Origin of the sequence: Pseudomonas sp. R1-7, assembly GCF_051132105.1 — a bacterium.
In the GTDB taxonomy this organism is placed as follows: domain Bacteria; phylum Pseudomonadota; class Gammaproteobacteria; order Pseudomonadales; family Pseudomonadaceae; genus Aquipseudomonas.
The window spans coordinates 1,441,875-1,497,520 of sequence record NZ_CP071661.1; the positions used below are offsets into that span (position 1 = coordinate 1,441,875).

Here is a 55,646-nt window from a genome sequence, read left to right on the forward strand (position 1 = left end):
CCCGGCCTGCTCCTGGAAACCGGAGTGACTGTGGTACCAATAGGTGCCGTTCTGCCGGACCTTGAACTGGTAGACATACAGGCCGTCGGGCTCGATGCCCTTGAAGCTCAGCCCAGGCACGCCATCCATGTTGGCCGGCAGCAGGATGCCGTGCCAGTGGATCGAAGTGGTGTCTTTCAAGCGATTGCGCACCCGCAAGGTCACGGTATCGCCTTCGCGCCAGCGCAGCAGCGGGCCGGGGATGCCACCGTTGATGGTTTGGGCGATACGTGGGCTGCCGGTGAAGTTGACCGGGCTTTCGCCGATGAACAGGTCGAACTCGGTGCCGCTCAGTACGTTGGGTTGGCCAGGGCCAGTGACTGCCCAGACAGGGGCGCGCCACAAGCCCAGGCCTGCGAGGATGCCGCCGGCAGTCAGGCCCTTTACAAAGGTTCGCCGGGAAGTTTTTGTTTGCATGCGATGAAAATCCGTCAGTCGATTCGCTGCGTGCAGGGAAAGGGTTCCCGTGCAGGTTTGAGCGAAAGATGACACAGGCGGGCGGGGCGAGTGATTACATTTCAGTCAGCTTGGCACAGGCGCAAGTCGCCTGCCCGGGCACAGGTCAGAATGATCTTTTGCAACGGCGGGATATTCTGTAGCCTTGCCGGCTTCACGCTGTCCCGTGCCTGATGACACTCACTTTCCCGGCGGTACCCGAGTGGTCCGGAGCCGGGTGTATACTCGACTTTCGCGCAAACGCGCCTATAGGTCTTGCGAACATGACGCAGATTTCCGAACGCCTTCTGGTCCAGGCTCACCTCGACGCCAAGCAGCCCAAGCCGCTGTCAGCCGAGCAAGAGGCCTGGTACCGCGCCGCCATCGCCGCCGAGCTCAAGGCTCAGGACGCAGTGCTGGTCGCGCATTTCTATTGTGACCCGATCATCCAGGCCCTGGCCGAAGAGACCGGGGGCTGTGTCTCCGATTCCCTGGAGATGGCCCGCTTCGGCAATGCCCACCCGGCCAAGACCGTGGTGGTGGCCGGGGTCAAGTTCATGGGGGAGACCGCCAAGATCCTCAACCCTGAAAAACGCGTGCTGATGCCAACGCTGGAAGCCACATGCTCCCTCGACCTGGGCTGCCCGGTGGATGAGTTCTCGGCGTTCTGCGACCAGCATCCGGAGCGCACCGTGGTGGTGTATGCCAACACTTCGGCGGCGGTCAAGGCCCGGGCGGACTGGGTCGTGACGTCCAGCTGCGCACTGGAGATCGTCGAAAGCCTGATGGACAACGGCGAGACGATCATCTGGGGCCCGGACAAGCACCTGGGCACCTACATCCAGCGCAAGACGGGTGCCGACATGCTGCTCTGGGACGGCGCCTGCATCGTCCATGAAGAGTTCAAGTCCAAGCAATTGGAAGACATGAAGGCGCTGTACCCGGACGCAGCGATCCTGGTACACCCGGAGTCGCCGACCTCGGTCATCGAGCTGGCGGATGCCGTGGGTTCCACCAGTCAGTTGATCGCCGCTGCCCAGAGCTTGCCGAACAAGACGCTGATCGTCGCCACTGACCGGGGCATTTTCTACAAGATGCAGCAGCTGTGCCCGGACAAGGTCTTCATCGAAGCCCCTACCGCCGGCAACGGCGCGGCGTGCCGCAGTTGCGCGCATTGCCCGTGGATGGCGATGAACACCCTGGAACGCACGCTTCAGGCACTCAAGGACGGCAGCAACGAGATATTCGTCGACCCGGCGTTGATTCCCCAGGCGATCCGCCCCCTCAAGCGCATGCTCGACTTCACTCAGGCGGCGCGGATGAAGTTGGCGGGCAATGCCTGAGGCTGAACAGATTTTAGGCCTGCCAGGCTTTTTGTGGCGAGGGAGCTTGCTCCCGCTGGGCTGCGAAGCAGCCCCAAACGAGACACCGCGCGGTATTCAGTCACACAGCATTGGCTGGATTACGACTGCTGCGCAGCCGAGCGGGAGCAAGCTCCCTCGCCACGGAGGTTGTAATGCGTTGCTACTTGGTCTTCTTGGGAATCCGCACCAACTGCGTATCCGAGTAGATGTCATGCCAGCCGCGCTTGCGCTTGTCGAACAGCGCCCAGATAAAGCCCGCGCCCACCAGCAGCAATGACGCAATCGACACCACGAACCGCAACAACGCCTGCCACAGGCTGATGGCCGTGCCGTCGGCGTTCTGCACGCGGATGCACCAGACCTGCATGCCCAGGGTCTGGCCGTTGTGGGTCCAGAACTTGGCGAAGAAACCGAACAGCACGAAGAGCAACACGGTGGACAGCAGCGGGTCGCCGTCCAGCGCGCCGGCGTCGGTAAGGGCGCGCATCTTTTCTTCGCCGATGATCGCCATCTGGATCATCTTGTACACGCCACCGGTGACGATCAGCAGCGCCGTGCACAGCAGGAAGTCATAGAACATCGCGGCCAGGCGACGACCCAGGCCGGCGGGAGGGAAGTCACCCTGGGGGGTGAGCAGGTGTTTCGACATGACGGCCTCGAGCCAAAAAGAAGCCATTTTACGGATTTACGGCCATAAAAAAGCCCCGGATATCAATCAGGGGCTTTTTTAGTTGGGCAAGCCTTAGGATTCGGCTTGAACCTCGTCAGCCTGCATGCCTTTCTGGCCTTGCACGGCAACGAAAGTGACTTTCTGGCCTTCTTTCAGGCTCTTGAAGCCGTTGCCCTGGATGGCGCGGAAGTGTACGAACAGATCCGGACCGCTTTCAGGGGTGATGAAACCAAAACCTTTTTCGTCGTTGAACCACTTGACGGTACCGCTCTGACGATCAGCCATTTTCTTATTTCCTTGACGCTAAATTAATGACAGCCTCTTTCCACACGAAAGAGTACTGGGGCTGGGTTGCAGGAAAGTAAGATGACGTCGAACGGGTTGTAGCTAACTTAGTAGGCTACTGCCCAGGTCACGATCCAAGCGACCCATGCAAACACAGTGACGAAACTCTACGCCAACTTCCAACGAAAAAACAACCCCCCTGAAGGGCCCGGATTTACTCAGCTTTGCTGGCGTTTAGATGTTTTGTCGAGGTCGGCTTATTCAAAAGGCAAGTCCAGTAGTTCCGTAGCGTTATAAGCCCGGTTGATTAAGACTAGATGCACCTTTTTATGGCGGTTGCGTTACACATTAGTGCACGTTTAACGCAACCGCGTTACTTATAGAAACAGCCAATCAACCACGGTAGTAGCGCTGTGGAACGAATGGCATTTTGCTTACAAGCAGAGGCACTTTTTTCCCACGCACAATGGCCCAGACTGGCGTGTCCAGGGCGACGTAGGCGCTGTCCAGGTAACCCATCGCCAACGGACCGCCCAGTGTCGGCCCGAAGCCGCCGCTGCAAACCGTGCCGAGGGTCTCGCCGGCTTCGTTGACGATCTCCGCACCTTCGCGAACCGGTGTGCGTTCCTGGGGCAGCAGGCCGACACGTTTGCGCTTCACGCCTTGCTGTTGTTGGGCAAAAACAGTTTCCGCCCCGGGGAAGCCCCCGGCACGGGCGCCATCGGCGCGGCGCACCTTGGAAATCGCCCATAACAGACTGGCTTCGATCGGCGTGGTCTCGGTGTTCATGTCATGGCCGTAGAGGCACAGGCCGGCTTCCAGGCGCAGGGAGTCACGGGCGCCAAGGCCAATGGCAGCGACTTCGGGCTCGGCCAACAGGGCGCGTGCAAGTTTCTCCGCATCGGCCGCCGGCACGGAAATCTCGAAACCGTCTTCGCCGGTGTAGCCCGAACGGCTGACGAAGCAATCCACGCCCAGCAGGGTGACGCGCTGGAATTGCATGAAGGTCATCTTCGCCACGTCCGGCGCCAGGCGTGCGAGTACGGTGACGGCGACCGGGCCTTGCAGGGCGAGCAGGGCGCGGGCTTCGAACAGCGGCTCGATGCTGCACTGGCCGCCGATGTTCGCTTGCAGGTGGGCAAGGTCCTGGTCCTTGCACGCTGCGTTGACCACCAGGAACAGTTCGTCATCGCCCAGGTTGGCGACCATCAGGTCGTCCAGGATACCGCCGTTGTCATTGGTGAACATGGCGTAGCGCTGCATGCCCACCGGCAGGTCGACGATGTCCACCGGCACCAGGGTTTCCAGAGCCTTGGCGGCACCTGCGCCAGTCAGGCGGATCTGGCCCATGTGGGACACATCGAATAAACCGGCCTGATCACGGGTGTGCTGGTGTTCCTTCATCACGCCCAACGGGTACTGCACTGGCATGTCGTAGCCGGCGAACGGCACCATGCGGGCGCCGAGTTCGAGGTGCAGGGCGTGCAGCGGGGTTTTCAACAGTTGTTCGGTGGACATATCAACTCCTGGAAAATGAGATTGGCACGCGTCAGCATTCGATGATGTTGACCGCCAGACCGCCACGTGCGGTCTCCTTGTATTTGCTTTTCATGTCGGCGCCGGTCTGGCGCATGGTGCGGATGACTTTGTCGAGGGAGACGAAGTGATGGCCGTCGCCGCGCATGGCCATGCGTACCGCGTTGATGGCCTTCACCGAGCCCATGGCGTTGCGCTCGATGCAGGGCACTTGGACGAGACCGCCGATGGGGTCGCATGTCAGCCCGAGATTGTGTTCCATGCCGATCTCGGCGGCGTTTTCCACTTGTTGCACGGTACCGCCCAGCACTTCGCACAGTGCACCCGCCGCCATGGAACAGGCCACGCCGACCTCGCCCTGGCAACCGACTTCAGCGCCGGAGATGGAGGCGTTTTCCTTGTACAGGATGCCGATGGCGGCGGCGGTCAGCAGGAATCGCACCACGCCATCTTCATTGGCGCCGGGGATGAAGCGCATGTAGTAATGCAGCACGGCCGGGATGATGCCCGCCGCACCGTTGGTGGGGGCGGTGACGACGCGTCCGCCATAGGCGTTTTCTTCGTTGACGGCCAAGGCATACAGGTTGACCCAGTCCAACACCGACAGCGGGTCGCGCAGTGCGGCTTCGGGGTTCTTGCACAACTGGCGATGCAACGCCGCGGCCCGGCGCTTGACCTTCAGCCCGCCCGGCAGGATCCCTTCGTTGCGACAGCCCGCCGCCACGCAATCCTGCATCACCTGCCAGATCTTCAGCAGGCCGGCGCGCGTTTCGGCTTCTGGGCGCCAGGCACTTTCGTTGGTCAGCATCACCTGGCTGATGGACAGGCCATAGGTGCTGCAATGGGTCAGCAGGTCCTTCGCGCTCTTGAACGGGAAGGTCAGCGGCGTGGCATCTTCGACGATACGGTCGGCGCCGGCCGCGTCTTCGTCGACGACAAAGCCGCCGCCCACCGAGTAGTACTCGCGGCTGCGCACTTGCAGTCCGGCGGCATCGAAGGCGCGGAAGATCATGCCGTTGGGGTGGTAGGCCAACGGTTTGCGGATCATCGCCAGGTGCAGTTTTTCGTTGAATTCGATGGTGTGCTCGCCGAGCAGGTTCAGGCGACCGCTGCTGCGGATCTCCTGGAGCCGGGCGGTCACTGTTTCGGTGTCCACGGTGTCCGGATGCTCGCCTTCCAGGCCCAGCAGCACGGCCTTGTCGCTGCCGTGGCCTTTGCCGGTGGCGCCGAGGGAACCGTATAGCTCGACTTTGACGCTGGCAGTGGTATGGAGCAGCTCATCGCGACGCAACCCTTCGACGAAACGGGCCGCGGCACGCATCGGGCCGACCGTGTGGGAGCTGGAGGGGCCGATGCCGATCTTGAACAGGTCGAACACGCTTAACGACATGGTGTTTCTCCGGTTTCTTTTTATGGGATCGACTTTGAAGATGTGACTCAAGCCCCTTGTGGGAGCGAGCTTGCTCGCTCCCACAAGGGGAGATTCGGAGGGCGGGTGACCGCCCCCCTTCATGGTCAAGCGTAGCTTTCGATCGACGGGCAGGCGCAGACCAGGTTGCGGTCGCCGAACACGTTGTCGACCCGGCCCACGGGCGGCCAGTATTTGCCTTCGATCAACGACGCCACCGGATACACCGCCTGTTCGCGGCTGTAAGGGTGGGTCCAGTCGCCGACGAGTTCCGCCGCGGTGTGCGGGGCGTTCTTCAGCGGGTTGTCGTCTTTGTCGAGGCTGCCATTTTCAACTGCGCGGATTTCTTCGCGGATGCAGATCATGGCGTCGCAGAAGCGGTCCAACTCTTCCTTGGATTCGCTTTCGGTCGGCTCGATCATCAACGTGCCGGCCACCGGGAACGACATGGTCGGCGCGTGAAAGCCGAAGTCGATCAGGCGCTTGGCGACGTCATCGACGCTGATGCCGCTGCTGTCCTTGAGCGGACGCAGGTCGAGGATGCATTCGTGGGCCACCAGGCCGTTGCTGCCGGAGTAGAGCACGGGGTAGTGCTCTTCCAGGCGACGGGCGATGTAGTTGGCGTTGAGGATCGCCAGTTGCGAGGCGCGCTTGAGGCCCGCGCCGCCCATCATGCGGATGTACATCCAGGTGATCGGCAGGATGCTCGCGCTGCCGAACGGCGCCGCGCAGACTGCGCCTTCCTTGCGTTCCATGTTGGCGTGGCCCGGCAGGAACGGTGCCAGGTGCGACTTGACACCGATCGGGCCAACGCCTGGGCCGCCACCGCCGTGAGGAATGCAGAAGGTCTTGTGCAGGTTCAGGTGCGACACGTCGCCACCGAACTTGCCCGGGGCGCAGAGGCCGACCATGGCGTTCATGTTGGCGCCGTCGATGTACACCTGGCCGCCGTTGTCATGGATGATGCCGCAGATCTCGCGGATGCCTTCTTCGAACACGCCGTGGGTAGACGGGTAGGTGATCATCAGCGCGGCGAGGTGCTCGCGGTGCTCGATGGCCTTGGCGCGCAGGTCTTCGATGTCAACGTTGCCGCGGGCATCGCAGGCGGTCACGACCACGCGCATACCGGCCATGTTGGCGGTGGCCGGGTTGGTGCCGTGGGCCGAGGACGGGATCAGGCAGATGTCGCGACGGTCTTCGCCACGGCTCTGGTGATAGGCGCGGATCGCCAGCAGGCCGGCGTATTCACCCTGGGAACCTGCGTTGGGTTGCAGCGACACCGCGTCGTAGCCGGTGGCCGCGCAGAGCATGGCTTCCAGCTCGTCGGTCAGTTGCTGGTAACCAGCGCTTTGCTCGGCCGGGGCGAACGGGTGCAGGGCGCCGAACTCGGCCCAGGTCACCGGGATCATTTCGCTGGCGGCGTTGAGTTTCATGGTGCAGGAACCCAGCGGGATCATGGTGCGATCCAGGGCCAGGTCCTTGTCGGCGAGCTTGCGCAGATAGCGCATCAGCTCGGTTTCGGAGTGGTAGCGGTTGAACACCGGGTGGCTGAGGATCGCCGATTGGCGCACCAGTTCGGCCGGGATGCGGCTTTGCACGCTCGAAGCGAGGGCCGCGAAGTCCGGCAGGGCCTTGCCGTCGGCCAGCAGGTTCCACAGAGCTTCGACGTCAGCCTGGCTGGTGGTCTCGTCCAGGGACAGCCCCAGGCGTTCTGCGTCCACTGCACGCAGGTTGATGCGCTGGGCGCGGGCCTTGTCGTGCAGGGCGGCGGTTTGCGCGCCGGTGTGCAGGGTCAGGGTGTCGAAGAAACTCTCTTGCTCGACGTTCAGGCCCAGCGCGCCCAGGCCCTTGACGAGAATCGCGGTCAGGTGATGGATGCGATTGGCGATTTGCACCAGTCCCTTGGGGCCGTGGTACACGGCGTACATGCTGGCGATGTTGGCCAATAGCACTTGGGCGGTGCAGATGTTGCTGGTGGCTTTCTCGCGGCGGATGTGTTGCTCGCGGGTCTGCATCGCCAGGCGCAGGGCCGGCTTGCCGAAACGGTCCACGGAAACGCCGACCAGACGGCCCGGCATGTCGCGCTTGAACGCATCCTTGGTGGAGAAATAAGCCGCGTGCGGACCGCCGAAACCCAGCGGCACGCCAAAGCGCTGAGCGCTGCCGATGGCGACGTCGGCGCCGAATTCGCCTGGCGGGATGAGCAGGGTCAGGGCCAGCAGATCAGCAGCAACGGCCACCAGGGCGTTGGCGGCGTGGAAGCGTTCGGTCAGTTCGCGGTAGTCGAACAGGTCACCGTTGCTGGCCGGGTATTGCAGCAGCGCACCGAAGAATGCGCTGACGTCGGTCAGTTCGCGTTCATCACCTACCACCACGTCGATGCCCAGGGGCTCGGCCCGGGTGCGCAGCACGTCGAGGGTCTGCGGGTGGCTGTGCACGGAGGCGAAAAAGGCGTTGCTGCCCTTGTTCTTGCTCAGGCGCTTGCAGAAGGTCATCGCTTCGGCGGCGGCGGTGGCTTCGTCCAGCAGGGAGGCGTTGGCGATCGGCAGGCCGGTGAGGTCACTGATCAGGGTCTGGAAGTTCAGCAGCGCTTCGAGACGGCCCTGGGAGATTTCTGGCTGGTACGGAGTGTAGGCGGTGTACCACGCCGGGTTTTCCAGCAGGTTGCGCAGGATTGGTGCCGGCGTATGGCAGTTGTAGTAGCCCTGGCCGATGTAGGTCTTGAACAGCTGGTTCTTGCCGGCGATGGCCTTGATCGAGGCCAGTGCATCGGCTTCGCTCTGGCCGTCGCCCATGTCCAGCACGCTGGTGCCCTTGATGCTTTCCGGGATGACGCTGGCGCTCAGGGCTTCCAGGGAGTCGAAGCCCAGGCGTTCGAGCATGGCTTGCTCGTCGTTGGCACGCGGGCCGATGTGGCGGGCAATGAATTCGTTGGCGGTGCCGAGATTAACGGTCATGGTGCGCTCCTCAGGCTTCGGCGTTGGCTTTGATCAGGCGGTCGTAGGCGTCTTGATCCAACAGCTTAGCCACTGCGTCGGCGTCGGTCGGTTTAAAACGGAAGAACCAGCCTTCGCCCATCGGGTCTTCGTTGACCAGTTCCGGGCTGCCGTCGAGTTTGTCATTCACTTCGAGCACTTCACCGTCCAACGGCATATACACACCGCTGGCGGCCTTGACCGATTCCACGGTGGAGGCTTCGGCGCCTTTTTCATAGGACTGCAATTCAGGCAGTTGCACAAAAACCACGTCGCCCAAGGCATTCTGCGCGAAAGCGGTGATGCCTACGGTAACGCTGCCGTCGGCTTCGGCGCGCAGCCATTCGTGATCTTCAGTGAAACGCAACTCGCTCATGGAAACTCCTGGGACCAGATTCGTCTGGTGGACGCGAAGAAAGGCGCGAGGCTTGGCCCGGCCGAATGGCAATACCCATAGCAAGAACGCGGCCAATATTATTAATGGCTTATTTATCAAGGATTTAAACGGTTTTGTTGGCGATCGGATTGACTTGTTTGTAGCGAAATCGCTACAGCTGGTCGCCTGTAAAAAATCGTTGTGGGATCAAAGCCTTGCGCCGTGCAGGTTAGCGCGGAGTGTATCGATATCGTTCCGCTGTAGCGCTTTCAGTACAGTGGAGGTCGTTTTTGGATGCACTGCATAGCCACTGTGGGAGCGAGCTCGCTCGCGATGACGGCAGCCCAGTCAACCAAAGGGTGACTGACACACCGTTATCGCGAGCAAGCTCGCTCCCACAGGGGAACTGCGGCGGGTTTATGGCTTCCCGGAAATCCCATACTTGCGCAACCGATGGGCAATCGCGGTATGGGAAGTTTGCAGGCGGCTGGCGAGCTGGCGAGTGGAGGGGTAGTTGGCATAGAGGCTTTCGAGCAGGTGCTTCTCGAAGCCTTCCACGGCCTGCTCCAGACTCTCGACTTCCACATCGCCCTGGCGCGCGACCGAGGTGCCGGCGATGTCCAGGTCGCCGATGTCCACCAGGCTGCTTTCGCAGATGGCGGCGGCGCGGAAGATCACGTTCTGCAATTGCCGAACGTTGCCCGGCCAGCGGTTGCCCAGCAGCGCGGGGTACGTGCCGGGGGCCAGGCGGCAGACCGGGCGCTGGATCTGCGCACAGGCTTGCTGCATGAAATACCGCGCCAACAGCAGGATGTCCTGGCCACGTTCACGCAGCGGCGGAACTTCAACGTTGAGTACATTCAGGCGATAGAACAGGTCTTCGCGGAATGAGCCTTCGCTGACCATTTTCTCCAGGTTGCGGTGGGTGGCGCTGAGGATCCGTACGTTGACCTTGATCTCCCGGTCACCGCCGACCCGGCGAAAGCTGCCATCGTTCAAGAAACGCAGCAGCTTGGCTTGCAGGTACGGCGACATCTCGCCGATTTCATCGAGAAATACCGTGCCTTGGTTTGCCAGCTCCATCAGCCCCGGCTTGCCGCCCCGTTGCGCGCCAGTGAAGGCGCCGGGGGCGTAGCCGAACAGTTCACTCTCCGCCAGGTTCTCCGGCAATGCCGCGCAGTTGAGCGCTAAAAACGGAGCGCCGTGACGGGCACTGATGGCGTGGCAGGCGCGGGCCACCAATTCCTTGCCGGTGCCGGTTTCGCCCTGGATCAGCAGCGGTGCGTCCAGGGCCGCGACGCGTTGCGCGCGGGCCTTGAGCGTACGGATCGCCGGGGATTCGCCCAGCAATGCATCGAAACCTTCGGCGTGGTCGTGGTGCAGGGCCGAAAGGCGTTCGCCGATACGGTTGGGCTGGTAAAGCGTCAACAACGCGCCGGCGTCGGTGATGGGCGTGGCGTCCAACAGTAAGGTCTGGCCGTTGAGGGTGATTTCCCGCAGCGGCAAGCGGAAGCCATTCTCCAGCAGGGCGCCGAGCAATGCCTCGTCACTGAACAGCTCGGCGACGCTTTCCCCGGCCGGTTCACGGCCGTACAGGGCGATCAGCGCCGGATTGGCCAGCAGCACTTTGCCGGCGCTGTCCAGGGCCAACACCGGGTCGGTCATGGCGGCGAGCAAGGCATCGAGCTGCAAGTGCCGACGCTGGCCCGGCAGGATGTCCACCACCGTGACCGCCTGCACGCCGCGCACGCTGAACAGCGCCTCGCGCAACTCATCCAGCACTTGGGGGCTTAGGGTCGGGGCGTCGATGTAGACGTTGGGCGGCACCATCTCCACCGCATCCAGGTTGAGATTGCGCCCACCGAGCAACGCCAGGACTTCCTGGGTGATGCCGACGCGGTCGATGAAGCTGACGTGGATACGCATGGGGCGATGGGTTCTGGAACTCGGAGGGCCGCAAGTATGCCTTGGGGCGGGCTAATGGTGAAATCCTAGTCATACGCCGATCTCCATCGTGGGAGCGAGCGTTCACAAGTGGCAGCTACAACCCAATATCCCACTCCGGCGTCTCGGGAAACTTGAGCACCAGGAAATCCAGCAGGCTGCGCAGCGCCGACGGCATGTGCTTGCGCGAAGCGTACACCGCGTACATGTTCATCCGGCGCGGTTCGGCGTGGGCCAGCAGCCGCACCAGTTCGCCGTTCTGGATATGAGGGCCGGCCTGGTAGCTGGGCAGCATCGCCACACCGGCGCCGGCGATCGTGGCCTGGAGCAAGGTGCTGGCTTCGTTGGCGCTGATGTTGCCCTGCACCGGCACCGAGACCTGATCGCCGTCCTGCTCGAAATGCCACAGGCTTTTGCCGACGTAGGAGTGGGTCAGGCAGTTATGTCGGCTCAGGTCTTCTACCCGCTGCGGTATCGGGTGTCCGCGCAGATAGCGGGGGGCGGCGCAGATGACCGAGCGGCAGACCGTGAGGCGCCGGGCGATGAGATTGGGATCGAGGTCGTTGCTCATGCGGATCGCCAAGTCGATGCGTTCGTCCACCAGATTGACGGTGCGATCAAGCATCTGCAGGTCGACGCTCACCCCAGGATATCGCTCGACGTACTCGGCAATCGCGCTCGCCAGTTGCGATTGGCCGAACGAGGGGCTGGCGCTGACGCGCAGCATGCCTCGTGGGGCGTCTTCGGGAGTGCTGACGGCCGCTTGCATGTCGCCGCACAGCTCCAGCATCTGTCGGCAGCGTGGCAGGATCTCCGTGCCCGCGGCTGTCAGGCTCAGCTTGCGCGTGGTGCGGTGCATCAGCCGGGCGCCGACCCAATCTTCCAGTTCCGCCAGATAGCGCGATACCACCGGCCGCGAGAGGTCCAGGTGCTCGGCCGCCGCCGATTGGCTGCCCAGGTCCACCACGGTGACGAACACCCGCATTGCTTGTAGACGATCCATGATTTGCCCGATTCTAGAAACAAACTATGTCCGAGCATCGCATTTTTTGTAATGAGTTTGGCAACTAAGCTCCGTTCATTCCCTTGCGGGCCTTTGCACAAACGGAGCATCCCATGACCGGTTTCACCCCCATCAAACGCTTGCTGCTGGCGACCGCGGCGCTGGCCTTCACGGCCCAGGCCTGGGCTGCCGATTTGACGCTGGACGTCTATAACCCTGGCGCGGCGGCGATCTTCCCGGTGACTTCGGTACTGGTCAGTGGCGAAAAAGAGGCGATCCTGGTGGACGCTCAATTTGGCAAATCCCAGGCCGTGCAGGTCGTGGAAAAAATCCGCGCCAGTGGCAAGCGATTGACCACGATCTACATCAGCCACGGCGACCCCGACTATTATTTCGGCCTGGAGACCCTTACCGCTGCGTTCCCGGACGCCCAGGTGCTGGCCTCCGCGCCGACCGTCGAGCACATCAAGCACACCATGGACGGCAAGCTGAAATACTGGGGGCCGATCCTGAAGACCGATGCACCGGCCAAGGCCATCGTGCCCCAGGTGCTCAAGGGCGACAGCCTGACGCTGGAAGGCCAGCGCTTGCAGATCGTCGGCCTCGATGGTCCGCAGCCCGACCGCAGTTTTGTATGGATTCCATCGATCAAGGCCGTCGTTGGCGGCGTGGTAGTGGCGGAGAACATCCATGTGTGGATGGCCGACACCCAGACGCCGCAATCCCACAAGGATTGGCTGGCGACCCTGGATAACATCGAAAAGCTGCAACCGGCCACCGTGGTTCCCGGCCATTACCTGGGTGACAGCGCCCGTTCCCTGGCGCCAGTGCGGTTCACTGTCGGTTACATCAAGGCCTTCGACGAAGAAACCGCCAAGGCCAAGGATTCCGTCGCCCTGATCGCAGCCATGAAACTACGCTATCCGGACCTGGGGGAAGACAGTTCCCTGGAGCTCAGCGCCAAGGTGGCGAAGGGTGAGATGAAGTGGTGATGCATGATCTTTGATCACCACAACAGCATGTATTCCACATCACTAGTCACTGGAGAACACCATGAGCAAAATCGCAATCATCGGCGCCACTGGCCGCGCCGGCAGCCAACTGTTGGAAGAGGCCCTGCGTCGTGGCCACAGCGTGACGGCCATTGCCCGCAACACTGCAAAAGTCGGCGCACGGGACGGTGTGGTCAGTAGGCAATTGGATGTACTGGACAGCGAGGCATTGACCGCTGCTGTTGAAGGCCACGACGTGGTGATCAGTGCTACGCACTTCGCCACCGTGCCGGCCGATAAAATCATCGCGCCGGTGAAAGCTGCCGGGGTCAAGCGCTTGCTGGTGGTCGGCGGAGCCGGTTCGTTGTTGTTGCCGGATAACACTCGGGTAATCGACAGCGAGGGTTTCCCGAAGGAGTACCTGGCCGAAGCCACAGCCGGTGCGTTGTTCCTGGACGTACTGCGCAAGGAGCAGGACCTCGATTGGACCTTCCTTTCGCCTTCGGCGGAGTTCGTCGAAACCGAGCGCACCGGCCAGTTCCGTGTTGGCAAGGATCACCTGCTGTTCGATAACGCCGGGCGCAGTTGGATCAGCTTTGCCGACTACGCCATTGCGATGATCGACGAGGTCGAAACGCCGCAGTTTTCGCAAACACGGTTTACCGTCGGTTATTGAGCCACAGGTTTGGGTGGGGAATCAGCCATGGATCCTTACCCAGACGCTGACCAGCACTGTCGCCGCCATCAACCAGGCGACGGCTGCAACGGCCAACGAGGCTTCGAGGCGCATCCGATCGACCATCACGTAGAGCGTCGCGAGATAGACGAAGTACGGAATGATCGACCACATCCCAAAGACAATGGTGGTCTTCAGGTCGTCCACCGAGCGACCCTTGCCGACGATGTAATGGGCGATCAGGGCGAAGGTCGGGAACAAGGGCACCAGCCCGGCGATGTAGTAATTCCTGGTCTTGGCCAGCATTGCCAGGATGACCACCACGGCTGCACCCAGCGCCGCTTTGAAAATCAGATCCACAGGTTCACGTCCCAGGTCAGTGGCTCAGGCCATATTTTTTGACTTTGTCGAACAGCGTGGTCTTGGCCATGCCCAGTTCCTGGCTGGCCTGGGTCAGGTTGCCGCCGCTGCGTTGCAAGGCATCCATCAACAGGTTGCGCTCAAAGGCTTCCACCGCTTCGCCAAAGGCCAGGCCTTGGCTGCCGGTGCTGCTGCCGGACTTCTTGAAGGCCGGCAAACCCAAGGCATACCGTTCGGCGACGTTGCGCAGTTCGCGCACATTGCCTGGCCAGTCGTGGCTCATCAGGTTCGACAGGGTCTGGTTGTCCAGCTCCGGGACCGTGCGGTCGAAGCGCAGGGACGACTGCTGGAGAAAATGTTCGAACAGTTGCAGGATGTCTTCGCGCCGCTCACGCAGGGGCGGCAGCTCCAGGGTCACGACGTTGAGGCGGTAATACAGGTCGCTACGAAACTGCCCGGACCGGCCCATTTCGTCCAGGTCGGATTTGGTGGCGGCGATCACGCGGCAATCCACGGCCACGCTCTGGTTCGACCCCAGGCGTTCAAGGGTGCGTTCCTGCAATACTCGCAGCAGCTTGATCTGCAAGGGCAGGGGCATGCTTTCCACTTCATCGAGAAACAACGTGCCGCCATCGGCGTGCTCGATCTTGCCGATCCGGCGTTTGCCGGCACCGGTGAAGGCATTGGCCTCGTGGCCGAAAATCTCGCTTTCGAACAGGTTCTCCGGCAGGCCGCCGCAGTTCAGTGCGACGAATTGCTTGTCGTGGCGCCGGCTGAAATCGTGCAGGCAGCGGGCGACCAGTTCCTTGCCGGTGCCGGTTTCGCCTTCGATCAGCACGTTGGCCGAGGTGTCGGCAACGTTGGCGATCAGCTCGCGCAGGTGCTGCATGGCCGGCGAGCGGCCGATGATCCGGCCTTCCAGGGAATCACGTTCGGCCAGTTGCCGACGCAGCGAAGACACTTCCCGAGCCAGGCTGCGCTGCTCCAGGGCGCGGCGTGCCACGTCGACCAGGCGCTCGGGGGAGAACGGTTTCTCCATGAAGTCATAGGCGCCTTTCTGCATGGCACCGACGGCCATGGAAATGTCGCCGTGGCCGGTAATCAGTACCACTGGCAGGCTGCGGTCCCGCGCCTTGAGGCGGGTCAGCAGTTCCAGTCCGTCGATACCCGGCAGGCGGATATCGCTGATGACGATGCCGGCAAAGTTATCGTCGACCCGCTCCAGGGCCTCTTCGGCGCTGCCCACGCCGATGCAGGGAATGTCTTCCAGGCTCAAGGCCTGCTGGCAGCCCAGCAGGACGTGGGGGTCGTCTTCGACGATCAGTACGCTCAGGTCGTGGTTCATAGCGGCTCGGCAGGTGAAAGGCTTACCAACGGTAAACTGAGGATAAACGTAGTACCACCGTCGTCCGGATGCTCGACGCCCAAGTGCCCGCCGGCGGCGGCACACAGGCTTGCCGAAAGCGTCAGGCCGAGGCCCAGGCCCTGTTCGCCGGGCTTGGTGGTGAAGAACGGTTCGAACAGATGCTTGCGTGCCTCCGGGTCGATGCCGTGGCCATTATCCCGCACCCGCAGGCGATACTTGCCATCGCTGCCTTGGCCCTCGAGCCACAGCGTCGGCGTCGGTTGGAGCTGCATGGCGTCCAAGGCATTGCCGATCAGGTTCACCAGGATCTGCTCCAGGCGGGTCTGGTCGATCTGGACCTGGACGTCTTCGAATGCCGTGTGGATCTGGATGTCGAGTTTTTCAAGGCGCGCCCCGAGCAGTTGCAGCGCGGCCTCGACGGCCTTGCCCACGCTCGCCCGGCCCTTGTCGTCGCCGCGCCGGGCGAAGGCGCGCAGGCTGGCGGTGATCCGGCCCATGCGGTCAATCAAGTCATTGATGGTCTTGAGGTTAGTGCTGGCGATGTCCAGTTGGCCACGCTCGAGGAAGCGCACCGTGTTACCTGACAGAGTACGCAGGGCGGCCAATGGCTGGTTGAGTTCATGGGCGATACTGGTGGACATCTGGCCGATGGCCGCCAGTTTTCCGGCCTGTACCAATTCGTCCTGGGCCCGGCGCAGCGTCTCTTCGGCCTGCCGTCGTTCGCGGATCTGGCCCTTGAGTCGCTCGTTGCTGGCCCGTAGGTCGGTGGTGCGTTCGGAAATCCGACGCTCCAGCTGATTGTTGGCCTCCTGCAATGCTTCGCGAGCGGCGAGGCGGGTGGCAATGACTTTGCGTCGCTCGTTCCAGGCGATCAACAGGAAAGCCACCAACGCAAACGCCACGGCAACCAGGATGCCTTGGTTGATCGCTTGGCGACGCAGGTCTTCAAGCGGGGTCAGCAGTGTGAAATTCCACGGCGTGTCGCTCAGCGGCCGGGTCTGGGAAAGGTAACTGGTGGCACGCTCGTCGGCCGCTATTTCGGTGTTGGCGGGGAAGGTCAGTTTCTCCATGCCTTCGGCCAGTCGTTCCCGTGCCAAGGGGATCAGTTCGTTCAGCGGAAACCAGTAGTACTGAAGGCTGCGGGCCAGGCGCTCCTTGGTTTCGTCGCTCAGCGGCCGCACCGACTTGAGCCGCCGTGCCGGGTCGCTGGACAAAATGATAATGCCATTCTCATCGCTGACGAAGGCTTCCAGGCGGGCGCGCTGCCAGCGCTCCTCCATGGCTTCGAGGCGGACCTTGACCACGGCCACGCCGATGATCTTGCCCTGCTGCTCCAGGCCATGGGCCAGGTAATAACCGGGTTCGCCGCTGGTGCTGCCGATGCCGTAGAAACGTCCCGGCTGGCCGCGCACGGCGTTCTGGAAATACGCGCGAAAGGACAGGTCTTCGCCCAGGTAACTGTCGACATCGCGCCAATTGCTGGTGGCCATGACTCGGCCGGTGGTGTCCATGACATAGATGGCCCGGCTGCGGCTGCGGCGGTTCAGGCCTTCGAGGTATTCGTTGACGGTCTTGCGGTGCTCGGGCGTCGGGTCGTCGAGCAGTTTCGAGACGCTGGATTCAAGTTCCAGCAGGCTGGGCAAATAGGTGTATTTGCTGATTTCGCTTTCCACCGCGCGGGCATGCAGTTCCAACTGGCGCTCGCCATTCTCGGCCAGGCCGCGAATGCCGTAGTGCTCGCTGATCCAGAAGCCGAGGTAACCCAGGCCGATCATCAGGGCAATGACCAGCGGCGGCAGGAACAGATGGCGGATCAGGCGGGGTTTCACGGCGAGTGATGGCGGCGCGGCGCGATAAAGGGTGGGGTCGCATTTCATCACAGAAGCCTTGGGTCAACCACAACACAAATCGACAAGCCAACACACCTCCCTTGTGGGAGCGAGCTTGCTCGCGATGACTGCTGATCAGCCGACAATAAAGTGACTGGCAGCCCGCTATCGCGAGTAAGCTCGCTCCCACAGTGGGGAGCGGTGTTGTTTAGTGCTGCAAAATCTTCTCGAGGAAATGCTGCGCGCGTTCGGAGCGGGCGCTGATGTCACCGAAGAACTCTTCTTTCGGACAGTCTTCGATGATCTGGCCCTGGTCCATGAAGATCACCCGGTTCGCCACTTTCCGGGCGAAGCCCATTTCGTGGGTCACGCACATCATGGTCATGCCTTCGTGGGCCAGTTGCACCATCACGTCGAGCACTTCGTTGACCATTTCCGGGTCAAGGGCCGAGGTCGGTTCGTCGAACAGCATCACCACCGGATCCATCGCCAGCGCACGGGCAATGGCCACGCGCTGCTGCTGGCCGCCGGAGAGCTGGCCCGGGTGCTTGTGGGCATGGGCCGACAGACCTACGCGCTCAAGCAGCTGCAGGCCTTTCTTGGTGGCTTCTTCCTTGCTGCGACCCAGCACCTTGATCTGCGCGATGGTCAGGTTCTCGGTGATCGTCAGGTGTGGGAACAGTTCGAAATGCTGGAACACCATGCCCACGCGCGAACGCAGTTTCGGCAGGTTGGTCTTCGGGTCCGCGATGGACGTGCCATCAACCACGATGTCACCCTTCTGGAACGGCTCCAGGGCGTTCACGCACTTGATCAGTGTGGACTTGCCCGAACCCGACGGCCCGCATACCACCACAACCTCACCCTTGCTGACCTCGGTGCTGCAATTGGTCAGTACCTGGAAGTCCCCATACCACTTGTTGATGTTCTTGATAGAGATCATACGGCGAACCTTTTTTGCAGACGCTTGACCAGCAGCGAGGCGGCAAAGCTGATTGTGAAGTACACGAGACCTGCGATGATCAGGAACTCATTGGAGCGGCCGATGATGTCGCCATTGGCGCGCGAAGCATTGAGGAAGTCCACCAGGCCGACGGTGTAGACCAGCGAGGTGTCCTGAAACAGGATGATGCTTTGTTGCAGCAACAGCGGGGTCATCTTGCGAAACGCCTGGGGCAGGATGATCAGGCGCATGACCTGGCCATAATTCATGCCCAGTGCTTGTGCCGCGCCCATCTGGCCCTTGGGGATCGACTGCACGCCGGCCCGGACGATTTCGCAGAAGTACGCCGCCTCGAACATCATGAACGCCACGACGCAGGAGCCGAACGCGCCGATCGGCGTGTCCTCGCCGGTGATCCAGCGCAGCACGAACGGCACCGCCAGGTAGAACCAGGTGATGACCAACAGCAGCGGGATCGAACGGAAATAGTTGACGTAGGCGCCAGCGATGTTGGAGATCAGCTTGTTGTGGGACAGGCGCATCAGCGCCAGGATCGTCCCCAGGATGATCCCGCCGACGACGCCCAGGGCCATCAGCTTGAGGGTCATCACCATGCCGTTCCACAAGCCGGGAATGGCCGGGATGATGCCTGTGAAGTCGAATTCCATTATTTACCCCCCACGGAGATCAGGCCGGGCACCGCGACTTTCTTCTCGACCATGCGCATGAGCAGCATCAAGCTCATGTTCAGGGTGAAGTAGATCAGCGTCGCCAGGGTAAAGGCTTCGAACAGGTTGGCCGAGAACTCGGCGGTCTGCTTGGTCTGCGCGAGCAGCTCCATCAGGCCGATCAGCGAGGCCACGGAGGAGTTCTTGAAGACGTTGAGGAATTCCGAGGTGAGCGGCGGGATGATGATCCGGTAGGCCTGGGGCAGCAGCACGTTCCAATAGATCTGCGGCAACTTGAAGCCCATGGCACGGGCGGCGGATTCCTGGCCGCGCGGCAGCGCCTGGATGCCGGTGCGCACTTGTTCGCAGACCCGGGCGGCGGTGAACAGGCCCAGGCACACGACGACGCTCAGGTAGGCCGAGGTGGTCGGGTTCAGGTCCTGCTTGTACCACTCCTGCATATCGGCGGGCAGCAGGTCCGGTACCAGGAAGTACCAGATGAACAACTGCACCAGCAGCGGCACGTTACGAAAGAGTTCCACGTAGCAGGTGGCGATGCCCGATACCAGCCGGTTCGGCACGGTACGCATCACACCCAGGATCGAACCCAGCAGCAGGGCAATGATCCAGGCGACGACGGCGATAGCGATGGTCCAGCCCAGGCCGGCCACGTACCAGTCGAGATAAATCTCGCTGCCCACGCCGGTGGACTTGAAGAACACGCTCCAGTCCCAGTTGTAATTCATTAGGGTCTCCCCTCAGATCGTTCGATATACAAATGCCCGCCTGGGGAAACTCCGTTCCCGCCCGGCTTGGAGGCCAGGCACACGCAATCGGCTCGACAGCCACCGGTTCGAGTGTTTCCAGATTTGCCAGCAGGGAGTGACCATCCCCTGAAGGAGCGGGGCCCCTTCAGGAGATAAGGTTAGTCAGAAATCAGGATTTCTTTTCGTCAGCCGCTTTGTCGGTCGGTTCTGCGATCAGTTTCTTGAGTTCGTCGCTCATCGGGAAGTTGAGGTTCAGGCCTTTTGGCGGGATCGGTTGCATGAACCATTTTTCGTAGATCTTGTTGATCTCGCCCGAAGCGTAGGTGGCCTTGATGGCGTCATCGACAACCTTTTTGAACGGCTCGTCGCCCTTGCGCATCATGCAGCCGTAGATTTCGTAGGACTGTGGAGTACCGGTTACTTCCCAGTCAGTCGCCTTCTTGGCCTTGGCGGCTTCACCGGCCAGCAGGGCGTCGTCCATCATGAACGCGACGGCACGGCCCGATTCCAGCATCTGGAAGGACTCGCCGTGGTCCTTGGCGGAGATGACATTCATGCCCATCTGCTTGTCGGCGTTCATGGACTTGAGGATGCGCTCGGACGTGGTGCCAGCGGTGGTCACGACGTTCTTGCCCTTGAGGTCGTCGAAATCCTTGTATTTGGAATCTTTCTTGGACAGCAGCTTGGTGCCGATCTCGAAGATGCCAACGGAGAAGGCGACTTGCTGCTGGCGCTCGACGTTGTTGGTGGTAGAGCCGCACTCCAGGTCCACGGTGCCGTTCTGCACCAGCGGGATACGGGTTTGCGAGGTCACCAGGTTGTACTTGACCTGCAGGTTCGGCACGTCCAGCTCTTTCTTCAGGGCTTCGACGACTTTCAACTGGATGTCATGGGAGTAGCCGACCGGCTTGCCGGAAGCGTCTGCGATGTAGGAGAACGGAATGGAAGCGTCGCGATGCCCAAGCGTAACGACGCCGGACTCTTTGATCTTTTTCAGTGTGCCGGTCAGTTCGGCTGCGAAAACCGGCGTGCTGATCAGAGCGGCAGCAATGGCTGCGCCCAGGAGATGGGGAACGATACGCATCGATGTTTCCTCGACATTGTTTTTTTTGTATTCGGCCGGTTCACCGGCCCTGAGTGCTTCGAATGCCTGACAGCTCCTGTTGTGTTGGCGTAACAGGCGTTCGTCTCGAGGAGTGTAGAGCATGACTCGTGCCAGGCCAGTGCCTTGAGCCTATCTCTATGTTTTTAAAGGAAATTAATGTTTTGTTTCAGCTTTTTGGCCGGTTATCTATCCGGTTTGCCGAACTGACTGCCGGGTCGTGTTCGGAAAACCGAATGCCATTGCTGTGGATCTTCTGGGGGCAGACAGCAAAAAGCCCTTGTTTCCGAGCGGAGCCAAGGGCTTCCGGTTTAGCAGGCGATCGTTCAGGCCGCTTCGATCTTGCGCCGATTGTGCTCGACCTTTTGCAGATATTGCTGGAGCTTGTCCTGCTCGGTCGCGCTGGTGAACAGACCCAGCTTGCTGCGGCGCCAGAGAATGTCATGGGCATCGACGGCCCACTCGTCGCTGCACAAGTAATCGACTTCGCGGGTATAAAGGCCCGCGCCGATGTGCTCGCCCAAGTCACCGAGACTGTGCACGCCTTCAAGCATGCGCCAGGTGCGGCTGCCATACGTGGTGGCCCAGCGACGGGCGATATCGGTTGGCAACCAGTCGAACTTGTCGCGAATTGCCGAGCACAGCGCTTGCGGGGTGGTCATGTTTTCGCCCCCCGGCAAGGTTGCCTGGGCGGTCCAGCTCGGCCGCATCTGCGTAAAGTAGGGGGCCAGTTGCGCCATCGCCGATTCGGCCAACTTGCGGTAAGTGGTCAACTTGCCACCGAATACCGACAGCAGCGGCGCCTCTTCACCGGCCGCCGAAAGCGCGAGGGTGTAGTCGCGAGTCACGGCGGAAGGGTTGTCCGACTCGTCGTTGCACAACGGTCGGACGCCGGAGTAACTGTGCAGGATATCGTCGCGGCTGACCTGCTTTTTGAAGTGCGCGTTGACCACTTTCAGCAGGTAATCGGTTTCGCCCTCGGTAATTGCCACCTTGGCCGGATCGCCAGTGTATTCGCGATCCGTCGTACCGATCAGCGTGAACTGGTTCAGGTACGGGATGGTGAAGACGATGCGCTGGTCTTCGTTCTGGAGAATATGCGCATGTTCGCCTTCATAGAGTTTCGGCACGATCAAATGGCTGCCCTGGATCAGGCGAATGCCGTAGGGCGATTCCATTTTCAGATCGTCACGAATGAACTTGGCCACCCACGGGCCGGCGGCGTTCACCAGGGCCTTGGCCTGGATCGAAAACAGGCTGCCGTCGGCACGCTCCAGATGCAGGTTCCACAGGCCTTTGCTGCGACGAGCGCTGACGCAGCGGGTGCGGGTGTGGATGTGGGCGCCTTTCTCTCGTGCCGCCATGGCGTTGAGTACCACCAATCGGGCGTCGTCAACCCAGCAGTCCGAGTATTCGAAGCCTTTGGTGATTTCGCTTTTGAGAACGCTGTCGGCACCAAATTTCAAGCTTCTGGAGCCCGCCAGCTGTTCGCGTTTGCCCAGGTGATCATAAAGAAACAGGCCCGCGCGGATCATCCAGGCGGGGCGCAGGTGCGGCCGATGGGGCAGCACAAAGCGCATCTGCTTTACGATGTGTGGGGCCTTGGCGAGGAGGACTTCGCGCTCGGCGAGCGCCTCGCGCACCAGGCGGAACTCATAATGTTCGAGGTAGCGCAGGCCGCCATGGATCAGCTTGCTGCTGGCCGATGAGGTATGGCTGGCAAGGTCGTCCTTTTCGCAAAGGAACACCGAAAGACCGCGACCGGCAGCGTCCGCAGCAATCCCTACGCCATTGATACCGCCGCCAATGACGGCGACATCATAGATCTCTGCGAGAGGGGGCGTAGGCAAGGTGGTAGTGGGCATCGGCTGGCCTCGGGTTCTTTTCGAAATATTTGAATTCGAACATTAATGTTCATTTGCGAAAAATACTAGCCCATAAGCGTGGCAACAGCCAGTCGCATTCGATTGAAAATACTGATCGAATGACCCTGAAAGGAAAATTATCGAACAAAAAGGAGTGTGGGGGAGTGCTTCTGCAGTGAAGGCCAACCCTTCACCACAGGGGCAGAAGTGAAGTCAGACCACTTCCAATCGAATCTTGTGCTGGCTCAGCAACTGCGCCAGGGCTGGCACTGGTTGCTGGTCGGTCACCAAGCAATCGATCAGGCTGATCGGGCCCAGGCGGACCATGGCGTTGCGCCCGAATTTGCTGGAGTCCGCCGCCAGCAGCACTTGCCGGGCGTTGGCGATGATGGCTTGGGACACCCGCACTTCCTGGTAATCGAAGTCCAGCAGGCTTCCGTCCTCATCGATGCCGCTGATGCCCACGAGGGCGAAGTCGACTTTGAACTGGTTGATGAAATCGACGGAAGCCTGGCCCACCACGCCACCGTCGCGACGTACGTTGCCGCCGGCGATCAGGACTTCGAAATCGTCCTTGGCGCTGAGGATCGACGCCACGTGCAGGTTGTTGGTGATCACCTTCAAGTGGTTGTGATTGAGCAGCGCTCGCGCGATGGATTCGGTGGTGGTGCCGATGTTGATGAACAGCGAGGCGTGGTCGGGAATCTGGGCGGCGATGGCTTCGGCGATGCGTTGCTTCTCGTCGCGCATCTGGTCCGCGCGCATGGCGTAGGCGGTATTTTCCACGCTTGAGTCATAAGCCGCGCCGCCGTGGTAGCGGCGCAGCAGGTTCGCTTCCGCCAATTGATTGATGTCGCGGCGGATGGTCTGGGGGGTAACGACAAATAGCTGCGCCATCTCCTCGATGCTGACATAACCGCGTTCGCGGACCAGTTCGAGGATTTGTTGCTGGCGGGGAGGCAGATTCATGGGGCTTCCTTTGGGCTGCCATACAAAATTTGCCCATGATGCCGCAGGAATCCCCTCCCGACCAGTTTCAGAATTCTATCGGCCGTTATTCCGCGTCTTCGTGAGGCTCCCAATCGCGAGTGCGGCTGACCGCTTTTTTCCATCCGGCGTAGAGCTTTTCCTTGGCTTGCTCTTCCAGTTGCGGTTCGAACTCGCGCTCGATCACGGCTTTGCCGCGCAGTTCTTCCAGGCTGCCCCAGAAACCACATGCCAAACCGGCCAGGTACGCCGCGCCCAGGGCGGTTGTTTCGCGCATTTTCGGGCGTTCGACCTGGGTGCCGAGGATGTCGGCCTGGAACTGCATGAGGAAATTGTTGGCCACCGCGCCGCCGTCCACGCGCAGAGACTTGAGGCGTTCGCCAGCGTCCTGCTGCATGGCGTCGAGCACGTCGCGGGTCTGGTAGGCAATGGATTCCAGCGTGGCCCGGATGATGTGATCGACCCGCACGCCGCGAGTCAGGCCGAACAGCGCGCCACGGGCATAAGGGTCCCAGTACGGCGCGCCCAGGCCTGTGAAGGCTGGTACCAGGTACACGCCATTGCTGTCCTTGACCTTGTTGGCGAAGTACTCGGTGTCGAGGGCGTCGTTGATGATCTTGAGTTCATCGCGCAGCCACTGGACAGTGGATCCGCCATTGAACACGGCGCCCTCAAGGGCGTAGGCAACTTCGCCGCGAGGGCCGCAGGCGATAGTGGTAAGCATGCCATGGTTGGATTTGACGGCTTTGTCGCCGGTATTCATCAGCAGGAAGCAACCCGTGCCGTAGGTGTTTTTCGCCTGGCCCGGCTCCACGCACATCTGGCCGAAGAGGGCGGCTTGCTGGTCGCCGGCGATACCGCCGATGGCGATGCCGCTTTTGGTTCGGCCGTAGATTTGCGAGGAGGATTTGACCTCCGGCAGCATCTCCCGGGGGACGTCGAGGATGTCGAGCATCTTCGCGTCCCACTCCAGCGTGTGGATGTTGAAAAGCATGGTGCGCGAGGCGTTGGTGTAGTCGGTGACATGGACTTTGCCACCGGTAAATTTCCAGATCAGCCAGCTGTCCACGGTACCGAACAGCAGCTCGCCGTTGCGCGCGCGCTCACGGCTGCCTTCGACGTTATCCAGGATCCACTTGAGCTTGGTGCCGGAGAAGTAGGGGTCGGTGACCAGGCCAGTGGCTTCACTGATGTATTGCTCATGGCCGTCACGCTTGAGCTGCTGGCAGATCTCGGTACTGCGCCGGCATTGCCAGACGACGGCGTTGTAGATCGGGCGTCCGGTGGACTTGTCCCAGACCACCGTGGTTTCGCGCTGGTTGGTAATGCCGATGGCAGCGACCTGGTCGTGATGCAGGCCGGCCTGGGCCAATGCTTCGACCATGACCGCGCTCTGGGTGGCGAAGATTTCCATCGGGTCGTGTTCGACCCAGCCAGGCTGCGGGTAATGCTGGACGAATTCGCGTTGGGCCGTGCAGACCACGTTGGCGTCACGGTCGAAAATAATGGCGCGTGAGCTGGTCGTGCCCTGGTCGAGGGCAATGATGTAGTTCTTATTCTCAATGTCGGTCATGTCGATTGCCTTGGGACTTAGGTAACGTAAATAAACGAAGAAGTCAGCGCGTGCTCCGATGGCAGCAGCCCGCGCCGACCGTTTCAGGACGTTCTGGGCTTGCCGTCAATGGCCGGCTCTGCCTCCTTTGCAGCAACCACGGCGCTGGGCAGATGACGGGCAATCAGCCCGCGATACGCGGCAGCACCCAGGCATGCGCCAACAATCGGCGCGAAAATCGGTACCAGGAAGTATGGAATCTCACGCGCCCCGGTGAGGGAAATTTCACCCCAGCCTGCTAAGAAAGTCATCAGTTTCGGACCGAAGTCACGTGCCGGGTTCATCGCGAAGCCTGTCAGCGGCCCCATCGAGCTACCGATTACCGCGATCAACAAGCCGATCAGCAACGGCGCCAGCGGGCCTCGCGGCAGTCCGTTGTTATCATCGGTCAAAGACATGATCACGCCCATCAGGATGGCGGTGATGATCATCTCCACCAGAAACGCCTGGCCGGTGGACAGTGCGGGGTGAGGGTAGGTAGAAAACACCGACGCCAGTTCAAGGCTGGCTTCGGTGCCACGAACCATATGGCGGGACTGTTCGAAATCGAAGAACAAATTGCTATACAGCGTATAGACCAGCAACGCGCCGCAGAACGCGCCGGCCACTTGGCAAACAATATAGAAGGGCAGTTTGCGTTTTTCGAAGTCAGTAAAAACGCACAAGGCGATGCTGACGGCGGGATTCAGGTGCGCGCCGGAAATACCCGCGCTGAGATAAATCGCCATGCTGACACCGACACCCCAGATGATGCTGATTTCCCACAGGCCGAAACTGGCACCCGCGACCTTGAGCGCTGCAACGCAACCGGTACCAAAGAAAATCAACAGGGCCGTGCCCAGGAACTCCGCCAGGCATTGGCTGGACAGGGAGGGTTGTTGTAAAGCAGTCGTCATTCAAACCTCGGTTCTTTTTGTTGTCCTGCGCATCGAGTAAACAACCCCGTCTGCGCCCTTTCGTCGAGTGCCGGATCCCCATCCAGCACTCGGGGTGTTGCTTGAGACACGTGTTTCTGCTTTCAGTTTCGAAAAAATATAGACAAGAAACGCCGCTGTCAAAGGTCGAAAGTGAACCGTCGGTCATATTGGGATTATTCGTCGCGTGAATGACTTTTTTAATGGGGTGTTGCCACCACAGCCAATGGGTCTGCAAAGCCTTTTATCTGCCGATCGCTTAGAATTCTGGTCACTCTTTTGTTCTTTCCTGCCAGGAGCGGTCATGACCCCCGCGTTGGATCTGCTGAAAAAAGTGCGCGCCGAACATCGTATCCACAGCTACGAACACGATCCGAAGGCCGCGTCCTACGGCCTGGAAGCTGCTGAAAAATTGGGCCTGGAGCCGGCGCGAGTGTTCAAGACGCTGCTGGCGGCTAGCGAGAAAGGCGAATTGCTGGTCGCAGTGGTGCCGGTCGCCGGAAGCCTGGACTTGAAAGCGCTGGCCCATGCGGCCGGAGTGAAAAAAGTCGAGATGGCCGATCCGGCCGCCGCACAGCGCTCGACCGGCTATTTGCTCGGGGGCATCAGTCCCCTAGGCCAGAAGAAACGCCTGCGCACATTTATCGATAAATCCGCGCAACCGCTGGCTAGTATTTTTGTCAGCGCGGGTCGGCGTGGCCTGGAAGTGGAGTTGGCGCCTGCGGTGCTGGCGGAGCACACCGGGGCGGCGTTCGCGGAGATTGGACGTGCCTGAACCAGACTGCGCCGCCTGGCGGGAGCGAGCGCCCTCGTCACGGTGAATCTTTACAACAGGCCAGGCGTCGAACGTCCAGTGTGTAAGGTGAAAATAGTGCCGATCTGTCACTGGATAAACGGTGCCTGCGCAGCTCATGCTCACGCATCGATAAAAAAGGAGAGGTGCCATGCAGCTTGCGTTTCATCAGGTCGATGCATTCAGTGACCGCCCCTTTGGCGGTAACCCGGCGATGGTCTATCGGCTCGATGCCTGGCTTGCCGACGACTTGATGCAGAAGATCGCCGCCGAACATAACCTGGCTGAAACGGCGTTCCTGGTGCGCGAAAACCAGCACTGGCATATCCGCTGGTTCACGCCCACCACCGAAGTACCCTTGTGTGGTCATGCCACCCTGGCCAGCGCCTACGTATTGTTCGAGGTCTATCACGAAACCGTGGAGCGACTGGATTTCATCTGCAAATCCGGGGCATTGAGCGTTGCTCGCCAAGGCGACCGGCTGTGGTTGGATTTCCCCGCCATCGTGCCAGCCGAATTGGGCGCGTCCCTTGCGGTTCAGACTGCCTTGGGGGTCGAGGCGGTGGACGTGCTGAGTGCAAATGAATTGTTCGTGGTACTCGAGTCGGAGCAGGCTGTGCTCGAGTGCAAGCCGGACATGGCGGCCCTGGCGAAGTTGCCGTGGCCGGGTGCGATTGTCACCGCGCCGGGAAGCAAGCACGATTTTGTCTCACGCTATTTTGCCCCGGCGATTGGAATCAACGAGGACCCGGTCACCGGCTCGACCCATTGCAGCCTGATCCCCTATTGGTCCAAACGCTTGAGCAAGCTTGGGCTGACGGCCTATCAGTGCTCGGCCAGGGGCGGGGCACTGTTTTGCCGGCTGGAAGGTGATCGGGTGAAGATTGGTGGGAATGCGACGTTGGTGGCCAGCGGGACATTGTCGCTCGGCTCAGGTCAGTGAGGTTTTGTAGGAGCGAGCAACTCGCTCCTACAGTGTTCTCTCGGTCTTAATGAGCGGAGCTATGCCGCCGCACGCCGCTTTCCATCGGCGGCAGATGTGCTGCCGTGCTGCCCGAGGCCTGGAAAAGCACCAGGTGTTCGGCCGCCACGCGAATACCCACGGTCGCCCCGACCTGATGGTCGGCGTGGCTCGGAAAAATCGATTCCAGTTGCGCGCCGGTCGGCAATTGCAGGCGATACAAGGTTGAAGCACCAAGGAAGGTCTTGCCGACGATGGTTGCCTTGAGCGAGCTGTCCGGCGCATAGACGATGTCGTCCGGGCGCAGCAGCACATCCACGGCGCCGCCGATGGGCCAGGTATAGGCCCGGTTACCCCGCAGCGTCCCCAATTCGGTCTGCACCGATTCCGGGCTATCGAGCTGGCCGCGAATGAAGTAACCCTGGCCGATGAAACTGGCGACATAGGGCGTCAGGGGTTCGTGATAAAGATTGTAGGGCGTATCCCATTGTTCCAGCCGACCCTCTCGGAATACCCCGACGTGATCGCTCACCGCGAAGGCTTCTTCCTGGTCATGGGTCACCAGGATCGCGCTTGTGCCACGCGCCTTGAGGATGTCCCGCACCTCATGGCTGAGCTTGCGCCGCAGCTCGCCATCGAGGTTGGAGAAGGGTTCGTCGAGCAACAGCAATTGCGGTTCAGGCGCCAAGGCCCGGGCGAGGGCCACGCGTTGTTGCTGGCCTCCGGAGAGCTCATGGGGGAAACGTTTTCCCAGGTTCTTCAGGTTGACCAGTTCCAGCAGTTCGTCGACCACGCGGTTCTTGTCAGGATGTTTGCGAATGCCAAAGGCCATGTTCTCGGCGACGCTGAGGTGTGGGAACAGCGCGTAGTCCTGGAACACCATGCCGATGCGACGTTTTTCCGGAGCGAGGGTAAAACCCGCGCGGGAGATGGTTTCCCCGGCCAGCTGGATCTCGCCTTCGTGTACCGGCTCGAAGCCGGCAATGGCCCGCAGGGTCGTGGTCTTGCCACACCCGGACGAGCCTAGCAGGCAACCGATGTCACCGGCATTGAGGTGCAGGTTGAGGTTCTGGACGACTCGCTGGTCCTGGTACCCGCAGGCCAGGTTGTGCAGATTCAATAGCAAAGAATGACTCATGCGTGGTGATACGCCGGCTCGACGAGGAATTCGAGCAGGGCCTTTTGTGCATGGAGACGGTTTTCTGCCTGATCCCAGGCCACGGAGCGCGGGTCATCCAGCAGGTCGGCGCTGATTTCCTCACCGCGGTGGGCGGGCAGGCAGTGCATGAACAGCACCTCGGGGTCCGCCAGGTCGAGCAGGGCGCGGTTGACCTGCAGCGGCGCGAACAGCTTGAGGCGCTTGGCGGTTTCCTCTTCCTGGCCCATGGAGGTCCAGACATCGGTGCTCACCAGGTGCGCGCCGGCCACGGCCAGCTTCGGATCCCGGACGAGCGACACTCGGTCCCCGGCCTTGGCAAGCAGTCCTGCATCTGGCTCATAGCCTTCAGGGCATGCAATGCGCAACTGGAAATCGAATTGCATCGCCGCTTCTATATAGCTGTTGCACATGTTGTTGCCATCACCGATCCAGGCGGCGGTCTTGCCCTGGATCGAGCCGCGGTGCTCGAGGAACGTCTGCATGTCGGCCAACAGCTGGCAGGGGTGCAGATCATCGGACAGGCCGTTGATCACCGGCACGCGGGAATGAGCCGCGAACTCGGTCAGGGTGCTGTGGGCAAAGGTACGGATCATCACGGCGTCGAGCATGCTCGACATGACGATGGCGCAATCGCTGATCGGCTCGCCACGGCCCAGTTGAGTGTCGCGAGGCGACAGGAAGATCGCCTGGCCGCCGAGCTGGATCATGCCGGCTTCGAAAGAGATGCGCGTGCGGGTGGATGACTTCTCGAAAATCATTCCCAACACACGGTTTTTCAAGGGCTCGAACAGTACGCCGCGCTTACGCAGGTCCTTGAGCTCCACGCCTCGACGGATCACACCGAGCAACTCATCGGGTGTGAAATCCATCAGGGAGAGAAAGTGCCTTGCGCTCATGATTGACTACCTTTTTGTAACAGACCGCAGATACTCAGAGCCTTGTTTAATGGAAAAACGGGCGAGACCTGCGGCAAAAGCCGCACGGGGCGACGAAATAGGGGAAGGCGCGATATTGACATTAAATGTCGCGTCTTACCAATAGGGCTACGGTTATAAGGGATTTCAGCGAGGCCAATGCAGATTGCACTGACGCGGTTGAGGCCGGTTTCCTGACAGCAGCGGGTTCATTTGTACACTGGCGTCGCGCCGCTTGGCAATCGAGCAGGGCGGGCACGGGATAGCTGACGGTTGGTTTTTGACCGCTGTCCGGGTCGCCGGTCTGGTGTGCAAAGTGAAATATTTCCTAATGTAGGGGGCTGGGTTATAAATGAACTCCGAGTCGCAGGAGCCCCGAAATGGATTTGAAAGAGCAACAACTGATGGAACTGTTGGGGCTGACGGCGCGTTCCCTGACGCACCTGACCGCTTCGGTGACGTCCATGTCATTCGAGTTGCTGCGCAGCGATGACGAAGTGACCAAGGCCGCGGGTCGCCGGATGATCGACCGGATGGCTACGATCAGCAGTGGGCTTGACGAACACTGGCGGTTGATCGGCGAATTGACTGGGGTGCCCATTGCCCAGGAGCAAGTGGAAACCATCGAGGAGATCCAATTGCTGGAGCCTCCTCCCGAGCATCCCTGATAGCGGTTCATCGGCGGGCCTGATGCCCGGCGATTCACAGGACGAACGTCGCTGGCGCTGTACAAGTTCAGGCGCCATAGTTTTATTCCCGCGGCCGAAAGGGCCCGCTACGAATAAAACAGAGGCTGGCCATGACCAAGACCCTCCACCACCGTGCGTGCCACCTGTGCGAGGCCATCTGTGGCCTGACCCTCGAAACCACTGAAACCGAAGGCCAAGGCTTGGCGATCACCTCGATCAAGGGTGACCCGCTGGACAGTTTCAGTCGTGGACATATTTGCCCCAAGGCAGTGGCGTTGCAGGATATCCAGAACGATCCGGATCGCCTGCGCCAGCCCATGCAGCGAGTGGGTGGCGAGTGGCAGCCCATTGCCTGGGACGACGCCTTTGCCTTGGTGGCCGAGCGTCTGGCGACCATCCAGGAACGCCACGGCCAAAATGCGGTGGGGGTGTATCAGGGCAACCCGAGCGTGCACAACTATGGGCTGATGACCCACAGCAACTATTTCCTCGGCCTGCTGAAAACCCGTAGCCGATTCTCGGCGACTTCCGTGGACCAATTGCCCCATCACCTGACCAGTCACCTGATGTACGGTCACGGCTTGCTGCTGCCGATACCGGACATCGATCACACCGATTTCATGCTGATCCTGGGCGGCAATCCATTGGCCTCCAACGGCAGCATCATGACCGTGCCGGACGTGGAGAAGCGGCTGAAGGCAATCCAGTCGCGGGGCGGCCGAGTGGTGGTGGTCGATCCCCGCCGCAGCGAGACGGCGGCGATTGCCGACCAGCATGTCTTCGTACGCCCTGGCGGCGATGCCGCGTTGTTGTTTGGCCTGCTCTGCACCTTGTTCAGCGAAGGACTGACGCGGGACAGTCACCTGCCGGTGGACGGTCTCGACGAGGTGCGCCACGCCGTTGCGCCCTTCTCGGCAGAGGCCATGAGCCCGCTCTGTGGGGTTCCTGCCGAGCAGATCCGCCAATTGGCCCGAGATTTCGCCGCCGCACCGTCGGCCGTGTGCTACGGCCGGATGGGGGTTTCGACCCAGGCTTTCGGTACGCTGTGCCACTGGCTGATCCAAGTGATCAACCTGGTAACCGGCAATCTTGATCGGGTAGGCGGGGCGCTGTGCACCGAGCCGGCAGTGGATTTGGTGGCAACGACGTCGGGCGGGCACTTCAATCGCTGGCAAAGCCGGGTCTCCGGGCGCCCAGAATACGCAGGCGAGCTGCCCGTCTCGACCCTCGCCGAAGAAATGCTCACCGGCGGCGAAGGGCAGATCCGAGCGCTGGTCACCGTGGCCGGCAACCCGGTGCTGTCCACGCCCAACGGACGGCAACTGGAGCAAGCGCTGGATGGGCTTGAGTTCATGGTCAGCATCGACCTGTACATCAACGAAACCACGCGCTATGCCGACTTGATCCTGCCGTCCACCTCGGCCTTGGAAAATGATCATTACGACACCACGTTCAATCTGTTCGCGGTGCGTAACGTCAGTCGTTTCAACCGGGCCATCCTGCCCAAGCCCGAGGGGGCGCTGCACGATTGGGAGATTTTTGTCGGGCTGGCCAAAGCCTTTGCCGCCCGGACCGGCAAGGAGCTCAAGCCGACCATGCCGCCGGCACAGATGATCGATTTTGGCCTGCGGGCGGGGATGTATGGCGATGCGTCGCCGTACAAGTTGTCCTTGGCGACGCTGTTCGACCATCCCCACGGCATCGATCTCGGTGCGCTCAAGCCCAATCTGGCTCCCCGGCTGAAAACTGAAAACGGCCGCGTGCAGGCCGCGCCCGCTGTCATCCTCGCAGACTTGGCGCGCTTTGCCGCGTTGCGTGCGCCGGCAGCAGACGAGCTGCTGATGATTGGCCGTCGCCACGTACGCAGCAACAATTCCTGGATGCACAACTTTCATCGGTTGGTGAAGGGCAAGCCGCGTCACCAGTTGCTGATGCATCCCGAAGATCTTGCCAGCCGGGGCCTTATCGATGGGCAGCGCGTAAAGGTCAGTTCCCGGGTGGGCGTAATCGAGGTGGACGTGCAGGGCAGTGCGGACATGATGAAAGGCGTGGTCAGTCTTCCCCACGGTTGGGGCCATGCTCGTCCGGGCGTGCAGATGACCATCGCCAGCGGACAGCCTGGGTCCAGCGCCAACGACCTGACTGATGACCGCCAGCTCGACGAGTTGTCCGGCAATGCGGCGCTGAACGGGGTTCCGGTGAAGGTGGCGGCTGCGTAAAATTGTCCTTGGGGCGGACCGAGCAGGGTGCTCGGCTTTCCGTTACAATGCGCCACCGTGTCGACAACTGAAGTCGCAAAAGTTCTAGCCGAGGTGCTCCGTGGATATCATCGAAACGATTAAAGACCAGATTGCCAACAACACTATCCTGCTCTACATGAAAGGCTCGCCGAATGCCCCGCAATGCGGCTTCTCGGCCAAGGCTGCTCAGGCGGTGATGGCGTGTGGCGAGAAGTTCGCCTACGTGGACATCCTGCAGAACCCGGAAATCCGCGCCAACCTGCCTAAATACGCCAACTGGCCAACCTTCCCACAGCTGTGGGTGGGCGGTGAGCTGATCGGCGGCAGCGACATCATGACCGAGATGGCGGCTGATGGTTCTCTGCAGACCACGATCAAGGCAGCTGTAGAAGCAGCAGCGGCGAACAAGTCCGAAGCCTGATCTACCCCAGGCCCTTGTGGGAGCAAACTCTCCCACATTGGTTTGTGTGGGCCTGGCCATCAGGCAACAAAAAGCCCCGCGCCTCGAAAGAGGGCGGGGCTTTTTAGTGGCTTGCTGTCGGGACGCTTATTCTTCGCCCATCTGCGATTGCAGGTAATTCTCGAGACCTACTTTGTCGATCAGGCCCAATTGGGTTTCCAGCCAGTCGATGTGTTCTTCCTCGGATTCGAGGATATCTTCCAGCAGTTCACGGCTACCGAAGTCGCCAACGGTTTCGCAATGGGCAATCGCGGCTTTCAGGTCGGCGTGGCCGGTGCGTTCGATGCGCAGGTCGCACTCAAGCATTTCGCGGGTATGTTCGCCGATGTGCAGCTTGCCCAGGTCCTGGACGTTCGGCAGGCCTTCGAGAAACAGGATGCGCTTGATCAGCTTGTCCGCGTGCTTCATTTCGTCGATGGATTCGTGGTACTCGTGCTTGCCCAGCTTGTTCAGGCCCCAATCTTCGTACATGCGGGCATGCAGGAAGTACTGATTGATCGCGACCAGCTCATTGGCGAGGATCTTGTTGAGATGCTGGATGACTGTAATGTCGCCTTTCATGGTGAGGGCCTGCCCTGATAACTGTGTATAAGGCGGAGTTTGAGCCGAGCAATTACGAGTGTCAAACCTAAGTTATTGAATAATAAATGAAAATTAATCGGAATAAGAATGTTTGTGTTCCGCGTCTGGAAGCTAACCATTTGATTTTCAGACATAAAAAAACCGGACGTTGAGTCCGGTTCTTCAAATATCTGGATTTATGCGGCGCTAAATTCTGCCGGATAAGGAATCGAGGCTTGGGCGGTCTGCACCTTGGCGAGGGTTTCACGCACCACTTCCTTGGCCAGGCAGGCGCATTTGCCGCATTGGCTGGCTACGCCGGTGGCCTGGCGGACTTCCCGGTAGCTGCAGCAACCTTCGTAGATCGCTTCGCGGATTTGTCCGTCGGTGACGCCAGTGCAGAGGCATACATACATAAGTGAGAACCGTCGCTGGTTGTGACTCAATTGGGACGGATCTTAATGTTAACGAGAATGATTGTCAAAGTGGTTTCCAAGGTTCGTTGACGAACGGTGTCGAGCGGCTGCCATTGGGTAGGGCAGCGGATTTTCAGGGGGCGCCAAAAAACCGTTGAGGACAGTCCAAACCTGCGGTGTATGATGGTCGGTCCTTGCAAAGCGGGTTCGTGTCACAGGGCTGTCGCCTGAGGGTGGCAGGCTGGCGCGGACCTTGTTTTCACGTTACTACACCAGGAGATATCCAATGAGCGTACTCGTAGGCAAACAAGCCCCTGACTTCACCGTTCCTGCCGTCCTCGGCAACGGCGAAATCGTTGACAGCTTCACCCTGTCCTCGGCCATCAAAGGCAAATACGGCCTGGTGTTCTTCTATCCGCTGGACTTCACTTTCGTTTGCCCATCCGAGCTGATCGCACTGGATCACCGCATGGACGACTTCAAGGCACGCAACGTTGAAGTGGTCGCTGTTTCGATCGACTCGCACTTCACCCACAACGCCTGGCGCAACACCGCCATCAATGCCGGTGGCATCGGCCCGGTGAAATACACCATGGCAGCCGATATGAAGCACGAGATCGCCAAGGCCTACGACGTGGAGTCCGAAGGTGGCGTAGCCTTCCGTGGCGCGTTCCTGATCGACGACAAAGGCGTGGTTCGTTCGCAGATCATCAACGACCTGCCGCTGGGCCGTAACATGGAAGAGCTGATCCGTCTGGTTGACGCCCTGCAGTTCCACGAAGAGCACGGCGAAGTCTGCCCGGCCAACTGGAAAAAAGGCGACAAGGGCATGACCGCATCGCCTGAAGGCGTTGCCGCTTACCTGGGCGAGCACAGCGACAAGCTGTAAGCGCACCCAGGCATAAAAAAACCGGCCCCCGATGGGCCGGTTTTTTTATGGGGGGCTAAATACATACTGTGGCGAGGGGATTTATCCCCGCTGGACTGCGCAGCAGTCCCAAAATGGTGAGTCCGCCACACCCAGTTGGCAGGTTTGGGGCCGCTTCGCGACCCAGCGGGGCGGTGCGACGTTTCGCTAAATCCCCTCGCCACAAAGAGCTAAGCCTAGCTCTATGTCAGTCGTCGAAATCCTGCCAGCCACCCATCTCTTTCCACCGGTTGACGATGCCGCAGAACAGCTCGGCGGTCTTCTCGGTGTCATAGCGGGCCGAGTGAGCCTCACGGCCATCGAAATCGATATCAGCCGCCTGGCAGGCCTTGGCCAATACCGTCTGGCCGTAGGCCAAGCCAGCGAGGGTCGCCGTGTCGAAGCTGGAGAAGGGATGAAACGGATTGCGCTTCATGTCCAGGCGCGCAACGGCGGCATTGAGGAAGCCCAGGTCGAAACTGCTGTTATGGCCGACCAGGATCGCGCGCTTGCAACCGTTGGCCTTCAGTGCCTTGCGCACGCCACGGAAGATGTCGGTCAGCGCGGTTTCTTCGCTGACCGCCATGCGCAGCGGGTGATCGAGTTTGATCCCGGTGAACTCCAGGGCTGCCGCTTCGATGTTGGCGCCTTCGAACGGTTCGACCCGAAAGAAGTAGGTGTGGTCGGGGAAGACAAAGCCTTTCTCGTCCATGCCAATGGTGGTCGCGGCGATTTCCAGCAGCGCATCGGTGGCTGAGTTGAAACCACCGGTTTCTACGTCGACCACGACCGGCAGATAACCCCGGAAGCGAGCAGCCATCGGGTGGCGCGCGCCGCCCGAACCGCCGTTGCCGTCCAGTTCGTCGTCGAAATGATCTTCACTCACGCGTTTTCCTCCAGCAGGCGCCAGCGCAGTTTTTCACCGGCGCGCAGCGGGATGACAGTCTGCTCGCCAAACGGCAGGCTGGCAGGGGCGGTCCACTCGTCGCGAACCAGGGTAATCCGATCGGTGTTCACCGGCAGGCCATAGAAGCGTGGGCCGTGCAGGCTGGCGAAGCCTTCGAGCTTGTCCAGGGCGTTGCGCTGCTCGAACGCCTCGGCGTACATCTCGATGGCGGCGTAGGCGGTGTAGCAACCAGCACAACCGCAAGCGGCTTCCTTGGCATGACGGGCGTGGGGCGCCGAGTCGGTGCCGAGGAAAAACTTGGCGCTGCCGCTGGTGGCCGCATCCAGCAAGGCTTCCTGATGGGTGTTGCGCTTGAGGATCGGCAAGCAATAGAAGTGTGGACGGATCCCGCCCACCAGCATGTGGTTGCGGTTGTACAGCAGGTGATGCGCGGTGATGGTCGCGCCGACATTGGCCGAAGCCTCGTTGACGAACTGCACGGCATCACCCGTGGTGATGTGCTCGAAGACCACCTTAAGCGTCGGGAAGCGTTCGACGACGCGACGCATATGTTCGTCGATGAAAATCTTCTCACGATCGAACACATCGACGTCGCCCCGGGTAACTTCACCGTGGATCAACAACGGCATGCCGACTTCGGCCATCGCCTCGAGCACCGGGAAAATCTTGTCGATGCTGGTGACGCCAGAGTCCGAATTGGTAGTGGCGCCAGCGGGGTACAACTTGGCCGCATGCACGAAACCGCTGGCCTTGGCCTCGCGTATCTCCTCGGGCTGGGTGCGGTCGGTGAGGTAAAGCACCATCAGCGGTTCGAAGCGGCTGCCTTTCGGGCGTGCCGACAGGATGCGCTGGCGATAGCCATCGGCCTCGGCGGCGTTGCGCACGGGCGGAACCAGGTTTGGCATGATGATGGCGCGGCCAAAAGTGCGCGCGACATCGGCGACGGTATGGGTCAACACAGCACCATCGCGAAGATGAATATGCCAGTCGTCGGGACGCAGCAGGGTCAGGCGGTCGGACATGGGGGGCTTCCAGGCGGGTAAATCTCGGGGGAATGCTACCGGAAAAGACCGATCCGGGCACCCGCTATCAAGTTTTGCCGCAAGTTACCGATAGCCCCTTCAGGTGTGCCAGCATTTCGTGCCAAGCGGCATGCCCAGCGTTTCTCGATTTCCGTATAAAAGCCAGTGGAGCCTCCCGTGCGCCAGCGTTATCTAGCCTTGCTCAGTGTGTTTGCCAGCCTTCCTGCGATGGCGCTCACTTTCCAGACCCGTCTGGAGAGCATCGAGTGGACGGTCGAAGGCGACAAGTTCGAGTGTCGGCTGAGCCAGCCGATCAGCGATTTCGGCAGTGGAGAGTTCGTGCGCAAGGCGGGCGAGCAGGCCACGTTCCGGCTCAAGGCCAATAATCCGATGCTCGGCGGCGGCTCTGCGACGTTGCTGGCGGCCGCGGCGCCTTGGCAGCCCGGGCGGGGCGATATCAACCTTGGTTCGGTCAGGATCGGCAGCGGCGATGTGCTTTTCAACAGCTCCCAGGTACAGGCCGGCCGCTTGATCAGCGGGCTGATGGAAGGTCGCAGTCCCGTAGTGCGACGCAACACCGAGGACGGGCGGGTGTCGGAGGTTCGGTTGCTCCCCGTGCGCTTCAACAAGGCGTTCAACGATTACCAGGGCTGTGTAGCGAAACTCTTGCCGAAGAACTTCGAGCAGATCAAGCAAACCCAGATCGGCTTCCCTGGCGAAGGGATCGAGCTTGATGCCCAGGCCAAGGCCCAGTTGCAGGTCATGCTCGACTTCATCAAGGCGGACCCGAGCGTCAATCATGTCGAGCTCGATGGCCACTCCGACAACAGTGGCAACCGCCTGACCAACCGCGAGTTGTCGCGTCGCCGGGCCCTGGCTGTCCAGGATTTCTTCAAGGCCAACGGTTTCCAGGAGTCCCAATTCACCGTGCGCTTCCACGGCGAGCGTTATCCGCTGGTCGCCAATACCAACGCAGCCAACCGGGCCAAGAACCGGCGTGTGTTGGTAAAACTGGAGCGGGTACCCGCCACCCAGGCCCCGGCCCCACAGGCGCCAGCTCCCGCGGCAATGCCGGCGGCACCTGCCGTGGCACCCGCTGCTGCGCCGGGCAAGACGGCGACGCCGGTTGCTCCGACCAAGACGGCTGCGCCTGCCGGAGCGACTGCACGTACTTCCTGAGCCGGCCTGATCGTCGCGCAGTCGACATAATCTGTCGCTTCGTCGTCATAAGCTGTCGCGCCTCTGTAAATTATCCGCGCTGGACGTTAGACTTCCCGGCTTTCCGTACAACCCGTGGAGTGATGGCATGGCGGACGTAAACAAGGTCGTTCTGGCGTATTCCGGCGGCCTGGACACTTCGGTGATCCTCAAGTGGCTGCAGGACACTTATAACTGCGAAGTGGTGACCTTCACCGCTGACCTGGGACAGGGCGAGGAAGTCGAGCCTGCACGTGCCAAGGCCCAGGCCATGGGCGTCAAAGAAATCTACATCGATGACCTGCGCGAAGAGTTCGTCCGCGACTTCGTGTTCCCGATGTTCCGCGCCAACACCGTTTACGAAGGCGAGTACCTGTTGGGTACGTCCATCGCCCGTCCGCTGATCGCCAAGCGTTTGATCGAAATCGCCAACGAAACCGGCGCCGATGCCATTTCCCATGGGGCCACCGGCAAAGGCAACGACCAGGTGCGTTTCGAACTGGGCGCCTATGCCCTCAAGCCGGGCGTGAAAGTCATTGCACCGTGGCGTGAATGGGACTTGCTGTCCCGTGAAAAACTGATGGATTACGCCGAGAAGCACGCGATCCCGATCGAGCGTCATGGCAAGAAGAAGTCCCCGTACTCGATGGACGCCAACCTGCTGCACATCTCTTATGAAGGCGGCGTGCTGGAAGACACCTGGACCGAGCACGAAGAAGACATGTGGCGCTGGACCGTCTCCCCGGAGAAGGCCCCCGATACCCCGCAATACCTGGAACTGACCTATCGCAACGGCGATATCGTCGCGCTGGACGGCGTGGAAATGAGCCCGGCCACCGTGCTGGCGACCCTGAACCGCATCGGCGGCGAACACGGCATCGGTCGCCTGGACATCGTCGAGAACCGCTATGTCGGCATGAAGTCCCGTGGCTGCTACGAAACCCCAGGCGGTACCATCATGCTGCGTGCTCACCGGGCGATCGAATCGATCACCCTGGACCGCGAAGTGGCTCACTTGAAGGATGAGTTGATGCCCAAGTACGCCAGCCTGATCTACACCGGCTACTGGTGGAGCCCGGAGCGCCTGATGCTGCAACAGATGATCGATGCCTCCCAGGTCAACGTGAACGGTGTCGTGCGCCTGAAGCTGTACAAGGGCAACGTAATCGTGACCGGGCGCAAGTCCGACGACTCGCTGTTCGATGCCAACATCGCGACCTTCGAAGAAGACGGCGGTGCCTACAACCAGGCCGACGCGGCCGGCTTCATCAAGCTCAACGCCCTGCGCATGCGCATCGCGGCGAACAAGGGGCGCAAGCTGTTCTGATCCGCTCCCCATGGAAACGGCCTGCATAAGCAGGCCGTTTTTTTATCTCCCTTCCCTAGCGCAATGCTCACGGTTTCCTCCTTCGACGATGACGGACCAAGCGATTGTGTTTTTTCCTTCCCCGTCGTAACGCATAGCGGCGCCTGCCGGCGGAGCCATGCCTGCCCTTCTTGACATGTTTGCTTTTGGGGAAATCTGAAGGTGAATACAGAGCGCGGTAGTTGAAATTGAGCGTCAGAAAAAACAACAACGATAAGAAAACGGGAAAGCCGATCAGGAACCAGACGTAACAGTCACGATCGTCGCTGTCCAGGTACGGCAAGGATATCGCTGCGGATGTTTCCGACAAACTTGCAAGTATGGCAATAAGCGTCATTGGGTTGATGATGGTTTTTTTTAATTCGTTCATGATGGATGCTCATGGGTAATTACATGCTCTTGATTAAAATTTGGATTTTATTGGTGGCCGCCCGAAAGGGTGGTCAGTCAGAAAAGACATTCAGGTCGTTCTTGTCTAATTCCACCAGGCTGTCTTTTTTATACAGAAACTCATGCCGATGAGTGAAATTTTTACCGTTTGTATGAAATTAAATCCGTTACTATTTATAAAAAACAATGACTGCATGCGCTGAAACACCTTCTGTTTCTTCGAGAAAATCCCCCTCGTTTAAGCGAGGTCGGCATGTCAGATTTATGGCGTTGGTCTCGTGGAAAATTTCATGGCACATTATTTTGCAGATAATTTGTAGGAAAATTCTGTATTGCTTGTAGGTTGCGTCTTTCGCTGCGAGCGCTCACGAGCAACGGCATGCCAAGGTAGAAATGACTAGGCTATTGTGCGTGCTCTAAAAATTCGAACAGCGAAATTGGATGTGCCCATGAATAAAGTGCTGATCGTGGACGATCACCCCGTCATTCGTCTTGCTGTACGTTTGCTAATGGAGCGTCATGGATATGAAGTTATCGCCGAAACGGATAATGGCGTTGATGCCTTACAGATCGCCCGAGAACAAATGCCCGATATCGTTATCTTGGATATCGGAATTCCTAAGTTGGATGGGCTGGAAGTCATTGCTCGCTTGACCGTTAATCCTTCGCCCGTGAAAGTTCTGGTATTGACCTCCCAGGCACCCGGGCATTTTTCGATGCGCTGCATGCAGACAGGGGCGGCGGGCTATGTTTGCAAACAGCAGGATCTGACGGAATTGTTAAGTGCAATAAAGGCCGTGCTGTCGGGGTATAGTTACTTTCCCAACCAGGCACTGCATACGGTACGTTCAACGCTCGGGAATGCCAGTGAGTCCGAGATGGTGAATCGTTTGTCTGGGCGGGAAATGATGGTCTTGCAGCAATTGGCTCGCGGAAGAACCAATAAGGAAATAGCAGACGCGATGTTCCTGAGCAACAAGACCGTCAGTACCTACAAGACTCGCCTGTTGTTGAAACTGAACGCCCGTTCGCTGGTCGACCTGATCGAACTGGCACAGCGAAATGGATTGGTGTGAATTTCAGGCCTTTCACACGATAAAAAGCCTCCATACGGGAGGCTTTTACGTGTCAGAGATCGAAGTCGTAGTCGGCGAGTTGCTTTTGCAAGCGGCGCTCTTCCAGCAGGTTGTCGATGGTGCGGCGTTTGCTCAGGTTGGTTTTTGCAACCTCCACGACAGGTTCCGCCTCGTCAGCCTCAACGGCGATGAAATCGTCTTCTACATCCAGTTGTTCTTTGCCAGCGCTCATGGGTTCGACTCCAGGCTAAGACTGCCATTGGCGCTCCTTATATCGATAAACCACCTGCGGGTAAAAAAGATTTTTTCAATCGACGGATAAACAAAAGCAATAGCGCATCAATCGTCAGATGTCTTGTGCTTGTATTCGCATAGATCTTCGATCCGGCAGCTCCCGCAGCGGGGCTTGCGGGCCAGGCAGACGTAACGTCCGTGCAGGATCAGCCAGTGATGGGAATCCAGGAGGTATTCCTTGGGTACGAATTTCATCAACTTCCTTTCCACTTCCACTACGTTCTTGCCCGGAGCCAACCCAGTCCGGTTACTGACGCGGAAAATGTGGGTGTCGACCGCCATCGTCAACTGCCGGAATGCGGTGTTGAGGACCACGTTGGCAGTCTTGCGGCCGACGCCCGGCAGGGCTTCCAGCTCTTCGCGGGTCTGGGGGATCTCACCGCCGTGTCGCTCGATCAGCAGGCGACAGGTTTCGATCACGTTTTTCGCCTTGCTGTTGAACAGTCCGATGGTCTTGATGTATTCGGACAGCCCTTCGACGCCCAGGGCAAGGATCGCCTGCGGCGTATTGGCCACCGGGAATAGTCTGGCCGTGGCCTTGTTGACACCGACGTCGGTGGATTGGGCCGAGAGGATTACCGCGATCAGGAGTTCGAAAGGGGAGGAGTAGGCCAGTTCGGTCTTTGGCTCCGGGTTGTCTTCATGAAAGCGACGAAAGATTTCCAGACGTTTTGCGGCGTTCATGGGCGCGGCGTTTCCTCTAGGGTTGAACGGGTTTTGGTGCCGATCCAGGCTTGATAGGCAGCGAGCAACAGGCCGAGCAAAATGAATCCGCCAGGGGCGAGCAAGGCCAATGGCACGCCTCTGCCGATCAGCTCGCGCAAAGTGCCCAGGATGATAATCAATAGGCCGAATTGTCCCGCCAACCTGAGATGAACCGTCATGCGTCGCTCGATGGTAGCGGTATGTTCCAGCGCCACGCAGCTCAGTGCGACCCATCCGATATACACGGCCAGCGCGCCATGCCGCTCCAATATCCAGGCTTGTGCGAGGAGGTCCGTGCAGGCAGTCATGGCAGCGGCCACGGCGATGGATGCAAGGAGTTGCTGGCAGTCTGTGAGACGTGGTCTCAGCAGCGCCATTGTCGAGCCGTGGGCGAAGCTGATCACAACCCAGGCGAGCCATAGGATCAGCGCATTGACCAGCGAGTCGCTGGCGCCGACCACGGGCACGAGTACCAGGGCGCGCGGCCAGGAGGGGGAGTCATTCATGGCTGATCGCTCCGGTCAGCTGAGCCTTGTGCTCGTCGAAGTAACGCAACGTATCGTGCACAGCCTGGAGCACCGCCCTGGATGTCACCGTCGCACCAGCCAGCTGATCGAACTGGCCGAGGTCCTTTTTCAATGCCCACCCCTCGTCGGCAGGCGCCTGGCGCGACTTGCCATGGAACGTTTGCAGCCAGGCATTCGGCCAGCCGGCGATCGCCGCGCCCAGGCCGGGAGTTTCCGACTGGCGCAGGGTCTTTACGCCTAACACTCGTCCCGCAGGATCCACAGCGATCAATAATTCGATGGTGCCCTCGTAGCCCAGTACCTGGTTGCGTAGCAACACGGCGCTGGGCGTCCCTTCGCGAGTTGCCCGGTACGCGCCCAGCAATGTGCTGCGGGGCAGCGTCACCGGGGTCGCAATGACAGGTTGCGCCAAAGGCTGATTGTCATAGCGGTCGCTCGGCAGTACGTCGAGCAAGGTCCGGTTGGCGATAGCCCGGTGCTGCGCCTCGATGCGCCCGGCGGTACTGATTTGCATCAGGTACGTGGCGCCTACGGCGAGGCCGACCAGCAACACCAGGATCGCAACGCCTGCGGTTTTCTTCATGTCAGCGGGCGCCTTTGTCGTGCGTCGACGAAACGCTCCAGGGCCGGCACGGCGAGGTTCATCAGCAGCACCGCGAACGCCACGCCATCCGGAAAGCCACCCCAGGTGCGGATCAGGTAGACCAGCAATCCCACGCCTGCGCCAAACAACAAACGCGCCAGCGGAGCCCTGGCACCCGACACGGGTTCGGTCACGATAAAAAACGCGCCGAGCATGGTTGCGCCGGTCAGCAGATGAAACAGCGGCGAACCGTGGGAGTCCGAGCCCGAACCGTTCCAGAACAACAGGCTGATCGTGAACAGGCTGGCCAGCATGCCCACCGGCGCGTGCCACGTAAATACCCGTTGTTGCAGGAGGAACAGGCCGCCCAAAAGGAACGCCAGGTTGACCCACTCGACACCGTGCCCACCCCAGCGGCCGAACGCCGGGTCGCTGGCAAACAGCTCGTCGATCGTCAGGCTCGTGTTGATCCGCAGGCTATCCAGCGCGGTGGCGCCGGCCCATCCATCGGGGGGCTGGCCAATGTCGGCGACCAGACGCAAGCCGTCGGCCAGGCCCAGGCCATGAGCCGCTGGCCATTGGCTCATGTGCTGCGGGAACGCCACCAGCACCAGGGCATACCCGAGCATTGCCGGATTGAACGGATTGCTGCCGACCCCACCCCAAACGTGCTTGCCCAACAACAAGGCGCAGGCGACCGCCGTGACGGTCAGCCACCAAGGGCAGTACGCTGGCAAGGCCAGGGCCAGCAATGTGGCGCTGACCCATGCGCTGCCGTCGCGCAGGTCAGGTTCGAGAGACCTGCGCCGCAAACGCAAGACCAGCGCCTCGATCGCCAGCGCTGTGAGACCGGACAACAACAGGTTCAGCAACACACCCCAACCAAAGACCCACATCGAGGCCAGCGCGCCGGGTAGCGTGGCCAGTAGGACTCGCCGCATGGCCTGTCGTAGCCGCTCGTCCAGCGGATCAGCGAGTGGCATGGGCGTCCACCTGCTGTTCGGCGTCTCTGACGGCTTGTTCCAAGACTTGCAGTTGTTCTTGGGAGGCCGCGGCAGCCCGGGCTTTGCTGAGTTCGGCGCGCCGCATCGCCAATTGGATCTTGGCCCGCTTCAGTTCGACGTCATTTGCCGGTGCCGGTGCCGGTGCCGGTGTTGGTGCGGGCGTGGCGGGCGACACAGTGCCAACCAGCCGGGCCAACGCCTGTTCGGCCGCTTCGAACTGGCGTTGCAGCATGATCAATTGTGACTGTTGCTCAAAGGTTGGCGGGTGGCCGAACGCCCTCAAGGATTTATGCAACTGCGCCCGGCTCATGGCGAGATCAACCTTGGCTTTCTTCAGTGCGGCATCCGCAGTGGCGGCTTTTTGCGCGCGTACTCGCTCCAATGCGGCCTGGACCGGATCGAGTGGCTGTACCTGGGCTTGCTGGGCGTTTCGCTGGATTCGGGCCAGGCGCTCGGCTTGGCGCTGCTCTTCCTCACGATGCAGGCGCGCGGTGCGTTGTTCGAAACGTCGGCGAGCATGGTTGCGCTTGGCCGTTCGTGCTTGCCGTTCTTCGTCGCTGGCGGCCAACCCGCCAACGACTGGCGTTACGGTTGTCATTGGCAGTGGCCGCATCTCGATGCAATCCACCGGGCAAGGCGCCACGCACAAGTCACAGCCGGTGCATTCGTCGATGAGAACGGTGTGCATCAGTTTCGCCGCGCCGACGATCGCGTCCACCGGGCAGGCCTGGATGCACTTGGTGCAGCCGATGCATTCGGCTTCGCGGATAAACGCGATCTGCGCCGGTGCCGCGCCGCGACTGGTGTCCAGGTCCAGCACCGGTACCTGCATCAGCTCGGCCAGGGCTGCGATGGTTTCCCGTCCGCCGGGTGGGCATTTGTTGATCGGTTCGCCTTGGGCGATGCCTTCGGCGTATGGCTTGCAGCCGGGGTGGCCGCATTTGCCGCATTGTGTCTGCGGCAGCAAGGCATCGATGTGTTGGATCAGGTTCATGTCTTGACCAGCCCGTGCAATCCGAGAAAAGCCACTGCCATCAGGCCGGCACAGATCAGTTGGATCGGCAGCCCCCGGAAAGGCAACGGAATATCGTTGTCGAGGATGCGCTGTTGCAAGTCGTCAAACAGACTCAGCACCAACCAGAAACCCAGGCCGGCACCCAGGCTGGACGCCATGGCCTGGCCCAGGCTCGTGGCCTCCCGGCTGTTGAGCAGCGTGACGCCCAGTATGGCGGCATTGCCGAGGAGCAACGGCCACAGGCCGGCGAACGGCAGCACGGGCAGCCAGCGCCCCAGCAGCCGCAGCACTGGCCCGATCAGCAAGACGCTCAGGGGCAGCCAAACCAATAGTTGCAGTGATGCCAAGTCAGCCGGGACCAGCAACCATTGATCGACCAGATAGCCCAGGGTACCGACACAGAGCATCAGGCCTGCCGTCGCCAGGCCCAGGGCGTGTACCTGGCTTCTACCCTTGGCTGCCAACAGCGGATCGACGCCCAGCGGCCAATGCAACACCAGATTGTTGATCAGGGCCGCGCTCAACAGGGATAAGAGGATTTCGGTCATGGGTATGGGGCGACAGGGCCTGTGACAAGATTAGGCATTATCCGGCACACCGTGAGGGCGGGCCAGATAAGAAAAATCCCACAGTCGCTCGATAGCGACTGTGGGATCGGTGCCGCGTGCAGTCGTGTTACTTGATCCGCTGGCCCGGCTTGGCGCCGCTGTCCGGGCTCAACAGGTAGATTTCTTCACCACCAGGGCCCGCCGCCATCACCATGCCCTCGGAAATACCGAAACGCATTTTGCGTGGCTTGAGGTTGGCGATCATCATCGTCAGCCTGCCTTCAAGCTTGGCCGGGTCCGGGTAGGCGCTCTTGATACCGGAGAACACGTTGCGTTGCTCGTCGCCGATGTCCAGGGTCAGGCGCAACAACTTGTCGGCACCTTCCACGGCCTCTGCCTTGACGATCAGCGCCACGCGCAGGTCAACGGCGGCGAAGGCATCGAAATCGATCTCCGGCGACAGCGGGTCCTTGGCCAGTTCGCCGTTACCGGCGGGGGCGCCGGTGTCGGTCTGGCTGGCGGCCAGGTCTTCCTTGGACGCGTCGATCATGGCCTGTACCTTTGCGGAATCGATGCGGGTCATCAACGGCTTGAACTCGTTCAGCTGATGGTTGCTCAGCAGGGTCTGGTGGTCGTTCCAGGTCAGCGGCGCGACGTTGAGGAACGCCTCCGCGTCAGCGGCCAACAGCGGCAGCACCGGCTTGAGGAAGATCACCAACTGGCGGAACAGGTTGATACCCAGGGCGCAGATGGCCTGGACTTCGTCCTGCTTGCCTTCCTGCTTGGCCAGCGACCACGGCGCCTTGTCGGCAATCCAGGCATTGGCGCGGTCGGCCAGGGCCATGATTTCGCGCATGGCACGGGCGAAGTCGCGGTTCTCGTAGGCATCGGCGATGCTTGGCGCGGCGGCGAGGAAGGCGTCGGTCAGTTCCGGCGCGGCGTTACCGGCCACCAGCACGCCCGCGTTGCCCTTGTGGATGAAACCGGCGCAACGGCTGGCAATGTTGACGACCTTGCCCACCAGGTCGGAGTTGACCTTCTGCACGAAGTCTTCGAGGTTCAGGTCCAGGTCGTCGACGCCACGGCCGAGCTTGGCCGCGTAGTAGTAGCGCAGGTATTCCGGCGACAGGTGGTCCAGGTAGGTCCGCGCCTTGATGAACGTGCCGCGGGACTTGGACATTTTCTGGCCGTTGACGGTCAGGTAGCCGTGGACGTTGATGCCTGTCGGTTTACGGAAGCCGGCACCTTCGAGCATGGCCGGCCAGAACAGCGCGTGGAAGTTGACGATGTCCTTGCCGATGAAGTGGTACACCTCGGCGGTGGAATCCTTGCCCCAGAACGCATCGAAGTCCAGCTCCGGCGTGCGGTCGCAAAGGTTCTTGAAACTCGCCATGTAGCCGATCGGCGCGTCCAGCCACACGTAGAAATATTTGCCGGGTTCGCCGGGAATCTCGAAGCCGAAGTACGGCGCATCGCGGGAAATGTCCCATTCCTGCAGGCCGGAATCGAGCCACTCGGCGAGCTTGTTGGCGACCGCGTCCTGCAACGTGCCGCTGCGGGTCCAGGCCTGCAGCATCTGCTGGAAATCCGGCAGCTTGAAGAAGAAGTGCTGGGAGTCCCTGAGCACCGGCGTGGCACCGGAAATCGCCGACTTCGGGTCTTTCAGGTCGGTCGGTGCGTAGGTGGCGCCGCATTTCTCGCAGTTGTCGCCGTACTGGTCCTCGGTACCGCATTTCGGGCAGGTGCCCTTGATGAAGCGGTCGGCCAGGAACATTTTCTTTTCCGGGTCGAAATACTGGGTAACAGAACGGGTGGAAATATGCCCGGCATCACGCAGCTTCAGGTAGATCTGGCTCGACAGCTCACGGTTTTCTTCGGCGTGAGTGGAGTGGAAGTTGTCGAAGTCCACCAGGAACTCGGCAAAGTCGGCGCTGTGTTCAGCCTGGACATTGGCGATCAGTTGTTCCGGGGTGATGCCTTCTTTTTCCGCGCGCAACATGATGGCCGAACCGTGGGCGTCGTCGGCGCAGACATAAATGCATTGGTTGCCGCGATGTTTCTGGAAGCGCGTCCACATATCGGTCTGGATGTATTCCAGCATATGGCCGAGGTGAATCGAACCATTGGCATAGGGCAGGGCGCTGGTGACGAGGATCTTGCGTGGCTCGGACATGGGGCTCGGCTACTTGATGAAACGGAGGTCGGCCACTATAAAGCGCCGGCGGCTTTTTTTCACCTTTCAGGGTTGTTTCGGAATACATCGTCCGGGAACGGCACAGCCATGAAAGCAGTGCGGTCGGCGCGTAATCAGGTCGCCACAAAAGCATGCACGGCGTAGGATAGCCGCCTGTTTTTCAAGTCTTGCTATCGGAGTTGCCCATGAGCGCCGTCAATCGCGCAGCGGTGGAAGCCGTCCTTTGCCAGTACACCGACCCCTACCTGAATCAGGACCCGGTCAGCGCCGGATGCGTGCGTGCCATCGACATCCAGGGTGATCGTGTCAACGTCCAGCTGGAAATCGGCTATGCCGCCGACCTGTTCAAGAGCGGCTGGGCACAGATGCTGCAAATGGCGATAGAAGGACTGGACGGCGTGACAGCCGCCAAGGTCGAAATCAAAAGCGTAATCGCCGCCCACAAGGCCCAGGCCCAAGTGCCAGGGCTGGCTAACGTCAAGAACGTGATCGCGGTGGCCTCGGGCAAGGGCGGCGTGGGCAAGTCCACCACCGCCGCCAACCTGGCCCTGGCCCTGGCCCGTGAAGGGGCCAAGGTCGGGATTCTCGACGCGGACATCTACGGTCCGAGCCAGGGCATCATGTTTGGCATCGCCGAGGGCACTCGACCGCAGATCAAGGACCAGAAGTGGTTCGTGCCGATCCAGTCGCACGGCGTGGAAGTGATGTCCATGGCGTTCCTGACCGACGACAACACACCCATGGTCTGGCGCGGGCCGATGGTGTCCGGGGCCTTGCTGCAACTGGTCACGCAAACCGCCTGGGGTGACCTGGATTACCTGGTGATCGACATGCCGCCGGGCACCGGCGATATCCAGCTGACCCTGGCGCAGAAAGTCCCGGTGGCCGGCGCGGTGATCGTCACCACGCCTCAGGACCTGGCCTTGCTGGACGCGCGCAAGGGCGTGGAAATGTTCCGCAAGGTCAACATCCCGGTGCTGGGCGTGGTGGAGAACATGGCCGTGCACATCTGCTCCAACTGCGGGCATGCCGAGCATCTGTTCGGTGAAGGCGGAGGAGAGAAGCTGGCTACCCAGTACGGGGTCGAGTTGCTGGCTTCGCTACCGTTGTCGATGGTGATCCGCGAGCAGGCCGACGGCGGCAAGCCAACCGTCATCGCCGAACCGGACAGCCAGATCGCCATGGTCTACCAGGAGCTGGCGCGCCACGTTGGCGCGCGGATCGTGCTGCAGGAAGCTGCGTCGCCGGTGATGCCGAACATCACTGTCAGCGACGATTGAACAGGCTGTAACACGATCCATTGTGGGAGCAAGCCTGCTCCCACATTTTATTTGCGTTGAATTTAGATCCGCATCCCTCCATCCATCTCCAGGATCCGACCGGTGTAGTAGTCGTTCTCGAAGATATAGGCGGCTGAATGCGCGATCTCCTCGGGCTTGCCCATGCGCTTGAGCGGGATCACCGAGGTCATTCTTTCCAAGGCTTCCGGTTTCATGCCCAAGGTCATTTCGGTTTCGATGAAGCCCGGTGCGATGCCCGCCACGCGGATACCGTAGCGCGCCAGTTCCTTGGCCCAGGTCACGGTAGCAGCGGCCACGCCGGCCTTGGCGGCCGAATAGTTGGTCTGGCCGATGTTGCCCGCGCGCGAGATCGACGAGATATTGATGATCGCACCGCTGTTCTTCAGCTCGACCATTTTCGCCGCCACTTCACGGGTGCACAGGAACACACCGGTGAGATTGACGTCGATTACAGCCTGCCACTGGGCGAGGCTCATCTTGGTCATTTCGCCGTCCTTGACCTTGAGCAACAGGCCGTCACGCAGGATGCCGGCGTTATTGATCAGCCCGTGGATCGCGCCGAAGTCATCAGCGACCCGGGCGACCATGTCGACCACTTGCTCTTCATTGGCAACGTTGCACAAATAGGCGCGGGCCTCGACGCCCTTGGCTGCGCAAGCGGCAACCGCCTGGTCGAGTTTTTCCTGATTGAGGTCGACCAGCGCTAGCTTGGCGCCCTTGTCGGCGAAATACTCGGCCATGGAGCGACCCAGGCCCTGGCAACCGCCGGTGATAATGATTACTTTGTCAGTGAGTTGCATTCTCATGTCCAGAGGGCGCAGCGGTGGAGGGGGAATTTTAAAGAGAAACTCTCGATTCGCGGCAAATGTAGCCCGGCTGCACACGAAAACAGTCCCGCAGATGTGACGGAACATTACCCCACTCGCTTGACCGTTTTCTAGACGAATTTTATTAAAGGAGTCATAAATTGAGCGTTGAAGCTGCCAAGCATGCCCGGGAACTGCTGCTCAAGGAATACCGCGGAATGCTCTCGACCCATTCCAAATCCATGCCCGGCTTTCCGTTCGGCTCCGTGGTGCCCTATTGCCTGGATGAACAAGGCCGGCCGCTGATTCTGATCAGCCGTATCGCCCAGCACACTCATAATCTGCAGAAAGATCCCAAATGCTCGATGCTGGTAGGCGAACGTGGCGCCGAGGATGTGCAGGCGGTAGGGCGTCTGACCTATCTGGCAGAGGCGCGCAAACTCGAAGACAGCGCCGCCATCGATGCCGCCGCAGAGCGTTATTACCGCTATTTTCCCGAGTCACAGAATTACCACAAGGCCCATGACTTCGACTTCTGGACACTCGACCCGGTACGCCATCGCTACATTGGTGGGTTTGGCGCGATTCACTGGATTGACCAGATCACCTTGGCCAATCCTTTCGCCGGCAGGGCCGAAGCCAGCATGATCGAGCACATGAATGCCGACCACGCCAAGGCTATCGCCCATTACGTGGAATTGAGCGGCCTGCCGAACGATGAACCGGCGCAACTGGTCGGCATCGACAGCGAAGGCATGCACTTGCGCATCGGGCAGGGGCTGCATTGGTTGGCGTTTCCAAACCCCTGCAACACGCCGACACAAGTGCGCGAAGCCTTGGTTTATCTGGCTCACGCCCAGCAATGGCCAAAAAATGCCGAGGTCGATGCTTGAATTCACGAAAGGGCGACGTCATTTAAGGTTTCATAGCAAGGCATTCTTGCGTAGAGGAACCCTTTGATGCGCCCTTTTTTGTTGCTCTTTCTGCTGTTCCCGGTGTTGGAGCTGTTCGTATTCGTCAAGGTCAGCGGTGCGATCGGGTTTTTCCCGGCGCTGTTGCTGGTCATTCTCGGCTCGATGCTCGGTGTCTTCGTGCTGCGTATCGCCGGTCTCGCCACGGCGCTGCGTGCCCGTGAAAGCCTGAGCCGTGGCGAGCTGCCTGCCCAGACCATGCTCGAAGGCCTGATGCTGGCCTTGGGTGGTGGCCTGTTGATCCTGCCAGGTTTCATCAGCGACGTGCTGGGCCTGGTCATGCTGTTGCCGTTTACCCGTCGGTTGCTCGCCAACAAGATGCGCCAGCGCGCCGAAGAGCAGGCGATGCGCCAACGAGCGTTCGCCGATGATCTTCAACCCCGTGGCGGACCGGCTCCGCGTGAGCCAGTGGGCCGCGAGCCTAACGTGATCGAAGGCGAGTTCGAACACCGGGACTCCAAGTAACCCCTCGCCACGGCGCCTTCGGGCGCCGTGTTCGTTTTGGCGGCGACAAGCAAAAAATTTCTAACCCCGGCCCTTGTAATCCTCTTGCACGCCCATATGTATGGGTCACCGCAAGGTTTCCGGTGGCGACACTGGACAGACTTCCGCGGTTCGCTTGACGAACCGCACCCCGGCTCAGCCGGCTTTTGTTAAACCCGCCGGGACTACACCGGCCGATGAAAACCAAAATTAGGAGAGATCGACAATGAAGCTTCGTCCTCTGCATGACCGCGTCGTCATCCGTCGCAGCGAAGAAGAGAAGAAAACCGCTGGCGGTATCGTCCTGCCAGGTTCGGCTGCCGAAAAAGCCAACCACGGTGAAGTTCTCGCTGTAGGTCCAGGCAAGGCCCTGGAAAACGGTGAAGTACGTGCGCCGGCCGTGAAAGTGGGTGACAAGGTTGTGTTCGGCCCTTACTCCGGCAGCAACACTGTGAAAGTCGACGGCGAAGACCTGTTGGTAATGAGCGAGAACGAAATCCTCGCCGTTCTCGAAGGCTGATTTTTCCGCTCATTTTCCCGCTACTACAAAGTATTTAAGGAATATCGATCATGGCTGCTAAAGAAGTTAAATTCGGCGATTCCGCCCGCAAGAAAATGCTCGCCGGTGTCAACGTCCTGGCTGACGCAGTAAAAGCGACCCTGGGCCCGAAAGGCCGTAACGTGATCATCGAGAAGAGCTTCGGCGCTCCGACCATCACCAAGGACGGCGTTTCCGTAGCCAAGGAAATCGAGCTGAAAGATCGCTTCGAAAACATGGGCGCGCAGCTGGTCAAGGACGTTGCCTCCCGTGCCAACGATGACGCCGGCGACGGTACCACCACCGCGACCGTACTGGCTCAGTCGATCGTCAACGAAGGCCTGAAGGCCGTCGCTGCCGGCATGAACCCGATGGACCTCAAGCGCGGCATCGACAAGGCGACCATCGCCATCGTCAAGGAACTCAAGGGCCTGGCCAAGCCATGCGCTGACTCCAAGGCGATCGCCCAGGTCGGTACCATCTCCGCCAACTCCGACAACTCCATCGGCGACATCATTGCCGAAGCCATGGAAAAAGTCGGCAAGGAAGGCGTGATCACCGTTGAAGAAGGCTCGGGCCTGGAAAACGAACTGTCGGTTGTAGAAGGTATGCAGTTCGACCGTGGCTACCTGTCCCCGTACTTCGTCAACAAGCCAGACACCATGGTTGCCGAGCTGGACAGCCCGCTGATCCTGCTGGTCGACAAGAAGATCTCCAACATCCGCGAAATGCTGCCAGTGCTGGAAGCCGTTGCCAAAGCCGGTCGCCCACTGCTGATCGTGGCTGAAGACGTCGAAGGCGAAGCCCTGGCGACCCTGGTCGTGAACAACATGCGTGGCATCGTCAAGGTTGCTGCCGTCAAGGCACCAGGCTTCGGCGACCGTCGCAAGGCCATGCTGCAGGACATCGCCGTATTGACCGGCGGTACCGTTATCTCCGAAGAGATCGGCCTGAGCCTGGAAAGCACCACCCTGGAGCACCTGGGTAACGCCAAGCGCGTGATCCTGTCCAAGGAAAACACCACCGTGATCGACGGTGCTGGCAACGACGCTGATATCCAGGCTCGTGTGACCCAGATCCGCGCACAAGTGGCCGAGACTTCGTCCGACTACGACCGTGAAAAACTGCAAGAGCGCCTGGCCAAGCTGTCCGGCGGTGTTGCTGTGATCAAGGTTGGCGCCGGCTCCGAAGTTGAAATGAAAGAGAAGAAAGCCCGCGTTGAAGACGCCCTGCACGCCACCCGCGCAGCCGTCGAAGAAGGCGTGGTACCTGGCGGCGGCGTGGCACTGGTTCGTGCCTTGCAAGCCATCAGCGAGCTGAAAGGCGACAACGACGACCAGAACGTTGGTATCCAGTTGCTGCGTCGCGCTGTTGAAGCTCCGCTGCGCCAGATCGTTGCCAACTCCGGCGACGAGCCAAGCGTAGTGGTCGACAAGGTCAAGCAGGGTTCGGGTAACTACGGTTACAACGCTGCTACCGGCGAATACGGCGACATGATCGAAATGGGTATCCTGGACCCAGCCAAAGTGACTCGTTCGGCTCTGCAAGCGGCTTCGTCGATTGCCAGCCTGATGATCACCACCGAGGCGATGATCGCTGAAATCAAGGAAGACGCTCCAGCTGGCGGCGGCATGCCAGACATGGGCGGCATGGGTGGCATGGGCGGCATGATGTAAGCCAGCCTTACCCCTGTAGCGAAAAACCCCGCTGGCGAAAGCCGGCGGGGTTTTTTATTGCCTTGGGTTCATGGTCGGCACCAACTGGGAGCAAACTCGCTCCCACCGGATTGCTCCGTCAGGCGTTGACGGGCTCGGTTCTGGTCGCCTGCTCATCTCCCAGGGCCGGTCGGTACAGCACGAAGTAGTAACACCCCAGGCAGATCAACCAACAGAACACCGCCGTCCATACGTTGTGGGAAAAGAAATGTGCCCCTTGCATCATCCGCCCCACGGAGAACACCGTGCCCAGGGTGAAGGCGAAGACCAGGGAATGACGGGCCAGGCGCGGGCGGCGATCCCGCAGCACGAAGAACAACGCGAACAGTGTGAAACCGGTGGCGGCGTGGCCGCCGGGCCAGCAACGGCCAGGCTTGTCAGTGGCCGGACGCGCGCTCAGCAATTCACTGTAGGTTTCCTTGCCGCCAAACTCCTTCAGGCTCCAAGGGCATTGCACTGCGGTAACCGCTTTTAACGGCGTGACAAAGGCAGTCGCCAGGGCCAGCGACAGGACGAGGCAACCCAGCTCTCGCTTGAATGGTGAGAGCCGTTCGATAAAAAACGATGCGATGAATCCCGCGACTGCCATGAGGGAGAACAGAATGACCATCTGCTTGGCCCGATCGTGCAGGATATCTTCGAGAAAAAAACTGTGCCGTCCAATGAATCCACCCTCGGTGGCGCTGTAGAAAAGCTTGGCCAGGTCCATGTCCAACGTAGTCAGTTCCAGCACCACCAGCACTAGCGCGACAACAGCGGGCAACCCCAGGGCGATCCTGAAATTCAATGGCCTGGAAGCAAGGCGAAGGGGGGCGTAAGCCATGGACAATACCTTTCGTGAATGTTCTTGAGCAGCAGGTTGCGCGCAGTCTGGTCCGCGTCACGTTGGGCGGGCGTGAATGCCGGGTGAAAAACTCGTCAATGCCTTTCTCGGGTCGCGACAACCCTAGCCGTGAAGCACGCTTGGCCTTAAGCTGCGCGGGCCACGACGAATGCCTACGTGTGCAGGAGAGATGTCCATGCGAATTCTATTGGTCGAAGACAACCGCGACATTCTGGCCAACCTGGCCGATTACCTGGGGCTCAAGGGCTATACCGTCGATTGTGCCCAGGACGGTTTGTCGGGGTTGCACCTGGCCGCCACCGAACATTACGACCTGATCGTGCTCGATATCATGCTGCCGGGCATCGATGGCTACACCTTGTGCAAGCGGTTGCGCGAAGACGCCCGGCGCGATACGCCGGTGATCATGCTCACCGCGCGCGACCAACTGGACGATCGCCTGCAGGGCTTCAAGTCCGGGGCCGACGATTACCTGGTCAAGCCTTTTGCGTTGTCCGAGCTGGCGGCACGGATCGAAGCGGTCATGCGTCGCGCCCAGGGCGGAGGGCGGCGGGCCTTGCAGGTTGGCGATCTGAGCTACGACCTCGACACGTTGGAAGTGACTCGCGAAGGCCGCTTGCTCAAGCTCAACCCTGTAGGTCTCAAGTTGCTGGCGGTACTGATGCAGAAAAGCCCCCATGTATTGCGTCGCGAAATTCTCGAAGAAGCCTTGTGGGGCGATGACTGCCCGGACAGCGACAGCTTGCGCAGCCACGTCCACCAACTGCGCCAGGTGATCGACAAACCGTTCGAGAAACCGTTGCTGCACACGGTGCACGGCGTCGGTTACCGCTTGGCCGAGGGCCGGGATGGAGTTTAAGCAGAGCCTTGCCCAACGGATCATCATCGCGTTCGCGTTAATGAGCGCGTTGGTGGCAGGCGCGTTTGCCTTGGGCATCGTGGCA

At 60.5% G+C, this 55,646-nt stretch carries 55 protein-coding genes and 1 pseudogene (2 of these 56 cut by a window edge); 19 read left to right on the plus strand and 37 right to left on the minus strand.

Annotation, left to right across the window (positions count from 1 at the left end):
• A protein-coding gene (locus J3P79_RS06290) for a copper resistance system multicopper oxidase (protein WP_434609045.1) crosses the window boundary here: on the minus strand, positions 1-456 show its 5' end (the start). 1,350 nt of this gene lie to the left of the window's left edge; only the first 456 of its 1,806 coding nucleotides appear in the window; its start codon is at positions 454-456; its stop codon lies off the left edge, out of view.
• 302 nt (positions 457-758) lie between these two features.
• Here J3P79_RS06290 and nadA point away from each other — a divergent pair, with 302 nt between their 5' ends.
• On the plus strand, positions 759-1,817 hold the full coding sequence (nadA, locus tag J3P79_RS06295; RefSeq protein ID WP_030140785.1) for a quinolinate synthase NadA: 1,059 nt from the start codon (positions 759-761) through the stop codon (positions 1,815-1,817).
• A gap of 181 nt (positions 1,818-1,998) precedes the next feature.
• On the opposite strand, the gene J3P79_RS06300 is transcribed toward nadA, so the two are convergent.
• The 8 genes from J3P79_RS06300 to J3P79_RS06335 all read right to left on the minus strand — a co-directional run bounded on the left by J3P79_RS06300 (position 1,999) and on the right by J3P79_RS06335 (position 12,035).
• The gene (locus J3P79_RS06300) at positions 1,999-2,487 is read right to left on the minus strand and encodes an RDD family protein (protein ID WP_434609047.1); all 489 of its coding nucleotides are present in this window, start codon (positions 2,485-2,487) and stop codon (positions 1,999-2,001) included.
• 93 nt (positions 2,488-2,580) lie between these two features.
• A complete protein-coding gene (locus tag J3P79_RS06305; protein WP_434609048.1) occupies positions 2,581-2,793 on the minus strand; it encodes a cold-shock protein in 213 nt (70 codons plus the stop codon).
• 393 nt (positions 2,794-3,186) lie between these two features.
• Positions 3,187-4,311 carry a glycine cleavage system aminomethyltransferase GcvT gene (gene gcvT, locus J3P79_RS06310; protein ID WP_434609049.1) on the minus strand — a complete coding sequence of 375 codons (1,125 nt, stop codon included), beginning with the start codon at positions 4,309-4,311 and terminating at the stop codon, positions 3,187-3,189.
• Positions 4,312-4,342: 31 nt separating this feature from the next.
• Positions 4,343-5,719, minus strand: a complete 1,377-nt coding sequence (locus J3P79_RS06315) for an L-serine ammonia-lyase (protein ID WP_434609051.1) — start codon at positions 5,717-5,719, stop codon at positions 4,343-4,345.
• A gap of 125 nt (positions 5,720-5,844) precedes the next feature.
• Positions 5,845-8,694: an aminomethyl-transferring glycine dehydrogenase gene (gcvP, locus tag J3P79_RS06320; protein ID WP_434609053.1), complete on the minus strand. Its 2,850-nt coding sequence runs from the start codon at positions 8,692-8,694 to the stop codon at positions 5,845-5,847.
• A 10-nt stretch (positions 8,695-8,704) separates the two neighbouring features.
• On the minus strand, positions 8,705-9,088 hold the full coding sequence (gcvH, locus tag J3P79_RS06325) for a glycine cleavage system protein GcvH (RefSeq protein ID WP_434609055.1): 384 nt from the start codon (positions 9,086-9,088) through the stop codon (positions 8,705-8,707).
• A 417-nt stretch (positions 9,089-9,505) separates the two neighbouring features.
• Positions 9,506-11,014, minus strand: coding sequence for a sigma-54-dependent transcriptional regulator (locus tag J3P79_RS06330; RefSeq protein ID WP_434609057.1), 1,509 nt, complete (start codon positions 11,012-11,014; stop codon positions 9,506-9,508).
• A 115-nt stretch (positions 11,015-11,129) separates the two neighbouring features.
• On the minus strand, positions 11,130-12,035 hold the full coding sequence (locus J3P79_RS06335) for a LysR family transcriptional regulator (RefSeq protein WP_434609059.1): 906 nt from the start codon (positions 12,033-12,035) through the stop codon (positions 11,130-11,132).
• Positions 12,036-12,148: 113 nt separating this feature from the next.
• On the opposite strand from J3P79_RS06335, the gene J3P79_RS06340 reads away from it, so the two are divergent.
• Positions 12,149-13,027 carry an MBL fold metallo-hydrolase gene (locus tag J3P79_RS06340; RefSeq protein ID WP_434609061.1) on the plus strand — a complete coding sequence of 293 codons (879 nt, stop codon included), beginning with the start codon at positions 12,149-12,151 and terminating at the stop codon, positions 13,025-13,027.
• Between the two features lie 61 nt (positions 13,028-13,088).
• On the plus strand, positions 13,089-13,703 hold the full coding sequence (locus tag J3P79_RS06345) for an NAD(P)-dependent oxidoreductase (RefSeq protein ID WP_434609063.1): 615 nt from the start codon (positions 13,089-13,091) through the stop codon (positions 13,701-13,703).
• Positions 13,704-13,724: 21 nt separating this feature from the next.
• Here the strand turns inward: J3P79_RS06345 and J3P79_RS06350 are convergent, their stop codons facing one another.
• From J3P79_RS06350 to J3P79_RS06400, 11 genes are all read right to left on the minus strand, one after another.
• Entirely contained in the window at positions 13,725-14,054 is a 330-nt protein-coding gene (locus tag J3P79_RS06350; RefSeq protein WP_162843741.1) for a GlpM family protein, read from the minus strand.
• Positions 14,055-14,079: 25 nt separating this feature from the next.
• Entirely contained in the window at positions 14,080-15,360 is a 1,281-nt protein-coding gene (locus J3P79_RS06355; RefSeq protein ID WP_434611378.1) for a sigma-54-dependent transcriptional regulator, read from the minus strand.
• Between the two features lie 44 nt (positions 15,361-15,404).
• A complete protein-coding gene (locus J3P79_RS06360) occupies positions 15,405-17,306 on the minus strand; it encodes a sensor histidine kinase (protein ID WP_434609064.1) in 1,902 nt (633 codons plus the stop codon).
• Positions 17,307-17,466: 160 nt separating this feature from the next.
• Positions 17,467-18,201 carry an amino acid ABC transporter ATP-binding protein gene (locus tag J3P79_RS06365; protein WP_018614195.1) on the minus strand — a complete coding sequence of 245 codons (735 nt, stop codon included), beginning with the start codon at positions 18,199-18,201 and terminating at the stop codon, positions 17,467-17,469.
• A complete protein-coding gene (locus J3P79_RS06370) occupies positions 18,198-18,869 on the minus strand; it encodes an amino acid ABC transporter permease (RefSeq protein ID WP_030140772.1) in 672 nt (223 codons plus the stop codon). The genes J3P79_RS06365 and J3P79_RS06370 overlap by 4 nt, the downstream gene beginning before the upstream one ends.
• Positions 18,869-19,615 (minus strand): amino acid ABC transporter permease, encoded by a 747-nt coding sequence (locus tag J3P79_RS06375; protein WP_434609065.1) that lies wholly within the window; start codon positions 19,613-19,615, stop codon positions 18,869-18,871. The genes J3P79_RS06370 and J3P79_RS06375 overlap by 1 nt, the downstream gene beginning before the upstream one ends.
• Before the next feature lie 190 nt (positions 19,616-19,805).
• Positions 19,806-20,720 (minus strand): glutamate/aspartate ABC transporter substrate-binding protein, encoded by a 915-nt coding sequence (locus J3P79_RS06380; RefSeq protein ID WP_434609067.1) that lies wholly within the window; start codon positions 20,718-20,720, stop codon positions 19,806-19,808.
• Positions 20,721-21,064: 344 nt separating this feature from the next.
• Entirely contained in the window at positions 21,065-22,603 is a 1,539-nt protein-coding gene (glpD, locus tag J3P79_RS06385; protein ID WP_434609069.1) for a glycerol-3-phosphate dehydrogenase, read from the minus strand.
• Positions 22,604-22,816: 213 nt separating this feature from the next.
• Positions 22,817-23,572 carry a DeoR/GlpR family transcriptional regulator gene (locus tag J3P79_RS06390; RefSeq protein ID WP_039591738.1) on the minus strand — a complete coding sequence of 252 codons (756 nt, stop codon included), beginning with the start codon at positions 23,570-23,572 and terminating at the stop codon, positions 22,817-22,819.
• An 85-nt stretch (positions 23,573-23,657) separates the two neighbouring features.
• Positions 23,658-25,163, minus strand: coding sequence for a glycerol kinase GlpK (gene glpK, locus J3P79_RS06395; RefSeq protein ID WP_434609072.1), 1,506 nt, complete (start codon positions 25,161-25,163; stop codon positions 23,658-23,660).
• An 83-nt stretch (positions 25,164-25,246) separates the two neighbouring features.
• A complete protein-coding gene (locus J3P79_RS06400) occupies positions 25,247-26,098 on the minus strand; it encodes an MIP/aquaporin family protein (protein ID WP_434609074.1) in 852 nt (283 codons plus the stop codon).
• A 322-nt stretch (positions 26,099-26,420) separates the two neighbouring features.
• On the opposite strand from J3P79_RS06400, the gene ybaK reads away from it, so the two are divergent.
• Together ybaK and J3P79_RS06410 are read left to right on the plus strand one after the other, a co-directional pair.
• Positions 26,421-26,891, plus strand: coding sequence for a Cys-tRNA(Pro) deacylase (gene ybaK / locus J3P79_RS06405; RefSeq protein ID WP_434609075.1), 471 nt, complete (start codon positions 26,421-26,423; stop codon positions 26,889-26,891).
• A gap of 169 nt (positions 26,892-27,060) precedes the next feature.
• The gene (locus J3P79_RS06410) at positions 27,061-27,852 is read left to right on the plus strand and encodes a PhzF family phenazine biosynthesis protein (protein ID WP_434609076.1); all 792 of its coding nucleotides are present in this window, start codon (positions 27,061-27,063) and stop codon (positions 27,850-27,852) included.
• A gap of 46 nt (positions 27,853-27,898) precedes the next feature.
• Here J3P79_RS06410 and J3P79_RS06415 read toward each other — a convergent pair whose 3' ends face one another.
• Both J3P79_RS06415 and argF read right to left on the minus strand, forming a co-directional pair.
• Positions 27,899-29,008, minus strand: a complete 1,110-nt coding sequence (locus J3P79_RS06415) for an ABC transporter ATP-binding protein (protein WP_434609077.1) — start codon at positions 29,006-29,008, stop codon at positions 27,899-27,901.
• Positions 29,005-29,925, minus strand: a complete 921-nt coding sequence (gene argF, locus J3P79_RS06420; RefSeq protein WP_434609079.1) for an ornithine carbamoyltransferase — start codon at positions 29,923-29,925, stop codon at positions 29,005-29,007. Before argF ends, J3P79_RS06415 begins: the two co-directional genes overlap by 4 nt.
• Before the next feature lie 398 nt (positions 29,926-30,323).
• Between argF and J3P79_RS06425 the strand changes: the two genes are divergently transcribed.
• The 3 genes from J3P79_RS06425 to grxD all read left to right on the plus strand — a co-directional run bounded on the left by J3P79_RS06425 (position 30,324) and on the right by grxD (position 33,293).
• Positions 30,324-30,611: a hypothetical protein gene (locus tag J3P79_RS06425; RefSeq protein WP_434609080.1), complete on the plus strand. Its 288-nt coding sequence runs from the start codon at positions 30,324-30,326 to the stop codon at positions 30,609-30,611.
• 131 nt (positions 30,612-30,742) lie between these two features.
• Positions 30,743-32,851, plus strand: coding sequence for a molybdopterin oxidoreductase family protein (locus J3P79_RS06430; protein ID WP_434609081.1), 2,109 nt, complete (start codon positions 30,743-30,745; stop codon positions 32,849-32,851).
• 100 nt (positions 32,852-32,951) lie between these two features.
• Positions 32,952-33,293, plus strand: coding sequence for a Grx4 family monothiol glutaredoxin (gene grxD / locus J3P79_RS06435; protein WP_030140761.1), 342 nt, complete (start codon positions 32,952-32,954; stop codon positions 33,291-33,293).
• A 126-nt stretch (positions 33,294-33,419) separates the two neighbouring features.
• Here grxD and bfr read toward each other — a convergent pair whose 3' ends face one another.
• Together bfr and J3P79_RS06445 are read right to left on the minus strand one after the other, a co-directional pair.
• Positions 33,420-33,893 carry a bacterioferritin gene (gene bfr / locus J3P79_RS06440; RefSeq protein ID WP_025215180.1) on the minus strand — a complete coding sequence of 158 codons (474 nt, stop codon included), beginning with the start codon at positions 33,891-33,893 and terminating at the stop codon, positions 33,420-33,422.
• Positions 33,894-34,090: 197 nt separating this feature from the next.
• Positions 34,091-34,309, minus strand: a complete 219-nt coding sequence (locus J3P79_RS06445; protein WP_434609083.1) for a bacterioferritin-associated ferredoxin — start codon at positions 34,307-34,309, stop codon at positions 34,091-34,093.
• Positions 34,310-34,595: 286 nt separating this feature from the next.
• Here J3P79_RS06445 and J3P79_RS06450 point away from each other — a divergent pair, with 286 nt between their 5' ends.
• Positions 34,596-35,198: a peroxiredoxin gene (locus J3P79_RS06450; protein WP_039591751.1), complete on the plus strand. Its 603-nt coding sequence runs from the start codon at positions 34,596-34,598 to the stop codon at positions 35,196-35,198.
• A gap of 226 nt (positions 35,199-35,424) precedes the next feature.
• Here the strand turns inward: J3P79_RS06450 and rnt are convergent, their stop codons facing one another.
• Positions 35,425-36,102 (minus strand): ribonuclease T, encoded by a 678-nt coding sequence (gene rnt, locus J3P79_RS06455; protein ID WP_039591753.1) that lies wholly within the window; start codon positions 36,100-36,102, stop codon positions 35,425-35,427.
• On the minus strand, positions 36,099-37,145 hold the full coding sequence (gene pyrC, locus J3P79_RS06460) for a dihydroorotase (protein WP_434609086.1): 1,047 nt from the start codon (positions 37,143-37,145) through the stop codon (positions 36,099-36,101). The genes rnt and pyrC overlap by 4 nt, the downstream gene beginning before the upstream one ends.
• Positions 37,146-37,322: 177 nt before the next feature.
• Here pyrC and J3P79_RS06465 point away from each other — a divergent pair, with 177 nt between their 5' ends.
• Together J3P79_RS06465 and J3P79_RS06470 are read left to right on the plus strand one after the other, a co-directional pair.
• The gene (locus tag J3P79_RS06465; RefSeq protein WP_434609088.1) at positions 37,323-38,324 is read left to right on the plus strand and encodes a flagellar protein MotY; all 1,002 of its coding nucleotides are present in this window, start codon (positions 37,323-37,325) and stop codon (positions 38,322-38,324) included.
• A gap of 127 nt (positions 38,325-38,451) precedes the next feature.
• Positions 38,452-39,669 (plus strand): argininosuccinate synthase, encoded by a 1,218-nt coding sequence (locus tag J3P79_RS06470; RefSeq protein WP_024779511.1) that lies wholly within the window; start codon positions 38,452-38,454, stop codon positions 39,667-39,669.
• A gap of 166 nt (positions 39,670-39,835) precedes the next feature.
• Here J3P79_RS06470 and J3P79_RS06475 read toward each other — a convergent pair.
• Positions 39,836-40,078, minus strand: a pseudogene (locus J3P79_RS06475) (hypothetical protein); the annotation flags it as partial.
• A 469-nt stretch (positions 40,079-40,547) separates the two neighbouring features.
• On the opposite strand from J3P79_RS06475, the gene J3P79_RS06480 reads away from it, so the two are divergent.
• Positions 40,548-41,174, plus strand: coding sequence for a response regulator (locus tag J3P79_RS06480; protein WP_434609091.1), 627 nt, complete (start codon positions 40,548-40,550; stop codon positions 41,172-41,174).
• Between the two features lie 52 nt (positions 41,175-41,226).
• Here the strand turns inward: J3P79_RS06480 and J3P79_RS06485 are convergent, their stop codons facing one another.
• From J3P79_RS06485 to metG, 8 genes are all read right to left on the minus strand, one after another.
• Positions 41,227-41,406 carry a PA3496 family putative envelope integrity protein gene (locus J3P79_RS06485; RefSeq protein ID WP_434609093.1) on the minus strand — a complete coding sequence of 60 codons (180 nt, stop codon included), beginning with the start codon at positions 41,404-41,406 and terminating at the stop codon, positions 41,227-41,229.
• A gap of 107 nt (positions 41,407-41,513) precedes the next feature.
• Complete coding sequence (nth, locus tag J3P79_RS06490; RefSeq protein WP_434609095.1) at positions 41,514-42,152, minus strand: endonuclease III; 639 nt, start codon at positions 42,150-42,152, stop codon at positions 41,514-41,516.
• A complete protein-coding gene (locus J3P79_RS06495) occupies positions 42,149-42,679 on the minus strand; it encodes an Rnf-Nqr domain containing protein (protein WP_434609097.1) in 531 nt (176 codons plus the stop codon). The genes nth and J3P79_RS06495 overlap by 4 nt, the downstream gene beginning before the upstream one ends.
• Positions 42,672-43,283 carry an RnfABCDGE type electron transport complex subunit G gene (locus J3P79_RS06500; RefSeq protein ID WP_434609098.1) on the minus strand — a complete coding sequence of 204 codons (612 nt, stop codon included), beginning with the start codon at positions 43,281-43,283 and terminating at the stop codon, positions 42,672-42,674. Before J3P79_RS06500 ends, J3P79_RS06495 begins: the two co-directional genes overlap by 8 nt.
• Positions 43,280-44,266 carry an RnfABCDGE type electron transport complex subunit D gene (locus tag J3P79_RS06505; protein ID WP_434609100.1) on the minus strand — a complete coding sequence of 329 codons (987 nt, stop codon included), beginning with the start codon at positions 44,264-44,266 and terminating at the stop codon, positions 43,280-43,282. The genes J3P79_RS06500 and J3P79_RS06505 overlap by 4 nt, the downstream gene beginning before the upstream one ends.
• Entirely contained in the window at positions 44,253-45,281 is a 1,029-nt protein-coding gene (gene rsxB / locus J3P79_RS06510; protein WP_434609102.1) for an electron transport complex subunit RsxB, read from the minus strand. The genes J3P79_RS06505 and rsxB overlap by 14 nt, the downstream gene beginning before the upstream one ends.
• Entirely contained in the window at positions 45,278-45,850 is a 573-nt protein-coding gene (locus J3P79_RS06515; protein WP_434609104.1) for an Rnf-Nqr domain containing protein, read from the minus strand. The genes rsxB and J3P79_RS06515 overlap by 4 nt, the downstream gene beginning before the upstream one ends.
• Before the next feature lie 127 nt (positions 45,851-45,977).
• On the minus strand, positions 45,978-48,023 hold the full coding sequence (gene metG, locus J3P79_RS06520; RefSeq protein WP_434609106.1) for a methionine--tRNA ligase: 2,046 nt from the start codon (positions 48,021-48,023) through the stop codon (positions 45,978-45,980).
• Positions 48,024-48,229: 206 nt separating this feature from the next.
• On the opposite strand from metG, the gene apbC reads away from it, so the two are divergent.
• Positions 48,230-49,324, plus strand: a complete 1,095-nt coding sequence (gene apbC, locus J3P79_RS06525) for an iron-sulfur cluster carrier protein ApbC (RefSeq protein WP_434609107.1) — start codon at positions 48,230-48,232, stop codon at positions 49,322-49,324.
• 62 nt (positions 49,325-49,386) lie between these two features.
• Here the strand turns inward: apbC and J3P79_RS06530 are convergent, their stop codons facing one another.
• Positions 49,387-50,145 (minus strand): SDR family oxidoreductase, encoded by a 759-nt coding sequence (locus J3P79_RS06530; protein ID WP_434609109.1) that lies wholly within the window; start codon positions 50,143-50,145, stop codon positions 49,387-49,389.
• Between the two features lie 167 nt (positions 50,146-50,312).
• Here J3P79_RS06530 and J3P79_RS06535 point away from each other — a divergent pair, with 167 nt between their 5' ends.
• The 4 genes from J3P79_RS06535 (at position 50,313) to groL (ending at position 53,819) form a co-directional block, all read left to right on the plus strand.
• The gene (locus J3P79_RS06535; protein ID WP_434609110.1) at positions 50,313-51,044 is read left to right on the plus strand and encodes a HugZ family protein; all 732 of its coding nucleotides are present in this window, start codon (positions 50,313-50,315) and stop codon (positions 51,042-51,044) included.
• Positions 51,045-51,110: 66 nt separating this feature from the next.
• Positions 51,111-51,587 carry an FxsA family protein gene (locus J3P79_RS06540; protein ID WP_039591771.1) on the plus strand — a complete coding sequence of 159 codons (477 nt, stop codon included), beginning with the start codon at positions 51,111-51,113 and terminating at the stop codon, positions 51,585-51,587.
• Positions 51,588-51,831: 244 nt separating this feature from the next.
• Positions 51,832-52,125 (plus strand): co-chaperone GroES, encoded by a 294-nt coding sequence (locus tag J3P79_RS06545; RefSeq protein WP_039591772.1) that lies wholly within the window; start codon positions 51,832-51,834, stop codon positions 52,123-52,125.
• 50 nt (positions 52,126-52,175) lie between these two features.
• Entirely contained in the window at positions 52,176-53,819 is a 1,644-nt protein-coding gene (gene groL, locus J3P79_RS06550; RefSeq protein ID WP_030142514.1) for a chaperonin GroEL, read from the plus strand.
• A 118-nt stretch (positions 53,820-53,937) separates the two neighbouring features.
• On the opposite strand, the gene J3P79_RS06555 is transcribed toward groL, so the two are convergent.
• On the minus strand, positions 53,938-54,681 hold the full coding sequence (locus tag J3P79_RS06555; protein ID WP_434609113.1) for a phosphatase PAP2 family protein: 744 nt from the start codon (positions 54,679-54,681) through the stop codon (positions 53,938-53,940).
• A gap of 196 nt (positions 54,682-54,877) precedes the next feature.
• On the opposite strand from J3P79_RS06555, the gene colR reads away from it, so the two are divergent.
• The gene (colR, locus tag J3P79_RS06560; RefSeq protein WP_039591775.1) at positions 54,878-55,561 is read left to right on the plus strand and encodes a two-component system response regulator ColR; all 684 of its coding nucleotides are present in this window, start codon (positions 54,878-54,880) and stop codon (positions 55,559-55,561) included.
• On the plus strand, positions 55,551-55,646 hold the 5' end (the start) of the coding sequence (locus tag J3P79_RS06565; protein ID WP_434609114.1) for a sensor histidine kinase. It continues 1,203 nt past the right edge of the window; only the first 96 of its 1,299 coding nucleotides appear in the window; its start codon is at positions 55,551-55,553; its stop codon lies off the right edge, out of view. The genes colR and J3P79_RS06565 overlap by 11 nt, the downstream gene beginning before the upstream one ends.

Bases quoted from the DNA above. Each gene is read 5' to 3' on its own strand.
- nadA (WP_030140785.1), top strand. From the start codon at position 759: ATGACGCAGATTTCCGAACGCCTTCTGGTCCAGGCTCACCTCGACGCC.
- J3P79_RS06300 (WP_434609047.1), bottom strand. From the start codon at position 2,487: ATGTCGAAACACCTGCTCACCCCCCAGGGTGACTTCCCTCCCGCCGGC.
- J3P79_RS06305 (WP_434609048.1), bottom strand. From the start codon at position 2,793: ATGGCTGATCGTCAGAGCGGTACCGTCAAGTGGTTCAACGACGAAAAA.
- gcvT (WP_434609049.1), bottom strand. From the start codon at position 4,311: ATGTCCACCGAACAACTGTTGAAAACCCCGCTGCACGCCCTGCACCTC.
- J3P79_RS06315 (WP_434609051.1), bottom strand. From the start codon at position 5,719: ATGTCGTTAAGCGTGTTCGACCTGTTCAAGATCGGCATCGGCCCCTCC.
- gcvP (WP_434609053.1), bottom strand. From the start codon at position 8,694: ATGACCGTTAATCTCGGCACCGCCAACGAATTCATTGCCCGCCACATC.
- gcvH (WP_434609055.1), bottom strand. From the start codon at position 9,088: ATGAGCGAGTTGCGTTTCACTGAAGATCACGAATGGCTGCGCGCCGAA.
- J3P79_RS06330 (WP_434609057.1), bottom strand. From the start codon at position 11,014: ATGCGTATCCACGTCAGCTTCATCGACCGCGTCGGCATCACCCAGGAA.
- J3P79_RS06335 (WP_434609059.1), bottom strand. From the start codon at position 12,035: ATGGATCGTCTACAAGCAATGCGGGTGTTCGTCACCGTGGTGGACCTG.
- J3P79_RS06340 (WP_434609061.1), top strand. From the start codon at position 12,149: ATGACCGGTTTCACCCCCATCAAACGCTTGCTGCTGGCGACCGCGGCG.
- J3P79_RS06345 (WP_434609063.1), top strand. From the start codon at position 13,089: ATGAGCAAAATCGCAATCATCGGCGCCACTGGCCGCGCCGGCAGCCAA.
- J3P79_RS06360 (WP_434609064.1), bottom strand. From the start codon at position 17,306: ATGAAATGCGACCCCACCCTTTATCGCGCCGCGCCGCCATCACTCGCC.
- J3P79_RS06365 (WP_018614195.1), bottom strand. From the start codon at position 18,201: ATGATCTCTATCAAGAACATCAACAAGTGGTATGGGGACTTCCAGGTA.
- J3P79_RS06370 (WP_030140772.1), bottom strand. From the start codon at position 18,869: ATGGAATTCGACTTCACAGGCATCATCCCGGCCATTCCCGGCTTGTGG.
- J3P79_RS06375 (WP_434609065.1), bottom strand. From the start codon at position 19,615: ATGAATTACAACTGGGACTGGAGCGTGTTCTTCAAGTCCACCGGCGTG.
- J3P79_RS06380 (WP_434609067.1), bottom strand. From the start codon at position 20,720: ATGCGTATCGTTCCCCATCTCCTGGGCGCAGCCATTGCTGCCGCTCTG.
- glpD (WP_434609069.1), bottom strand. From the start codon at position 22,603: ATGCCCACTACCACCTTGCCTACGCCCCCTCTCGCAGAGATCTATGAT.
- J3P79_RS06390 (WP_039591738.1), bottom strand. From the start codon at position 23,572: ATGAATCTGCCTCCCCGCCAGCAACAAATCCTCGAACTGGTCCGCGAA.
- glpK (WP_434609072.1), bottom strand. From the start codon at position 25,163: ATGACCGACATTGAGAATAAGAACTACATCATTGCCCTCGACCAGGGC.
- J3P79_RS06400 (WP_434609074.1), bottom strand. From the start codon at position 26,098: ATGACGACTGCTTTACAACAACCCTCCCTGTCCAGCCAATGCCTGGCG.
- ybaK (WP_434609075.1), top strand. From the start codon at position 26,421: ATGACCCCCGCGTTGGATCTGCTGAAAAAAGTGCGCGCCGAACATCGT.
- J3P79_RS06410 (WP_434609076.1), top strand. From the start codon at position 27,061: ATGCAGCTTGCGTTTCATCAGGTCGATGCATTCAGTGACCGCCCCTTT.
- J3P79_RS06415 (WP_434609077.1), bottom strand. From the start codon at position 29,008: ATGAGTCATTCTTTGCTATTGAATCTGCACAACCTGGCCTGCGGGTAC.
- argF (WP_434609079.1), bottom strand. From the start codon at position 29,925: ATGAGCGCAAGGCACTTTCTCTCCCTGATGGATTTCACACCCGATGAG.
- J3P79_RS06425 (WP_434609080.1), top strand. From the start codon at position 30,324: ATGGATTTGAAAGAGCAACAACTGATGGAACTGTTGGGGCTGACGGCG.
- J3P79_RS06430 (WP_434609081.1), top strand. From the start codon at position 30,743: ATGACCAAGACCCTCCACCACCGTGCGTGCCACCTGTGCGAGGCCATC.
- bfr (WP_025215180.1), bottom strand. From the start codon at position 33,893: ATGAAAGGCGACATTACAGTCATCCAGCATCTCAACAAGATCCTCGCC.
- J3P79_RS06445 (WP_434609083.1), bottom strand. From the start codon at position 34,309: ATGTATGTATGCCTCTGCACTGGCGTCACCGACGGACAAATCCGCGAA.
- J3P79_RS06450 (WP_039591751.1), top strand. From the start codon at position 34,596: ATGAGCGTACTCGTAGGCAAACAAGCCCCTGACTTCACCGTTCCTGCC.
- pyrC (WP_434609086.1), bottom strand. From the start codon at position 37,145: ATGTCCGACCGCCTGACCCTGCTGCGTCCCGACGACTGGCATATTCAT.
- J3P79_RS06470 (WP_024779511.1), top strand. From the start codon at position 38,452: ATGGCGGACGTAAACAAGGTCGTTCTGGCGTATTCCGGCGGCCTGGAC.
- J3P79_RS06480 (WP_434609091.1), top strand. From the start codon at position 40,548: ATGAATAAAGTGCTGATCGTGGACGATCACCCCGTCATTCGTCTTGCT.
- J3P79_RS06485 (WP_434609093.1), bottom strand. From the start codon at position 41,406: ATGAGCGCTGGCAAAGAACAACTGGATGTAGAAGACGATTTCATCGCC.
- nth (WP_434609095.1), bottom strand. From the start codon at position 42,152: ATGAACGCCGCAAAACGTCTGGAAATCTTTCGTCGCTTTCATGAAGAC.
- J3P79_RS06495 (WP_434609097.1), bottom strand. From the start codon at position 42,679: ATGAATGACTCCCCCTCCTGGCCGCGCGCCCTGGTACTCGTGCCCGTG.
- J3P79_RS06500 (WP_434609098.1), bottom strand. From the start codon at position 43,283: ATGAAGAAAACCGCAGGCGTTGCGATCCTGGTGTTGCTGGTCGGCCTC.
- J3P79_RS06505 (WP_434609100.1), bottom strand. From the start codon at position 44,266: ATGCCACTCGCTGATCCGCTGGACGAGCGGCTACGACAGGCCATGCGG.
- rsxB (WP_434609102.1), bottom strand. From the start codon at position 45,281: ATGAACCTGATCCAACACATCGATGCCTTGCTGCCGCAGACACAATGC.
- J3P79_RS06515 (WP_434609104.1), bottom strand. From the start codon at position 45,850: ATGACCGAAATCCTCTTATCCCTGTTGAGCGCGGCCCTGATCAACAAT.
- metG (WP_434609106.1), bottom strand. From the start codon at position 48,023: ATGTCCGAGCCACGCAAGATCCTCGTCACCAGCGCCCTGCCCTATGCC.
- apbC (WP_434609107.1), top strand. From the start codon at position 48,230: ATGAGCGCCGTCAATCGCGCAGCGGTGGAAGCCGTCCTTTGCCAGTAC.
- J3P79_RS06530 (WP_434609109.1), bottom strand. From the start codon at position 50,145: ATGCAACTCACTGACAAAGTAATCATTATCACCGGCGGTTGCCAGGGC.
- J3P79_RS06540 (WP_039591771.1), top strand. From the start codon at position 51,111: ATGCGCCCTTTTTTGTTGCTCTTTCTGCTGTTCCCGGTGTTGGAGCTG.
- J3P79_RS06545 (WP_039591772.1), top strand. From the start codon at position 51,832: ATGAAGCTTCGTCCTCTGCATGACCGCGTCGTCATCCGTCGCAGCGAA.
- groL (WP_030142514.1), top strand. From the start codon at position 52,176: ATGGCTGCTAAAGAAGTTAAATTCGGCGATTCCGCCCGCAAGAAAATG.
- J3P79_RS06555 (WP_434609113.1), bottom strand. From the start codon at position 54,681: ATGGCTTACGCCCCCCTTCGCCTTGCTTCCAGGCCATTGAATTTCAGG.
- colR (WP_039591775.1), top strand. From the start codon at position 54,878: ATGCGAATTCTATTGGTCGAAGACAACCGCGACATTCTGGCCAACCTG.